This window comes from Agarivorans sp. QJM3NY_33 (assembly GCF_050870865.2).
Classification (GTDB): Bacteria; Pseudomonadota; Gammaproteobacteria; order Enterobacterales; family Celerinatantimonadaceae; genus Agarivorans.
Genome location: NZ_CP194039.2, coordinates 3,720,383 through 3,778,053 on the forward strand (window position 1 = coordinate 3,720,383; position 57,671 = coordinate 3,778,053).

54 protein-coding genes and 1 pseudogene (2 of these 55 running past the window's edge) are annotated in these 57,671 nt (G+C 44.7%); 25 read left to right on the plus strand and 30 right to left on the minus strand.

Annotated elements, in window-relative coordinates:
- The 3 genes from ACRRSY_RS16800 to ltrA all read left to right on the plus strand — a co-directional run.
- Positions 1-636, plus strand: the 3' portion of a protein-coding gene (locus ACRRSY_RS16800; RefSeq protein ID WP_432463673.1) for an iron-siderophore ABC transporter substrate-binding protein. It extends 300 nt beyond the left edge of the window; the window shows 636 of its 936 coding nt (coding positions 301-936); its start codon lies off the left edge, out of view; its stop codon occupies positions 634-636.
- 11 nt (positions 637-647) lie between these two features.
- Positions 648-2,630 carry a Fe(3+)-hydroxamate ABC transporter permease FhuB gene (gene fhuB, locus ACRRSY_RS16805; protein WP_432452104.1) on the plus strand — a complete coding sequence of 661 codons (1,983 nt, stop codon included), beginning with the start codon at positions 648-650 and terminating at the stop codon, positions 2,628-2,630.
- 1,232 nt (positions 2,631-3,862) lie between these two features.
- A complete protein-coding gene (ltrA, locus tag ACRRSY_RS16810) occupies positions 3,863-5,194 on the plus strand; it encodes a group II intron reverse transcriptase/maturase (protein WP_432463674.1) in 1,332 nt (443 codons plus the stop codon).
- Positions 5,195-5,262: 68 nt separating this feature from the next.
- On the opposite strand, the gene ACRRSY_RS16815 is transcribed toward ltrA, so the two are convergent.
- Positions 5,263-5,835 carry a hypothetical protein gene (locus ACRRSY_RS16815; RefSeq protein ID WP_432463675.1) on the minus strand — a complete coding sequence of 191 codons (573 nt, stop codon included), beginning with the start codon at positions 5,833-5,835 and terminating at the stop codon, positions 5,263-5,265.
- Between the two features lie 156 nt (positions 5,836-5,991).
- On the opposite strand from ACRRSY_RS16815, the gene ACRRSY_RS16820 reads away from it, so the two are divergent.
- The 3 genes from ACRRSY_RS16820 (at position 5,992) to ACRRSY_RS16830 (ending at position 9,309) form a co-directional block, all read left to right on the plus strand.
- Positions 5,992-7,188: an IS4 family transposase gene (locus ACRRSY_RS16820; protein ID WP_432463676.1), complete on the plus strand. Its 1,197-nt coding sequence runs from the start codon at positions 5,992-5,994 to the stop codon at positions 7,186-7,188.
- Between the two features lie 196 nt (positions 7,189-7,384).
- On the plus strand, positions 7,385-8,266 hold the full coding sequence (locus ACRRSY_RS16825) for a site-specific integrase (RefSeq protein WP_432451861.1): 882 nt from the start codon (positions 7,385-7,387) through the stop codon (positions 8,264-8,266).
- Positions 8,267-8,268: 2 nt separating this feature from the next.
- Entirely contained in the window at positions 8,269-9,309 is a 1,041-nt protein-coding gene (locus tag ACRRSY_RS16830; RefSeq protein WP_432459742.1) for an IS91 family transposase, read from the plus strand.
- 375 nt (positions 9,310-9,684) lie between these two features.
- Here the strand turns inward: ACRRSY_RS16830 and ACRRSY_RS16835 are convergent, their stop codons facing one another.
- The gene (locus ACRRSY_RS16835) at positions 9,685-10,002 is read right to left on the minus strand and encodes a hypothetical protein (RefSeq protein WP_432463677.1); all 318 of its coding nucleotides are present in this window, start codon (positions 10,000-10,002) and stop codon (positions 9,685-9,687) included.
- Between the two features lie 360 nt (positions 10,003-10,362).
- On the opposite strand from ACRRSY_RS16835, the gene ACRRSY_RS16840 reads away from it, so the two are divergent.
- Both ACRRSY_RS16840 and ACRRSY_RS16845 read left to right on the plus strand, forming a co-directional pair.
- A complete protein-coding gene (locus ACRRSY_RS16840; RefSeq protein ID WP_432463679.1) occupies positions 10,363-11,592 on the plus strand; it encodes an ISL3 family transposase in 1,230 nt (409 codons plus the stop codon).
- Positions 11,593-11,626: 34 nt separating this feature from the next.
- Positions 11,627-12,607 carry an integron integrase gene (locus tag ACRRSY_RS16845; protein WP_432463681.1) on the plus strand — a complete coding sequence of 327 codons (981 nt, stop codon included), beginning with the start codon at positions 11,627-11,629 and terminating at the stop codon, positions 12,605-12,607.
- A 273-nt stretch (positions 12,608-12,880) separates the two neighbouring features.
- On the opposite strand, the gene ACRRSY_RS16850 is transcribed toward ACRRSY_RS16845, so the two are convergent.
- From ACRRSY_RS16850 to ACRRSY_RS16860, 3 genes are all read right to left on the minus strand, one after another.
- Positions 12,881-13,399, minus strand: a complete 519-nt coding sequence (locus ACRRSY_RS16850; protein WP_432452101.1) for a hypothetical protein — start codon at positions 13,397-13,399, stop codon at positions 12,881-12,883.
- Between the two features lie 185 nt (positions 13,400-13,584).
- Positions 13,585-14,595 carry a M48 family metallopeptidase gene (locus tag ACRRSY_RS16855; protein ID WP_432459917.1) on the minus strand — a complete coding sequence of 337 codons (1,011 nt, stop codon included), beginning with the start codon at positions 14,593-14,595 and terminating at the stop codon, positions 13,585-13,587.
- 7 nt (positions 14,596-14,602) lie between these two features.
- The gene (locus ACRRSY_RS16860; protein ID WP_432452099.1) at positions 14,603-15,802 is read right to left on the minus strand and encodes a YjgN family protein; all 1,200 of its coding nucleotides are present in this window, start codon (positions 15,800-15,802) and stop codon (positions 14,603-14,605) included.
- 379 nt (positions 15,803-16,181) lie between these two features.
- On the opposite strand from ACRRSY_RS16860, the gene ACRRSY_RS16865 reads away from it, so the two are divergent.
- The 5 genes from ACRRSY_RS16865 to ACRRSY_RS16885 all read left to right on the plus strand — a co-directional run bounded on the left by ACRRSY_RS16865 (position 16,182) and on the right by ACRRSY_RS16885 (position 20,483).
- Positions 16,182-16,904, plus strand: a complete 723-nt coding sequence (locus tag ACRRSY_RS16865) for a response regulator (protein ID WP_432452098.1) — start codon at positions 16,182-16,184, stop codon at positions 16,902-16,904.
- 24 nt (positions 16,905-16,928) lie between these two features.
- The gene (locus tag ACRRSY_RS16870; protein WP_432452097.1) at positions 16,929-18,281 is read left to right on the plus strand and encodes a sensor histidine kinase; all 1,353 of its coding nucleotides are present in this window, start codon (positions 16,929-16,931) and stop codon (positions 18,279-18,281) included.
- A gap of 180 nt (positions 18,282-18,461) precedes the next feature.
- Complete coding sequence (locus tag ACRRSY_RS16875; protein ID WP_432452096.1) at positions 18,462-19,097, plus strand: 3'-5' exonuclease; 636 nt, start codon at positions 18,462-18,464, stop codon at positions 19,095-19,097.
- 97 nt (positions 19,098-19,194) lie between these two features.
- Entirely contained in the window at positions 19,195-19,524 is a 330-nt protein-coding gene (locus tag ACRRSY_RS16880) for an RNA recognition motif domain-containing protein (RefSeq protein WP_432463683.1), read from the plus strand.
- A gap of 557 nt (positions 19,525-20,081) precedes the next feature.
- The gene (locus ACRRSY_RS16885; protein WP_432452094.1) at positions 20,082-20,483 is read left to right on the plus strand and encodes a thiol-disulfide oxidoreductase DCC family protein; all 402 of its coding nucleotides are present in this window, start codon (positions 20,082-20,084) and stop codon (positions 20,481-20,483) included.
- A 121-nt stretch (positions 20,484-20,604) separates the two neighbouring features.
- Here the strand turns inward: ACRRSY_RS16885 and ACRRSY_RS16890 are convergent, their stop codons facing one another.
- Positions 20,605-20,784, minus strand: coding sequence for a hypothetical protein (locus ACRRSY_RS16890; protein ID WP_432452093.1), 180 nt, complete (start codon positions 20,782-20,784; stop codon positions 20,605-20,607).
- A 220-nt stretch (positions 20,785-21,004) separates the two neighbouring features.
- On the opposite strand from ACRRSY_RS16890, the pseudogene ACRRSY_RS16895 reads away from it, so the two are divergent.
- The 4 genes and pseudogenes from ACRRSY_RS16895 to ACRRSY_RS16910 all read left to right on the plus strand — a co-directional run.
- Positions 21,005-21,217 (plus strand): annotated as a pseudogene (locus ACRRSY_RS16895) (VF530 family DNA-binding protein); the annotation flags it as partial.
- 206 nt (positions 21,218-21,423) lie between these two features.
- On the plus strand, positions 21,424-22,047 hold the full coding sequence (locus tag ACRRSY_RS16900) for an NAD(P)H-dependent oxidoreductase (protein ID WP_432463685.1): 624 nt from the start codon (positions 21,424-21,426) through the stop codon (positions 22,045-22,047).
- Positions 22,044-23,957 (plus strand): monovalent cation:proton antiporter-2 (CPA2) family protein, encoded by a 1,914-nt coding sequence (locus tag ACRRSY_RS16905; protein ID WP_432452091.1) that lies wholly within the window; start codon positions 22,044-22,046, stop codon positions 23,955-23,957. Before ACRRSY_RS16900 ends, ACRRSY_RS16905 begins: the two co-directional genes overlap by 4 nt.
- Positions 23,958-24,032: 75 nt before the next feature.
- Positions 24,033-24,683 (plus strand): DsbA family oxidoreductase, encoded by a 651-nt coding sequence (locus ACRRSY_RS16910; RefSeq protein WP_432463686.1) that lies wholly within the window; start codon positions 24,033-24,035, stop codon positions 24,681-24,683.
- Here the strand turns inward: ACRRSY_RS16910 and ACRRSY_RS16915 are convergent.
- Genes ACRRSY_RS16915 through ACRRSY_RS16945 form a run of 7 tightly spaced genes read right to left on the minus strand, consistent with a single transcriptional unit; the run spans position 24,680 to position 30,023 of the window.
- Positions 24,680-25,129, minus strand: a complete 450-nt coding sequence (locus ACRRSY_RS16915; protein ID WP_432452089.1) for a chalcone isomerase family protein — start codon at positions 25,127-25,129, stop codon at positions 24,680-24,682. The two genes, ACRRSY_RS16910 and ACRRSY_RS16915, sit on opposite strands and share 4 nt — an antisense overlap.
- Positions 25,130-25,163: 34 nt before the next feature.
- A complete protein-coding gene (locus tag ACRRSY_RS16920; RefSeq protein ID WP_432452088.1) occupies positions 25,164-25,637 on the minus strand; it encodes a DUF2878 family protein in 474 nt (157 codons plus the stop codon).
- A gap of 3 nt (positions 25,638-25,640) precedes the next feature.
- Positions 25,641-26,864: a class I SAM-dependent methyltransferase gene (locus ACRRSY_RS16925; protein ID WP_432452087.1), complete on the minus strand. Its 1,224-nt coding sequence runs from the start codon at positions 26,862-26,864 to the stop codon at positions 25,641-25,643.
- Between the two features lie 22 nt (positions 26,865-26,886).
- A complete protein-coding gene (locus tag ACRRSY_RS16930) occupies positions 26,887-27,621 on the minus strand; it encodes a DUF1365 domain-containing protein (RefSeq protein ID WP_432452086.1) in 735 nt (244 codons plus the stop codon).
- Positions 27,618-28,871, minus strand: a complete 1,254-nt coding sequence (locus ACRRSY_RS16935) for an NAD(P)/FAD-dependent oxidoreductase (RefSeq protein ID WP_432452085.1) — start codon at positions 28,869-28,871, stop codon at positions 27,618-27,620. Before ACRRSY_RS16935 ends, ACRRSY_RS16930 begins: the two co-directional genes overlap by 4 nt.
- 1 nt (position 28,872) lies before the next feature.
- On the minus strand, positions 28,873-29,598 hold the full coding sequence (locus ACRRSY_RS16940) for an SDR family NAD(P)-dependent oxidoreductase (protein ID WP_432463687.1): 726 nt from the start codon (positions 29,596-29,598) through the stop codon (positions 28,873-28,875).
- Positions 29,595-30,023: a nuclear transport factor 2 family protein gene (locus ACRRSY_RS16945; RefSeq protein WP_432463689.1), complete on the minus strand. Its 429-nt coding sequence runs from the start codon at positions 30,021-30,023 to the stop codon at positions 29,595-29,597. The genes ACRRSY_RS16940 and ACRRSY_RS16945 overlap by 4 nt, the downstream gene beginning before the upstream one ends.
- Before the next feature lie 143 nt (positions 30,024-30,166).
- Here ACRRSY_RS16945 and ACRRSY_RS16950 point away from each other — a divergent pair, with 143 nt between their 5' ends.
- The 3 genes from ACRRSY_RS16950 to ACRRSY_RS16960 are packed head-to-tail and all read left to right on the plus strand — an operon-like array spanning position 30,167 to position 32,107.
- A complete protein-coding gene (locus ACRRSY_RS16950; protein ID WP_432463690.1) occupies positions 30,167-30,781 on the plus strand; it encodes a hypothetical protein in 615 nt (204 codons plus the stop codon).
- Positions 30,782-30,813: 32 nt separating this feature from the next.
- Positions 30,814-31,440 (plus strand): sigma-70 family RNA polymerase sigma factor, encoded by a 627-nt coding sequence (locus ACRRSY_RS16955; RefSeq protein ID WP_432452081.1) that lies wholly within the window; start codon positions 30,814-30,816, stop codon positions 31,438-31,440.
- Entirely contained in the window at positions 31,433-32,107 is a 675-nt protein-coding gene (locus tag ACRRSY_RS16960; protein WP_432452080.1) for a ChrR family anti-sigma-E factor, read from the plus strand. Before ACRRSY_RS16955 ends, ACRRSY_RS16960 begins: the two co-directional genes overlap by 8 nt.
- 66 nt (positions 32,108-32,173) lie before the next feature.
- Here ACRRSY_RS16960 and ACRRSY_RS16965 read toward each other — a convergent pair whose 3' ends face one another.
- A complete protein-coding gene (locus ACRRSY_RS16965) occupies positions 32,174-33,448 on the minus strand; it encodes a hypothetical protein (RefSeq protein WP_432452079.1) in 1,275 nt (424 codons plus the stop codon).
- Between the two features lie 297 nt (positions 33,449-33,745).
- Complete coding sequence (locus ACRRSY_RS16970) at positions 33,746-34,684, minus strand: chemotaxis protein CheV (RefSeq protein WP_432459924.1); 939 nt, start codon at positions 34,682-34,684, stop codon at positions 33,746-33,748.
- A gap of 253 nt (positions 34,685-34,937) precedes the next feature.
- Between ACRRSY_RS16970 and trhO the strand changes: the two genes are divergently transcribed.
- Entirely contained in the window at positions 34,938-35,924 is a 987-nt protein-coding gene (gene trhO / locus ACRRSY_RS16975) for an oxygen-dependent tRNA uridine(34) hydroxylase TrhO (protein WP_432452077.1), read from the plus strand.
- Between the two features lie 13 nt (positions 35,925-35,937).
- Here trhO and ACRRSY_RS16980 read toward each other — a convergent pair whose 3' ends face one another.
- The 3 genes from ACRRSY_RS16980 to ACRRSY_RS16990 form a co-directional block, all read right to left on the minus strand.
- Complete coding sequence (locus ACRRSY_RS16980) at positions 35,938-36,450, minus strand: RNA methyltransferase (RefSeq protein WP_432452076.1); 513 nt, start codon at positions 36,448-36,450, stop codon at positions 35,938-35,940.
- Between the two features lie 119 nt (positions 36,451-36,569).
- Positions 36,570-37,037, minus strand: a complete 468-nt coding sequence (locus ACRRSY_RS16985; RefSeq protein WP_432459926.1) for a VF530 family DNA-binding protein — start codon at positions 37,035-37,037, stop codon at positions 36,570-36,572.
- Positions 37,038-37,852: 815 nt separating this feature from the next.
- The gene (locus tag ACRRSY_RS16990) at positions 37,853-38,842 is read right to left on the minus strand and encodes a Gfo/Idh/MocA family protein (RefSeq protein ID WP_432463692.1); all 990 of its coding nucleotides are present in this window, start codon (positions 38,840-38,842) and stop codon (positions 37,853-37,855) included.
- 436 nt (positions 38,843-39,278) lie between these two features.
- On the opposite strand from ACRRSY_RS16990, the gene ACRRSY_RS16995 reads away from it, so the two are divergent.
- Complete coding sequence (locus tag ACRRSY_RS16995; protein ID WP_432459928.1) at positions 39,279-39,764, plus strand: DUF2937 family protein; 486 nt, start codon at positions 39,279-39,281, stop codon at positions 39,762-39,764.
- Positions 39,765-39,845: 81 nt separating this feature from the next.
- On the opposite strand, the gene ACRRSY_RS17000 is transcribed toward ACRRSY_RS16995, so the two are convergent.
- Positions 39,846-40,700 (minus strand): carboxylate/amino acid/amine transporter, encoded by an 855-nt coding sequence (locus ACRRSY_RS17000; protein ID WP_432459929.1) that lies wholly within the window; start codon positions 40,698-40,700, stop codon positions 39,846-39,848.
- 313 nt (positions 40,701-41,013) lie between these two features.
- Here ACRRSY_RS17000 and ACRRSY_RS17005 point away from each other — a divergent pair, with 313 nt between their 5' ends.
- Positions 41,014-41,913 carry an HAD-IIA family hydrolase gene (locus ACRRSY_RS17005; RefSeq protein ID WP_432463693.1) on the plus strand — a complete coding sequence of 300 codons (900 nt, stop codon included), beginning with the start codon at positions 41,014-41,016 and terminating at the stop codon, positions 41,911-41,913.
- Between the two features lie 130 nt (positions 41,914-42,043).
- On the opposite strand, the gene ACRRSY_RS17010 is transcribed toward ACRRSY_RS17005, so the two are convergent.
- The 4 genes from ACRRSY_RS17010 to sstT form a co-directional block, all read right to left on the minus strand.
- Positions 42,044-42,454, minus strand: coding sequence for a hypothetical protein (locus tag ACRRSY_RS17010; protein WP_432459931.1), 411 nt, complete (start codon positions 42,452-42,454; stop codon positions 42,044-42,046).
- Positions 42,455-42,809: 355 nt separating this feature from the next.
- On the minus strand, positions 42,810-42,911 hold the full coding sequence (locus tag ACRRSY_RS17015; protein ID WP_432452069.1) for a MetS family NSS transporter small subunit: 102 nt from the start codon (positions 42,909-42,911) through the stop codon (positions 42,810-42,812).
- 1 nt (position 42,912) lies between these two features.
- The gene (locus tag ACRRSY_RS17020; protein ID WP_432459932.1) at positions 42,913-44,400 is read right to left on the minus strand and encodes a sodium-dependent transporter; all 1,488 of its coding nucleotides are present in this window, start codon (positions 44,398-44,400) and stop codon (positions 42,913-42,915) included.
- A 364-nt stretch (positions 44,401-44,764) separates the two neighbouring features.
- Entirely contained in the window at positions 44,765-46,012 is a 1,248-nt protein-coding gene (gene sstT / locus ACRRSY_RS17025) for a serine/threonine transporter SstT (protein ID WP_432452067.1), read from the minus strand.
- Between the two features lie 232 nt (positions 46,013-46,244).
- Between sstT and ACRRSY_RS17030 the strand changes: the two genes are divergently transcribed.
- Positions 46,245-46,445, plus strand: coding sequence for a hypothetical protein (locus ACRRSY_RS17030; protein ID WP_432463695.1), 201 nt, complete (start codon positions 46,245-46,247; stop codon positions 46,443-46,445).
- Between the two features lie 174 nt (positions 46,446-46,619).
- Here the strand turns inward: ACRRSY_RS17030 and ACRRSY_RS17035 are convergent, their stop codons facing one another.
- Positions 46,620-47,252, minus strand: a complete 633-nt coding sequence (locus tag ACRRSY_RS17035) for a YiiX/YebB-like N1pC/P60 family cysteine hydrolase (protein WP_432463696.1) — start codon at positions 47,250-47,252, stop codon at positions 46,620-46,622.
- A 577-nt stretch (positions 47,253-47,829) separates the two neighbouring features.
- Here ACRRSY_RS17035 and ACRRSY_RS17040 point away from each other — a divergent pair.
- Positions 47,830-49,284 carry an SLC13 family permease gene (locus ACRRSY_RS17040; protein ID WP_432456152.1) on the plus strand — a complete coding sequence of 485 codons (1,455 nt, stop codon included), beginning with the start codon at positions 47,830-47,832 and terminating at the stop codon, positions 49,282-49,284.
- A gap of 56 nt (positions 49,285-49,340) precedes the next feature.
- Here the strand turns inward: ACRRSY_RS17040 and ACRRSY_RS17045 are convergent, their stop codons facing one another.
- The 6 genes from ACRRSY_RS17045 to ACRRSY_RS17070 all read right to left on the minus strand — a co-directional run.
- Complete coding sequence (locus ACRRSY_RS17045; protein WP_432459935.1) at positions 49,341-51,077, minus strand: methyl-accepting chemotaxis protein; 1,737 nt, start codon at positions 51,075-51,077, stop codon at positions 49,341-49,343.
- 149 nt (positions 51,078-51,226) lie between these two features.
- Positions 51,227-52,480 carry a maltoporin LamB gene (lamB, locus tag ACRRSY_RS17050; protein WP_432452064.1) on the minus strand — a complete coding sequence of 418 codons (1,254 nt, stop codon included), beginning with the start codon at positions 52,478-52,480 and terminating at the stop codon, positions 51,227-51,229.
- 246 nt (positions 52,481-52,726) lie between these two features.
- A complete protein-coding gene (locus ACRRSY_RS17055) occupies positions 52,727-54,799 on the minus strand; it encodes a beta-galactosidase (RefSeq protein WP_432463697.1) in 2,073 nt (690 codons plus the stop codon).
- Positions 54,800-54,820: 21 nt separating this feature from the next.
- Positions 54,821-56,056, minus strand: a complete 1,236-nt coding sequence (locus tag ACRRSY_RS17060; RefSeq protein WP_432452062.1) for a glycoside hydrolase family 53 protein — start codon at positions 56,054-56,056, stop codon at positions 54,821-54,823.
- Positions 56,057-56,058: 2 nt separating this feature from the next.
- The gene (locus tag ACRRSY_RS17065; RefSeq protein ID WP_432452061.1) at positions 56,059-56,901 is read right to left on the minus strand and encodes a sugar ABC transporter permease; all 843 of its coding nucleotides are present in this window, start codon (positions 56,899-56,901) and stop codon (positions 56,059-56,061) included.
- Between the two features lie 10 nt (positions 56,902-56,911).
- Positions 56,912-57,671, minus strand: partial view of an ABC transporter permease subunit gene (locus ACRRSY_RS17070; RefSeq protein WP_432452060.1) — the 3' portion only. It continues 545 nt past the right edge of the window; the window shows 760 of its 1,305 coding nt (coding positions 546-1,305); its start codon lies beyond the right edge, outside the window; the stop codon is at positions 56,912-56,914.

Genomic DNA, 57,671 nt, shown 5'->3' on the forward strand with positions numbered 1-57,671 from the left:
TTAATCGAAGAACTCAAACCAGATGTCATCTTACTGAGTAGCTCACAGGCCGATCTACTGCCGCGTTTAGAAAAAATTGCACCAACGCTGTTTTTTGATTCGTTTAACGCCAGCCAGGATAACTATCAAAAGTCCAAAAAAATCTTTATGCAATTGGCCGAGTTATTTGATAAACAAACGGTCGCCGCACAAAAGCTCACCGCCTTAGAGAAGCAATTTGTAGATTTAAAACAACAAATATCCCAACATTTTTCGGGGCATATCCCCAAAGTAACCACCATTCGATTCAACAATGCCTCAACGATTATCGTCTATGGAGATAATTCACTTTCCCAAGCCGCAGCCGAGCAATTAGGGATCGCCCCCGCGCTCCCTTTAGGCCCCTCCAAATGGGGGATCGCCCAGAAGAAACTAAGCGATTTAGCTCAAATTGAAGAGGGCATCGTGGTCAACATTAAACCCTTTGATCAAGAAAAACAGTTGCAAGCCTCACCGCTATGGCAAGCTCTGCCGTTTGTCCGCAAAGGCCACTACACCACCATGGAAGCTATCTGGAGTTATGGTGGCGTAAACTCGGTTGGCTACTTCGCTCAGGCCCTTACCGACAGTTTATTAAACATCAACAGTCCTGAGTAAACCCAACACCGATGAGCATATTATCCAGATACAGCCTTAGTGGCGGCATATTCATCGTCGCTACCCTCGGCTATTTACAAATAGGCGAGGCACCCAGCCTCTTCCGTCAGCTGAGCCTGATTCACCACTGGCAAAGCCAGCAATTTTCCGAGGTGATGTTTTTGTATGCCAGCCTGCCAAGACTCAGCTTAGCGATTATTGTGGGCGGCGTATTGGGTTTGGTCGGTAGCCTTTTGCAGCAGTTAACACAAAACTATTTATTATCGCCGATGACCTTAGGCGCGTCTTCTGGCGCGTGGTTAGGCTTGGTCTGTTTAAGTGTCTTTTTACCCAGTCTAGTCCCCCTTTATGGGCACTGGTTTGCCATGGGAGGCGCCATACTCAGCACTGCACTGGTCATTTTTATTGCGGGTCGTCAGGGTTTGGGGGGCTTACCGGTGATTTTATCGGGTTTGGCCATCAATCTACTGTTAGGTGCCATCGCGACGGCTATCGTGATGACACATGATCAATATGCTAAAAACCTGTTTATTTGGGGTGCTGGTGATCTCACTCAAAGCGACTGGAGTTGGGTGACTTGGTTACTACCAAAGTTGTGGCCCATGCCCCTGTTGTTATATTTTGCCCCTCGCCCACTCAGCCTATTACGTTTAGGTGAACAGGCGGCCGGGGCTCGTGGTTTAAGCCTCATTCCCACCATGGTCACGCTGATTGGCTTCGCCATTTGGATGCTCTCCTGCGCGATTACCGCTGTGGGATTAATCGCTTTTATTGGTCTGCTGGCACCCAATATCGTGCGTAGTTTAGGTGCCAGAACAGCCCGTGACCAATTATGCTTTAGTGTCTTAATTGGCGCTTTATTGCTGCTAATAACCGATATGATTGCCCTGATTGCCAGCGGCTACACAACCAATATGATCCCAAGTGGCACCGCGGCGGCTTTAATTGGGGCCCCAGCACTGATTTGGTTTAGCCGTGGTAAACTAGGCGCGAAAGACCAGCAAAGTCTAAGCCTGCCAAAAGGCGCCGTCAGCTTACACAAGCATCTGCCCCTAGCTTTAATCTGCCTATTGTTAAGCATATTATTTGTCGCCTTATTTGTTGCACCTTCATTGCATGGCTGGCAGTTATCCATCAGTAATTTACACACCTGGCAGCTACGCTGGCCACGAGTATTTGCCGCCGTGGCGGGCGGTGCAGCGATGGCCATGGCCGGGGTAATCTTACAGCGACTGATCCGCAACCCCTTGGCCAGCCCCGACATTTTAGGGATGTCGGCTGGTGCTACATTTGCCTTGGTCATCACCACTATCTTCACCGGTGCGTCAATTTTTGAGGTGGGAAGTTTAGTCGCATTTATTGGCAGTAGCGCGGTCCTCGCCCTATTGCTGTTACTGGGTAGAAAACATCAGTTTTCACCTGCGATGATGGTATTAATTGGCATTGCTTTAGCGGCGCTCATCGACGCCCTCATCGCCTTTGTTTTGGCCAAAGGCAGTGATGAGGTTTATAGCATCCTGGGCTGGTTATCCGGAACCACCTATCGCGTGGCTCCCTCACAGGTCATCTTGCTGCTCGTCTCGGTGACGCTGTTAGGGCTGCTCAGCCTGTCACTGAGTCGCTGGTTAACTCTGATTTCGGCGGGAGATGACATCGCTAAGGCGAGAGGCCTGAATATAAGCCAGGCTCGGCTGATATTACTCATCATCGTGGCGCTATTATGCGCACTAGTAACCGCCGTGATTGGCCCCTTAGCCTTTGTGGGTTTATTAGCTCCGCATATGGCGGTGATGCTTGGCGCCAAGAAAGCTGCGCCGCAGTTACTACTGGCATGCATCATTGGCGCATTATTAATGTTGGTATCCGATTGGTTAGGTCGAGTCTTGCTCTATCCGGTACAGATGCCAGCGGGCACCATTGCCTCTATATTAGGTGGCAGTTACTTGATCCTGTTACTGAGCAGAAGCGGTCACCCGCCAAACCAAAGCCAGTAGAAGATACATCTTAAACCGCTTCGCGCCCACGCGCTGGCGATCCCAAACACCAAAGGCTGCGCCATCTGGCCAGCCGAAAGGGCGCAGTAAATTGCTTTCGCCAGCAACAAGCCCGTGCTGGCAGAGCGCTCAAAGGATTGAGCCCCCCAGTTCGTGATCGTTGCACGGCAACTGCGAGGCAATTAGCGCAGTTAAATTGAGCGACTTATCAAGTCTGCTATCATTCAAAAGCTTACCGTCTTGTTTGGTTTTTTTGAAGCCCGAATTGAGGGTATGATTCTGCCGCAATTAAGTACCGCCAGCCTGACTATTTGGAGCGAAAAAGCCTCATCTGTAATAAACCTTCATCCCACAAGCGCCGCTCTCTCGGTGAGCAGTGGATGAATTGATGAGTTGATGAGTTGATGAGTTGATGAGTTGATGAGTGATTATCTGTACTAGTGTGATTATCTTTACTAGCTCTTACACAATCTGACACTGCGGATTACCGAGCGTGACCTAACCGTACAAGCTACACACTAAATTACCAACTCACTTTTGGACAAAAACGTGTTAGGAAGGTAATTAATGCGGTGATGCTTTGGGTAAACCCAAGCTAGGCATACTCAGTATTAACGCCGCCAGAACGCGGCTGCTTTGTAGTTGATTGAATTATGGCAGTCTTTTTCGCCATAATTCAAGCGACGGAAAAGTAGCTCGACGTTACTGGCTTTGTGTACGCCCAGCATGGGCATGAACTAATGAGGTGAAAGTCCTCTGTAGGAAGGTCACCGCTTAATAACACTTTGATTATTAAACGCTAACTACTAGCGAATGGCAAGGGCGTTACCGTGAGGGAATGTCTGAAGGAAGCCGGACGCAAATCTGCGAGCTGATGAACAAAAACATCATATGAGGCGTAGGCTGGAGGCGAGTTGGCACAAGACAACGAAGCCATGTGATCTAACGGCCACCGTAAATGATGCAGCAGTGCAGAGACAGTGCATGTTCTTATCTGGGGAGATCTGCTTAACAGGCGATCGTTAAACTGACTAGCTTGGCCGCTAGTTCAACAGGCCTGGCACTTAATTCTCATCAACTTAAGTGAGCAAATACGATGAACAACGATAGCGCTATTTGGGGTAACTCAAACGGTGATTAAGCAGAAGTCAGCAGACGGCATAGTAGCCCAACGCCCATCGTAATGGTTGGGACACGGTGAAGGCCTGAACACTTAGAATAAAGGAGGAGCCTTGTTAAACTTGAACACCCATTCGCCGTCCGGCGTAGATGTGATTCAGCGTAATAACTCGCAGCCAACCTTTAGCCAACATCTATTCGAACATATGCTAACGCGGCAGAATATTCAGCTCGCGTGGCAAGGTGTTCGAGCCAATAAAGGGGCTGCTGGAGTGGATAACATGTCCATTGATGCATTTCCTTCTTGGGCAAAACTACACTGGAAGCAGGTTGCTGCTGCGCTGCGTAATGGCCAGTATCAGCCTAAACCGGTTCGCCGTGTGGAGATTGACAAACCCGATGGCGGTAAACGCCAACTGGGGATCCCAACGGTGCTAGACCGTGTTATTCAACAGGCCATAGCTCAAGTGCTTACGCCCATTTTTGACCCTAGTTTCTCAGCCCATAGCTTTGGATTTAGGCCAAACAAGAATGGGCAGCAAGCAGTGAAGCAAGTTCAAGGCATCATCAAGCAAGGCCGACGTTTTGCGGTTGATGTGGACTTATCTAAATTCTTTGACCGAGTTAACCATGATCTGCTCATGAGTCAGCTGGGAAATCGAGTTCAAGATAAACGGCTACTTACACTGATTGGAAAATACCTGAGAGTGGGTTTTATCCCTAACCAGTGCTATCAGGAAAGTCGAGAAGGTGTACCGCAAGGGGGACCATTATCGCCCTTGCTGGCCAATATCATGCTCGATCCATTGGACAAAGAGCTGGAAAATCGAGGGCACAAGTTTGCTCGTTACGCCGATGATTTTACCATTTTGCTGAGAAGTCAGCATGCGAGTGAACGAGTGCTTACGAGCATTAGTAGCTTCTTGCAACGGCGCTTAAAACTTGTGGTTAATACAGCCAAAAGTCAGGTGGTTAAAACGGCGAAGAGTAAGTTCTTAGGGTTTACCTTTAAAGCGGGACGGCTGCAAATTCATGCCAAAACGCTACACCGTTTTAAACAACAAATTAGGCGTCTAACAAACCGTAACTGGGGCGTGTCGATGGGCTATCAGCTATTTAAAGTAAGCCAATACTTGCGAGGATGGATAAACTACTTTGGGATCGCGAATTGCTATCAACTGTGCGTAGATCTAGATCACTGGATAAGGCGCAGAGTGCGAATGGCCTACTGGCGACAGTGGCGAAAACCGAGAACCAAAGTAAGAAATCTGATGCGTAGAGGAGTACATGTTCAAGCCGCGGTAGCCTGTGGCATAACCAGTAAAGGCCCATGGAGAAGCTCGAAAACACCGGGGATCCAACAAGCATTATCGAATGCTTATTTAGCATCCCAAGGTCTATTTGCGCTTCGAGATGGATGGATTAAGCTTCACCATTCTAAGTGAAACGCCCTGTGCGGAGCCGCATGCAGGGTGTTGTGGGGGCTGGAGGCTAGATACCTTCGGCTACCCGATTATGTGCCTGAATACTTAGAAGTAATTAACTCCCAAGCTTCAAGGCTTTTATCAATACAATTAAAGGCATCAGCTACAATCTCATTTTTGTCGTTTATGATATTTGCTGTTAATTTAACTGCTTCATTAGATTTTGGAGTGAAAAAGTAGCGCCCATCTATCCGATGAATTTGGCTTATAGTAGACTTCGATATTTTTATTAAATGCGACATATCCAAAGTAACAACACTTCCACTTCTAGGTTTTTGATCTAAGCCTTGATGCTTTTCACTATTTGCAATATCAGCACATAAAGTCAGTTCTTTATAGCTGTTTATTTCATTTTCAAAACACTTATTGAACTCTTTACGCGAAATGTTTTTGTTGTTTTCATATAAAGATTTCTTTAAATGATCTTTCATAGACCAACACCAAACAAAGGCACTCTGAATTTCATCTATTGCTTCATCAAGTGGCTTTATCCCAGAAACACAGAAATTTGAAGATTCAAAATCTACGATGTTTTCTGGCCACTTTATATCTTTAGCTTTATTTCTAAAACGCTCAACTCGTTTTCTCATATCATTAGACATGCAAGCTCCGAATTATGGATGGCACATAACGCCGCAATCTAGCGAATCCCCTCATAATCTCTTGAGAATTCATATAAGTAGACGCGCACCCCGTTATTTGATCTAATTAATTTCGCCAAAAACCTTTCCTATCAAACCTGCACGGAGGCAGTCGGGATGCGCGAAACTCAAATTCTACACCAAATGCTTATTGAGCTGTGCCCCTATATTCACAAAAAACGCCTTAACTCTCTGATGGTTGCAACAACATCGCTATTAGATGGCGATAAATTGTCTCTCACCGAGCTAGGACGTAATATCACCAGCCGTACCTCACCTAAACACTGCATTAAACGCATGGACCGCTTGCTCGGTAATCACCATTTAAATAGTGAACGTTTAGCCATATATCAATGGCATGCTCGACAAATTTGCGGGGCTAATCCACTGCCTGTGGTCTTGGTCGATTGGGCTGACGTCCGTGAGCAACTACGGATGATGACATTACGCGCTTCTGTCTCAATAAATGGCCGCTCCATTACCTTGTATGAACGCACCTTCGAGTTCAAAGATTACAATGCACCTCGTAGTCACAATCAGTTCCTATCCGAACTAGCCAGTGTGTTACCAGTAGGCTGTACACCGCTCATAGTGACGGATGCGGGGTATCGCAATACTTGGTTTAGGGAAGTGGCCTCTTATGGCTGGTATTGGTTGGGTAGATTGCGGGGGGAAGTGTGTTATCAGCTCAGTGCTCAATGGGCGCTGACTAAAACCTTGTATGATTCAGCAAGCGGTAAGGCGCATTACATCGGTGCGGTGCAAATTGCCCGCAAGAAGCCCATGCCTTGTCACTTATACGTGTTTAAATCTAACGATAAGCAGCGTAAAGATAAACGCTCCCGCCGCTCAGGCAATAACCATTCAGCCAAGAAGCTATATCACCGCTCCGCTAAAGAGCCTTGGGTTCTGGCCACGAACCTGCCTCCTGAGCTATTTACCGCTGTGCAAATTACAAAGTTGTACGCCAAACGGATGCAAATAGAAGAAACCTTCCGCGACTTAAAAAGTCCACAATACGGCTTTGGTTTGCGCCATAGCCGTTCACGATGTCCACGCCGATATGACGTACTACTGCTGATAGCAATGCTGGCAGACATCATTTTATGGTGGTTAGGTTTAGTGGCACAACAGATTGGATGGCAACGACACTTTCAGGCCAATACCATCCGCAAACGGGCGGTTTTATCGGTAGTAAGGTTAGGAAAAGAAGTACGGCGAAGGCCTGAGTATGTTATCACAGAGCAGCGAATACGCTGGGCAATTAATGCGTTTCGCTGGTTAACTCACTCTTCAGGAGTCAAAGATTTATGAGGGGATCCTCCAGCGCCTCGCTAATAGGCAAAAAATTGTTGGCTAAAATTAGCGACGAAGGAGCAAAAGCCAACTGTTTTTTGTCCCTTTAAGCGACTTGTTGAACGAAGCCGCTCTGCGGCAGAGTGCATAGCACCTGATATCTCATACTCAATGTGACACGGCCAATCGGTCGTGATGAACCGGAGTATGCAGCATGAACCCTACCCAACAACATCGTTATCATGTTTTATATAAACAACACCTTACCAATTTAACCTTACAAGGGAAACGACCAGCCACCATTGATGCGTACTCGCGTGCGGTACGTCGGATTTCTGCCCACTTTGACCGCTCCCCCGATACCTTAAGCACCGCTGATTTAAAGGCCTATTTTGCTCAACTCATTAGCAGCCATTCTTGGAGCACCGTGAAGCTAGACCGCAATGGCTTGCAATTTTTTTATCGCTACACCCTCGAGAAACAATGGCAGTGGTTAAACATTGTGAAGCCTCCTCAAGTGAAGCGCTTACCCGATATCTTAAGCCCTGCGCAAGTCGGCTTCGTGATTAGCATGACGTCGCAACCCCGCTATCAAGTCTTCTTCTTGGTGTTGTATTCCATGGGGCTGCGCTTGAGCGAGGGCTTACACTTAAGCATTCATGATATTGATAGTCAGGCCATGCAAATCCATGTGCGGGATGCTAAAGGCGGTAAAGACCGCTTCGTGCCCATGCCGCGTCGCACCCTTCAGGTTTTACGTCACCATTGGCAAAGCCATCGCCATGCTCGTCTGCTGTTTCCACGCCAAGGTAAACAGGTGGATGTGCCTATGGATAAAGGCGGCGTACAAAAAGCCTTGAAGCGGGTATTGCGCGATTGCGGTATTCATAAACCTATTAGCCCGCATTCGCTGCGCCATTGTTATGCCACCCATCTGCTTGAACAAGGCTTGGATTTACGCTCCTTGCAACACTTGCTGGGACACGCCAGTTTAAATACCACTGCACGTTATACCCAGTTGACCCAAGTGAAGCAATTAGATGCCGTAAAGGCAGTGAATAAACTCACTGACTCTCTCACACTCATGTGGCCGTAACCATGAGCACCTTTATTGATTTACTTCACCAACATGAGGCCGAGCTTGCACCGCTTTTAAGGGCGGATGCTAAACGGGCAATGTATGCCATGCTGCGTTGTAAAACTGAGCAACAAGGTCACAGCCTTTGGCAGTGTGAACATTGCCCGCATCAAGACCAATTGACGCTGTCTTGCGGCCATAGGCATTGCCCGCAGTGCCAACACCATTGCACCACTGGCTGGTTAACTCGCCAACAACACAAGCTGCTACCCACGACTTACTTTATGGTGACCTTCACCCTGCCTCATGAGCTAAGGGCTTTAGCCCGCGTGCAGCCTAAAGCCTTATACCAAATCATGTTCAAGGTGGTATCAAGCCTGTTAAAGGACTTTGCCAAACGCCAGAACCAGGGGGAATTAGGGTTTACCGCCGTACTGCATACCCATAGCCGCCAGCGTAACCTGCATCCCCACTTACATGTATTGGTGGCCGGTGGGCGCTATCACCGTGCGAAGCAGCAGTGGCATCACTGCAACAAGAAGTACTTGTTTAACGCCTTTGCGCTGGCCAAGGTATGGCGAGGGAGAATGCTAGATGCGCTCAATCAACACCCAAACATCAAGTTGCCCCCGCATATCCCCACCAAATGGGTGGTCGATTGTCGCAACGTAGGTTTTGGGCTGCCCGCGCTACAGTACTTATCTCGCTACTTGTATCGCGGGATCTTATCCGATAACGACATCATCAGTACCGATAATGACCAAGTGAGTTTTAGGTATCTAGATAGCCAAAGCCACACCACCAAAATCCGCACCTTGCCTACCTTAAGGTTCTTAAGGCTTATCTTGGCGCATGTATTGCCCAAGGGATTACAGCGGGTGAGAGATTATGGTTTTTTACGGGGCAACGCCAAACACATATTGCGGCGCATTCAGTTACTCCTGCGAGTGCCGCAACGCGTGAACCTCGCCGCGCTCCAAACCGACAAGCACAGCGCGACCCGGCCATGCCCTTGCTGCCAGCACCCCATGCACTGCACAGGCGTGAGTCGAACGAGCTAGCCGAAAGGCGAACAATATAAGGAGAATGGCAGGGCTTAACATGAGGATGAATACATACAAAAAATAACAGCTTAGCACCATGTATGACAGGTAAAGGCTTAACGCCATTCACCCAGTCTTAGCCAAACTCGCCTTGTAAAAAGTAACAAGGCCTTGGCCCCGCCAACATCAATACCGTTATTTACTATAGAAGGGAGCATCGGGCTTGTTCAACACCCGAATAAGGTGGCGGCTACGCGACACCTATTCTTATTTGTTATACAACAAATGTCCGTAAAGGACTGGGAGAATATTATGAACATTTTTAATTACGAAAATTTACCTATAACCTTAGGTATAGCTGCAATCATAGTAAGTTTAATAAATATATTAACCTTATTTTGCTAGTATGTTTGCAATTACCGCAACCACAGATATGAGCAGGGCCGAGGACGATAACCAGACACTTACCGTGTGGCGATAATCTTGCTTCTTGAAATCCATCAATAAAATAAGATGATTGTAAGCAGCATACCACTTCTTTGCGAATTTATTATCTACATCATATATTTCCTTATTATCTTCATCTTTTTGAATGTAAGGGAAGTGGTCGAGTAGTTTAACCATTAAAACTTTAAGTTCTTTTTGGTTAAAATCAGCAACCTCTGAGGAAAAGATTTTACACAAGAGGTTGTCGTAATCCGCTATTTTCATTTAAAACTCCTTTTAGGGGTTGAGATTGTAGAGGCAAGAGCCTCATGGTGTATAACGCTAAGTAGGCCGCACGTGCGGTCTATCCCATTCAATGAGCGCGCGTCCTATCACAAAAAACATGATCTTCATCACGTTCGCTCATCAATTTATGATTTGATATTAACCCATTGTCTACCTTAGTTTTTTACTCGGAATCAATCAATCATCGATCCATTTCTATCATTGATTACTTTGACAAATGACGCAAACGAAACTAAAAATACTGTATATGTATGGCTCTTCACCGAATGTAGTGGAAACACTTTCAACAAACATTAATAAGCGAGATAATAAGTAAACGTTCATGAATACCTCGCGACTATGCAAGACACGACGCTTTATCAATCCATTCTTGGATTAACTCATCCTTGGGCTGTTTCATCTGTTGAACTCAATGAGTCAACCCAAACCATCACCGTACGCGTTGACTATGACCGAGGTTCATTAACGGCTTGCCCCTCTTGCGGTAAGGCTGTTCGTCGACACGATACTCGGCGGCGGGCTTGGCGACATTTAGATACCTGTCAGTTTGAAACGCGCATTGAAGCGAATGTTCCTAGGGCTGATTGTCCAGAGCATGGAGTACAAACACTTCAAGTGCCTTGGGCTACCAGTCATAGTCGCTACACAGAGTTGTTTGAGACTCGCGTTATAGACATGCTTAAAGTCAGTTCATTATATGCGGTGAGTAAAACCTATCGGCTTAGCTGGGGAGCCATTGACCGCATGATGACTCGGGCCGTTCAACGCGGCCTGACAGCCAGAACCACCATGAACTACCAAGACCTGTTGGTCGATGAAACGGCATTTAAGAAAGGCCATGACTATGTCACGGTATTATCCAATCGTGATGGTCAGGTGATATCGGTTGAAGACGGTCGAACAGGCCTGAGCTTATCAGCTTGCTTTAAGGCATTGCCCCCTGAGTCAACAATGGTTACACGTTCCATATCGATGGACATGAGCAGAGCATATATAAACGCAGCATATGACTACTTCGGTGAGCGGGCTAAGCAAATGATAGCCATAGACCATTTTCATATCGCAAAGGTGCTCACTAAAGCGGTTAATGAAGTGAGAAAAAGCGAACTCATGGCGTTGCCCCAGCATTTAAAAAGAGAGTGCCACCAAACACGGTATGGATGGTTAAAACGAAACAGCCACCTACATGGGACATTGAGAGAAAGAGTGAGTGCGCTGGCCAAGATGATGCAAAACACAGGCTTGAGCTGGATATTTAAAGAGCAAGCAAGAGCCATTTGGTATGGCGATGCAGCTAACGCCAAAGCGGCTTGGAATGATTGGTTAGCACTCATAAAGGTCAGTCAAATCAGACCGATGATGACAGCAGCAGAAACCGTGAAAACGCACTTAAAGGGCATCATCAATGCGATGCGTTATAAGGTATCAAATGGCTTAGCGGAAGCGATAAATGGAAACATTCAGCGCCTAAAAATACGTTCGATGGGTTTTAGAAATAAAGAACGCTTTAAGCGAGCTATTTTATTTCACTTTGGAGGGCTTGATATGACTTTCCACCAAGAACGGTGAAGAGCCATATGTATACAGACAAAAAGTGCGCAACATGTCAAACACACCATTGCGGCTCCAGCAGCGATTTAGAAATACGATTTATCAGCACCATTACAGTATTCGCACCGAGCAAACCTATTGGCATTGGATAAAACGTTTTTTGTATTTTAATCACAAGCAGCACCCAGCAAAGCTCGGAGCTGCTGATATTGAACGATTTCTAACTCATCTAGCGGTCGATAGGCAAGTCGCTCCGGCGACTCAAAACATCGCATTTAATGCCTTAATGTTTCTCTATAACAAAGTACTACGTATCGAAATGATTGGAATTCAGGCGAAACGCGCGAAAAAACGAGTCAACATTCCCGTAGTTTTTACTCGAGCTGAAGTGAGCCAAGTGATTGCGAATTTACCCGCGGATTATCAGATCATGGCTTCACTGCTTTACGGTTCGGGACTAAGACTCAGTGAATGCTTGAGATTACGGATTAAAGACTTAGATTTTGATCAAAATACAATCACCGTACGGCAAGGCAAAGGAAATAAAGATCGCGTGACTTTGTTACCCCCTAACTTGATCCCAAAGCTTCGCGATAACATTCTCCTGAGCAAAAGTGTTTTTGCTCACGATATGAGTCTACATTATGCTGGAACGACGATGCCTTACGCGTTAGCCCGTAAGTACCCACATTCTCAACGGTCGTTTTCTTGGCAGTTTTTGTTTCCTTCAACTCGCCTGTGTATCGACGCTAGAACAGGTGAGCTCAAACGCCATCATATTCATCATAGTGTGCTCCAAAAAGCAGTCACCAAAGCCGTGCGTAATGCCGGTATAAATAAGCCTGCAAGTTGCCATACCTTTAGGCACAGTTTTGCCACCCACTTATTAGAACAAGGGACTGATTTAAGAACTATACAAGAATTACTTGGCCATCAGGATGTAACAACGACTGAGATTTACACGCATGTTATCGGTCGTCATACCACGGGCGTCAAAAGCCCTTTAGAGTGCTTGGTTCAAGCTGCAAAATAGATGATTTTTGACAAGACCATCGAACAGGTTTTTGCATTCTAGCTGGTGATTAAACTTGGCTTGTAAAATCTGATTCAAAACCATTAGTTTTGGTATGGAAAGAAACATGGGTGATTGCGTTGTTCGTTAGAAGGCGTAACACGGAATGGGGCATAAATGGGTTAGAGTAACCAGTCAGAACAGATCGCCCCTTGCGAAGCAAAGTGGCAGGTTGAGTCCAGACTAATCCAGATTATCTGATGACCAAGCAGCCAGAACCATCTGCCAGCCTCATTAGCCAGTAAACGGCTGCTCTGGCGCTGTAATAGTGAGCTTGAATATGGCGAATTCAGATTTACTTTTTAAGGGCTTGCAACGACCACAAAATTCCGGCTCAAAGGTGGGATGCTGGGCGCTTATATCCTGACCATTCGTATCATAGGTTCCATAAATGGCTTGCCCTGCGATGTGCTCTGTCACAAACACTACGCCAGGAGTTTCATATACGCCAACCACCGTAACCCCATCGCTGTACGGACCGTGGCTGGCATATTGGGCGACCTTATCGGGGTGTACATAGGTCGTCAGTTTGGTGCCTTTGCCATCGTTAATCCAATTGTAAGCCGCAACCGCTTCTTGAATAAACAAAGGCGTATCGGCAGGCAACACCACATCTTTGCCCGGTACCATACTCACATTGGCAATCGGCCAAGAACGCCAATCTTGTGGGTAACTCGCGACCGACACAGCAAGCACATCAACACTAAACGATGCTGCCGTCCAAGCCAGCATCAAAACAAATATTCTAGCCATAGACAATCCCTGTTCTATAAACTGATGAGCACGGTTTCCCCAAGCCCAATGCTCTCCGACTATATCAAGAAAAGTTTCACCAAAAGCTATAAGCAACGCAGAGTAAGCATCCCCGCCAAAGAAAAAGTGGCTCGAAGGCCACTAATTTACAATCAATAAAAACGTTGTAGAGCAGTCTGTTCGGCTTATTCCATTTGCAAGCAAGACTTCAATTGTAAGATCCGCTGCTGGTCTTCTGGATGGCTACTTATCCATTGTGGTATTGCGGTCTGTTGCTGGTTAAACAGCTGCTGATAACCCGCCAGTATTTGCCCGCCAGATAAACCTAAATGGGCCGCGCTATGGCAAGCAAATAAATCGGCTCGGCTCTCAACCTCACGCGAATACCCCATATTTAAGCCCAAGACTGCGGCCCCCATTAAACCATCAACCAAGGCGCTCGCATCACCCACCAGTAGCATCACCGCGCTAGTGACCAGAGTCGAACGAACCAAGGCTGTCATCCCGTCGTGGTGGACAAAGTGGCCCAGCTCATGCAGTAAAATGCCGTTCAGTTGCTCTGGCTGTTGCATCAGTGAAACTAAACGGTCGGTCACAATAATACTGCCGTCGGCTAAGGCAAAAGCATTGGCTTGTTCACCCATGTTGTAGAAGAACAATTTTGGCTCGCCTGGTAGCTCCCCAGTTCCTTCAACTAAGCGCGCAAAGTTTGCGCTAATTTGTTGTTGTAGGGACGCATCCAACTGGCTGTCTTGAAAGCCGAAAGCTTGCAATTGACTCAAGGTTTGTTGACCCAATTCTTGCGAAACTGAATACGGCACAAAACCGGCCAGATAGTGTGCCAAACGCGGCAGTCCCTTATCGATACTCCAAAACATCAATAGGGCACTCAGCAGCACGCCAAACACTATCGCTAAAAGGTTACTCTCGATGCGCTTCGCCAGAGAACCTTTGCCATGGCGCTCTAGCCAGGCCGCTAACTGCTCGGGCTGTTCCGCGACAAAGCGGTGACCATTGGCAAATATCAGACTACGTGGCTGACGGCCAATCGCCATCGACACTTCGACTTCGGCCAAAGATGCTCGAATACAGCCTTCCTCATCACGAAGCTCCAGCTTCCCTTCATCGGAACAACTTAAACAGGCGGCTCGAATTAGCGAGCTATTCGCCACAAACACTTTTCCAGAAATAAGCATGTCAGTCCTAAATCACGCCAATTTCAATACTAAATGCATCGGCTACTTCATCGGCAATCGCGACATTACCGTCATCCACTTGATTATGAGTAGTCAGTTGATCGATATCGCCGTCAATTGCGGTGGCATTTGCCATAAACCGAGCGTACCTAACCTTTACCAAGGGTAAGGCCAAACCTAAAGAGAACACAGTAAGCAACAAATTGCTAAGTAGCAAAGCTAAAAACGCCCAAGGTTTCACTGTTGAATTTAGCTGCAATTTATCAGCTAAAACAGTTTCACCAAATTGATAGTTACGTAAGCAGGCTTTTAGATAGGCACTCACAAACCAGCCAAGCAAAAACATACTGATATAAATTGCCAAGATAGCCCCAAACAAACCATAGTGAACACCAAGATCACTCTCTAAGTTTTCCGGGTTAAGCTGCTGTATTAATCCCCCCAACTGAGAGAAATCAATACCAATCGAACCCACAAAAATAGCGACTCCGATTGCAACAATGACTAATAAACCGCTTAAGCCGATAGCCGCTGTCTTTAAATAGATTTTAAATATGCGTCCGGTACCAATCTCTGCGCCAAATTGTTGCTGCCCCCAGCGATAGCCATTTAAAATAAACTGACTCATTTGGCTGGTAATTAAAGCATAGATAAAGGTTAAACCTAGTCCACAGGCCACAATACTAATGATACCGAGGATCCACGGTGAGCTCATTTGGGCGAGAAATGTCAATCCCCCGGCAGCGATAGCGAAGCCAACAAAATATAACAAAGGCAGTACCAATAACACCATATAAGCACGGCCATAACTGCCTACAAAATCGAATCGAACATTCCGATAGCGCGTCATCCGAGCATCAAAACGTAAATTACGCACCACTAACACAGGCGTAGCAAGCACAAACAGAAGCACCATTAAGCCACCAATAGTGGGGTGAAATGAAGGTAGCGTAAGCCACCCAAGCACCAAAATTACCGCAATAATTCGGCCAATAAGAATTTGTATAGGTTTTGCCAAATACTCAAAAGACTCACCGGCAAGTTCGGTATTGCCGTAAAAATACTGCTTATTGCGCACTTTAGCCCAAGCGGAATAAATCCCCAAAGTAATAACGGTGAGTAAGATATTCACGATCCAAATGCCAAAATATTCACCGGCACGCCCTAAGAATGTAAATTGGTGACGCGGCTGTTGCTGACTTTCCATGTAATCGATTCCTATTGGGAATAAAAAGTAAAGGTTAGGTTTAAGCTACTGACAAATAAATTTTTTATAGTATTTGATTTGCTTAACAAAAACCAACTTTAGCATCAATTTTTGCCGTTCCAATCGCTCGCACTAGCAAACCATTATTCAATAAAAAAGCGAGAGCCATACTTTAATAAAAAATAAAAATGCTTTATAAAATCCAGCTTTCAGATAAAGATACTGGATATACGAATATTGCGAGCATTTATGCTGCCTTTTTATCTATAATTCATCAAGTCATGATATTTGTCGTTTTTTTGTCAGCACTCATTGCATCAAGCAAGCGGCTCTCTAGAATGACTGGTTTGGCTAACATTTGTGCATGGGAGGATAAAATTTGAATCAAGACAGAAAACGGATCGTATTAATTGAAGATGACTCTCGACAACAGCAATTGGTAGCTACATTTTTACGCAGTGAAGGTTTTGATGTGATCTCCTCGGAACGAGGAGATGATGCGCCGGTATTAATAGCGAAACATTTACCCGATGCAGTGCTACTCGATCTGATGCTACCCGGTATGGATGGTATCCAAGTCTGCCAAAAGGTTCGAGAGTTTTATACGGGGCCGATTTTAATGGTGACAGCTCAAGGTGATGAGGTCACCGAAGTATCGGCGCTCAATCTAGGGGTTGATGATTTCTTAAAAAAACCGCTGCGGCCACATGTATTATTAGCGCGTTTACGCTCGATGTTACGCCGCAGTCAATGCTTAGCAGAAACTGACAACTACACAGAATTTCGCCCCAACCCCAACCGTATAGTTTATCAAGAGCTGCTGGCCGACAAAACTCAGCGACGAATTTGGTTAGCGGACCAATTGCTCGACTTGACTGATGCCGAATTCGACTTACTCTATTTCCTCATGGATAATGCTGGACACGTGCTTCCCCGAGACCTTTTGTTTAAAGAAATAAGAGGTATCGACTATGATGGTTTAGACCGTTCTCTAGACATGCGAATATCCACCCTACGCAAAAAAATAAATGACAATGCACCACCTTATCGCTACATAAAATCAGTTCGAGGAAGAGGCTATCTGTTTGTTAAAGAAACTTAATGATCTTCAGCTAAGGTTCTTAGCATGCTAACCCTATTTCTTCGTTTATTCTTATCATCGATCTTTGCGATCTTTGCCGCCACCATCCTCTATGCCTCTTTGATACAAGAGCATATCCAACAAATTGAACGCCAACAAATCCGCAAAGTCGTACTCCCCATCTACTATTTATTAGAACGAGATATTCTTCAAGCCAAGCAACCCGATATCAACGCGATCCTAGAAAAGTACCAACAAGAGTTTCCTTTTTTCATTCGACTGATGCCACTGAGTCAAATTGATCAAGATAAGCGTTTGCAGCTGCTACGCCACCGAGAATACATACAGGTTGTGACGCATATTTTTAATGAAGACGAAATCACCTTGTATTATCTATGGCCAAATCAACAAGTTTTGGAACTGACTTTAGATGAAAAATTTGTCGATCGCGGCGGGTGGCTATTTTGGTATATGGTGGTATTTATTACTGGGAGCCTAGCGGCAACGGTGATGTGGTTTTCTTTTTCAATGACCCGCCATACCTATCACTTAGCGAAAATAACCAAGTTATTAGGCGAAGGTAATTTCGACGTCACCGCCAATGAGAAAACCCCTGCACCAATCAACCATATGGCGCGTAGCCTAAACGCCATGGCTTACCAATTGAAAACTCTCATCCAAGAGCAAGACGCCATGACCATGGCGGTATCTCATGAACTAAAGAACCCGATTAATAATCTGCGTTTTGCTTTAGATATGACCCGCTCGATTCATGATATGCATACCATGCACCAACATATTCAAGATATGGACGAAGATCTAGATAGCCTTGAAGAGCTGACTCATGAATTAATCAGCTTTTCCCAGCTGTCGAAAGCAACCACCAGTAAACTTGAGTTCGTTAAGCCTAATCCTTTGCTCGTGAGTGACTGTGAACGCTTCGCAAAATTAAATCCAGCTCTCAATATTCAAATTGAATGTACTGAAGATTTATCATTAATGGTGGATCCCAAGTTGCTACGCCGAGCCCTTAACAATTTAATTGTAAATGCGCAAAAGTATGCAAAATCGCAACTGTTAGTTCGAGCCTATCAGCGTGGAACATCGGTATTTTTTGAGGTTCACGACGATGGCATCGGGGTACCTGAACAGCACCGCTCGTCAATTTTTATGCCCTTTGCCCGAGTCGATGATAGTCGTAGCAGGCAAAGTGGCGGCCACGGTTTAGGCCTATCGATAGTCGAAAGAATTGTGATTAATCACGGCGGCAATGTCAGTGTCGGCGATAGCCCCTTAGGCGGTGCACTATTTACCATAGAACTACCAACTCATGGAAAACAAGCCTCTAGGGCTCACAAACCAAAATCACAAAACAATGGCCATGAGCCCTGTTCGTGATTATTTTACCGCCGTTTGTGGTTGATTTAGGCAAGGCCGAGCCGAGGTGACAAGCGATTGGCCGCAACCATTTGTGGAACCAGCTATCAACCCGCAATACACAACGCTAAAAATAACCTCGAAATATAAATCGAGCTTGGGTAAAATCCCCCCTTCTTTTCAAATCTGTGAATCCGCCTTTTGAGTACATCTACCCCTGCTAACACGGTTATTATTCTCGATTTCGAAACCACTGGACTATCGCCAAATCAAGGTGACCGAGCCATCGAAATTGGCGCCGTATTGCTAGAAAATGGACAAGCCACCCAACGCTTTCAAGAACTAATGAATCCCGGGTTTCGAATTAGTTCCTTTATTGAAAATTACACCGGCATTAGCAATCGAATGATCAGCAATGCCGCACCATGCGAAGAAGTGATGGAACGTTTCTGTGATTTTATTGGCGGGCACAACTTAGTCGCTCACAATGCGTCTTTTGATCAACGTTTTCTCGATGCAGAACTCAAGCAAATTAATCGTCACTATACGGGGCAATTTAGCTGCTCCATGTTACTTTCGCGACGTATATTTCCAGCGGCGCCCAATCATAAATTAGCTAGTTTAGTGACCTATCGAAATATCGCCAACGACGGCATATTTCACCGCGCTTTAGCCGATTCAGAGATGACCGCAAAGTTATGGTTAAGCCTCCTCGAAGAGTTACAAACAGGTCACCAAATCACTTCACCAAGCTTTAAGCTGATGCAGCAAATTAGTGCTAAAAGTAAAACCGCGGTGCCTAATTTTCTTCGCCGCGTCGCACAAAAACAGTTTTAATTGGCAGCATAAAAACGAACCGAAGGTTTGATAGCTTCGCGCGACATGATATGGGACAATTGGCAATTATTTACAATCGCCAAACAATGGATCATCGATGAAGTTATTAATTCGCAACCTTGCCCGCACCACGAGTGAAGCTGAGTTACTCGCTCTATTTTCAGAGCAGGGCAATGTGCAAGAGTGCACCTTAGTTCTCGATAATGAAACCGGTAAGTCGAAAGGCTTTGGCTTCGTAGAAATGGCGGATCCAACGGAAGCTGAAATCGCTATAAAAGCTTTAAACGGCAAAAAGATAGCAGGCAATAAGATCCGAGTGAAACAAGCAGCAGAAAATCCCCTCGCCAGCCATGCCCCTACAGCAGCAAGTGCTTCTATTTGGCCTGAAGTCAGCGAGCAACCAAACAAACCTTCAGAGCAAGACTAGAACTGTTATTTTACCGCCACTCGAGAGAAGCAGCATGATTCACCACGCTGATGATCTCGAGGCAAAGTGACATAGACGACTCAGTTAAGGTGAGCCCTCACTGCGCGGACCGCAACGAACTGCGCATTTCCAACATGACTTCAATCATCCAATATACATCTTGACGAAAGCTAAATTGAGCCAATCACACAGAAGCCCATCGAGCGATCATTTCCCTTTAAACTAATGATCGCTTGGTCAAGTCTATTCGTAGTTCTAATACCAATCTGATTAATTATGTGATCAACTTAATTGTGTAGAATAAATCTGTCGATAATCAGCTATGAGTGCAATAACTAGTGGCTCTTATCACAAGATTCATCACGCCGTTAGCGGTGATTTAGGCCAGCAAGAATAAACAGATAATGACTTAGATCGGTATCAGTCAGTCACATGCTGGCTGAATCACCACCGCCGATCATTGATTAAAACCAACAACAATCCTCGAAACGGATTTGTTTGGGATCGATCCGAGTAAAGATTTGGCATATTCACCTTTTGAATGACAGGATACAGAAATGCAGTTAAGAATTTTCTATGATGCTCAATGTCCACTCTGCGCGGCGGAAATGCGCCAGCTGAAGTCCTTTGATACCCACCAATTGATCGAATTACAAGACATCAATCAAACCAACTTTAAGCAGCGCTTTCCTCATATTAATAGACGTAAAGCCGCAAACATTTTGCACGCAGAAAATGCTCAAGGCGAGCTTCTATTGGGTTTAGATGTGACCGCCAAGGCTTGGGGCCTAGTCCAGCAAAAACCCTGGATCCAATGGCTACGTAAACCAATCATTCGCTGCGTTGCCGATCGAGGCTACTTATTATTTGCCAAGCACCGTTACCGTATCTCCGCACTAGTGGGTCGTCATACAAAATGCGACAGCCAACATTGTGGCACGGGTAAAAACCTTAATTAAAGCTTAGCCAACAAGTCTTCGTTAACGCCTACATGGAAACAAGCGATAAAATGAGCGAAGCTGTCAAGAATGGACGCTTACTGGTCGCCAAAAAATAAGCCGCAACAGCGGCTTAGTCTATTTACACTTTAATATTTATAGTTTCACCGAGTCCCGGTCTGCTCGCTGGTGCGGCGTCAGAAATATCGGTTGCGGCCACTAATTCTTGCACCGCCTTACCATCTTGCTGCTGCTGACCTTTAGCCAGCTGCGCTGAAATAACTTCCATAGACTGCGAAGCATTTGTACTATTGATTTCCATTCTACCTCCTATTTCATGGACATCAGCTACTCATCGGCCGCTAGAATAAAAACTTTAGAACTATTTTATATAAACTAAAGATATCTAACCCGAGGGACTTCGCCCCAATTTACGCTCACTTAATCTCACTCAATTAGTCCATAAATAGCGGCTGACACTGTACTTTACCCCCACCAAAGCAGTGGTACAATAGAACGCTATTTTTTAAGGTCTCTGTCATATGCAGCAAGCAAATAATCCTCTTCACGGTAAAACGCTAGAAACCATTGTCAACGAACTAGTCGATTTTTATGGCTGGGAAGAACTCGGCGCTCGAATTAATATTCGCTGCTTTACGCTTGATCCCAGCATCAAGTCTAGTCTCAAGTTTCTGCGAAAAACTCCGTGGGCTCGCGACAAGGTAGAAAATCTATATTTACGCATGAAAGGTCTTTCTTGAGCCTACACATCGATGCGCTTTCGAACGGATTAATCACATCCCCCCTGAATAAGCGCTTGATGATAAGCGCTTATTCAATGAGCCATCAGCTTTACGCCACAGCAGCTCACAAAAAACTTAATGACTTTCGCTTGTATCTAAGGTCCTAATTTACCTATATTGACTTATCTGCATTACCGCATAGCTTAAAGGAAGTCACTATGCCGAACGCGCTCAACAGCATTCTTTTATTATTTGCCCATCCTTCACTCGAGCGTTCTGAAGTCAATGCACCGATGTTTGAACTCGCACAAACCCTGCCACAAGTGACCGCAGTTGACCTCTATCGGGAATATCCCAGCTTTAAAATTGATATTGATAAAGAACAGCAGCGCTTAATCGAACACGATATTGTTATTATGATGTTTCCCCTCTATTGGTACTCAGTTCCTGCCTTATTAAAAGAATGGCAAGACTTAGTCCTCGAGTACGGTTTTGCCTATGGTCATCAAGGGAACAAGCTACAGAGAAAAACACTACTGTGCGCAATCACGGCGGGAGGAGCCGAATCGGCCTATACAGCCGATGGTTATAACCATTTTACCATCAGGCAATTACTTAGTCCGATTGAACAAACCGCTTCATTAACTGGCATGCATTACTTACCCCCCTTTGTATTATTCGGCTCACGGACAGCGGTTGAAGAAAATCGACTGCAGCAACATCTCGATAATTGGCATCATTTGTTAAGCGCCCTACAGCATGGACAAATCGATCTTGAGATGGCGGCCCACCTTCCTCAATTGAACCAGCAGCACCTAGCACTGTTCAAGGAGCGACTATGACAGGTTATTTATTACAAACCTTTGTCTATTTATGTGCCGCTGTCATCAGTGTGCCTTTGGCCAAAAAATTTGGTTTAGGCTCAGTCTTAGGCTATCTGATTGCGGGCGTGATTATTGGACCAGTGATTGGTTTAGTGGGAACCGAAACCGCCACCATTCAGCACTTTGCCGAATTTGGCGTCGTGATGATGCTGTTTGTTGTGGGTTTGGAGTTAGAACCCAAAATGCTCTGGGGCATGCGCCACAAACTACTGGGGTTGGGTGGGCTACAAGTGAGTTTAAGCACTGTGGTTGTGATGTTGATATGCCTATTATTCAAGTTTCCATGGACCATTGCCTTGGCTATCGGCCTGATATTTTCACTCTCATCTACAGCCATCGTGTTACAAACCTTTAATGAAAAAGGACTCAACCGTACCGACGGTGGCCGTTCTTCATTTTCAGTGTTGCTGTTTCAAGACATTGCGGTGATTCCGATGCTGGCCTTAATTCCCCTACTCGCACTGCCGGAACTAATTGAAAAGGCCCAGCACTTAGGAAACCAAGCCGCAGCCCACAGTTCCGAGCTTAATTTTGCAGCCCACCTGCCCAGCTGGGCTTATGCCTTAGTGGTAGTTGGCGCGATTGTGGCGGTGGTGATTGGCGGGCACTACCTCAGTCGCCCGATATTTCGGTTTGTTGCAAACTCAGGGCAACGAGAAATATTTACCGCCGCAACCTTAATGTTGGTGATAGGCATTGCGACACTCATGAGTTTAGTGGGTTTATCCCCCGCTCTCGGCACATTTTTAGCGGGCGTCGTCCTCGCCAACAGTGAATTTAGACACGAAATGGAATCCAATATAGAACCATTTAAAGGTTTATTATTAGGACTGTTCTTTATTACCGTAGGCGCAGGCATCGATTTTGAAGTCCTCAGTAATCATTTACCAGTAGTGCTCGCGATTACGTTGGCAGTGATCCTCATCAAATCGTTGGTACTCTTTGGCTTAGCCATCACCTTTAAAATCAAAAATAGTGACCGCTGGTTATTTGCCTTAAGCTTGGCACAAGCGGGAGAGTTTGGTTTTGTATTGCTCAACTATACCCAGCAAAACCACGTGATTCCGGAAGACTTGGCAAAAATTCTGTCATTGGTGGTCGCTTTCTCGATGTTCTTAACACCCGGCTTATTTATCTTCTACGAGAAGGTGATTCTGCCACGTTATGCACGGGTCGAAAACCAGCGAGAGCCCGATGAGATCGACGAGAAAGGCACCGTCATCATTGCTGGTATCGGTCGTTTTGGGCAAATTGTAAACCGCTTCTTGGTGGCCAATGGGATCAATACTGTGGTTCTCGATCATCAAGCGGGCCAAGTTGAACTAATGAGAAAAATTAACATTAAGAGCTACTTTGGCGACGCAACCCAACCCGAACTATTACATCGTGCAGGCATCGAACAAGCGAAGTTAATGGTGGTAACCATCGACGATAAAGAACGAGTCAGAGACATCGTTAAATATGTAAAACATGCCTTTCCACATATTCGTTTAATGGTGAGGGCCTTTGACCGTGGCCACGCTTATGAGCTACGCAGCCTAGGAGCAGACCACATCATCACCGAAGCTTACTACTCGGCACTGGAAATGGGAGGCAGAGCGCTAACCGAACTTGGCTTTCACCCTTTTAAAGCAGAACAGCTTAAGAGTACTTTTGATCAAATCGAAAAAGACAATAAAGATAAATTGTACCAAGCATGGTTGGCCAGCAGCGATGATAAGCACATCAGCACAGACTACCGTGAATTATTTTTAAAACTAGAAGAATTACTCGGTGAAGCGATGAATCGTGATAGAAGTGATACTCACTCTCGCAGCGAACGGGGGTGGACGCCGCCCCCCAAAGGCTATACAGACGAATTAAAATAGAGCGCAGCAACCCATCGCTCTGTCCGAGATCTTACCTTGAGCTAACTCAAGGCTGTCGTAACCAACGGAGGCACTATGCCCGCTTTAACAGATTTAAGAATTGATATTGTTTCTGATGTCGTCTGCCCTTGGTGTATTGTCGGTTACTTACGGCTACAGCAAGCTTTGGCAAAATTAGATTCCAAGCTGAATGTTCAGCTACATTGGCAACCCTTTGAGCTAAATCCACACCTCCCCGCCGAAGGGCAAAACTTAAGAGAACACATTCAACAAAAATATGGCAGTAGCGTGGAACAAAGTGAGACGGCTCGTCAGCAACTGAAACAGATTGGTTCTGACTTGGGCTTTGATTTTAACTTTAATAGCGACTCGCGTATTTACAATACCTTCGAAGCTCACCAACTGCTGCACTGGGCGGCGACTTATCAAAAACAAACTGAATTAAAACTAGCCCTGTTCGAAGCATATTTTAGCCAACAACTGGCCCCCTCCGATCGAGAAAATTTACTCGCTGTCGTCGCCAAAGTGGGACTCGATAGCAGCCTAGCGGAGCAAGTACTCAATGAAAAACTATATGCCGAAGAAGTAAGAGAGAAAGAATATAGCTGGCAAAACCAAGGGATTAAGGCGGTCCCCGCGTTTATCTTTAATCAACGCTTCTTACTGTCTGGGGCGCAGAACAGTGACACACTGATACAAGTGATTGAGCAAAGCTTGCAGGATTAATTTGCCCCCACTAACTGTCGTTGTTGCTTAGGAAAGTGACTCTGCTCAGATAACCAAATATCTAAAAAATATTGACTAAAACGCAGCGCTTCTAAATGACCGATGAGCTGACCATTCAGGTAGAAACGCCCACTGTCAGCAGAATCGGCCACCAAACGTAATTGATCTCCTTGCCTTAAATTTGGCCAAATATTTGCCAGTTTGCTTAACCACTGCTGGCAAGGCGCTTGCTGACAAACCCCGAGCTTTTGCCACTGCTCTTCAGTAGCGTCTAATAGGGCTTGTCGTTCAATATCACGCAAATACTCAATACTCAAAAGCAAGGGATAGCGGTCCGCTTGATAGCGCCCATCAGCGCTGTATAGGCTGACATTATAAATCGGCCAAAATAGAACTTTTAATTGAGCATTACCGACTAGCTTTAAATGCTCAATCGAATTGCTCATGGACGTGCCAAGCATCAATGCAAACAAAGCCAAATTAAACATCGCTGTTCTCCAGCAAACGGTGGGCGAGATAAGCAAATACCGCCCATAGCGGGAATAAAATAGCGAGTCCTTGCCAAACCCCCGAATGAAAGGAAAATAATTGTGCTGTACTTGCCAAATAATAACTAAGCGGTCCCAAAATACTCACCAACAAAGCCAAAAAAGGTTGCGGGAAAATCCGTAAGCTGGGTAACAACAAGGCAAAGCTGCCCCACAATAGCAGCATATAAAGCGGTAGACCCGGTTGTGCAAAATCAAGGACACCTAAGGTGACCAAACTCCAATCCAGCAATATGCCAAGCATCGCCAACATGCTACAAGGGATTAAGATCCGCCAGCGATAGTTCCTCACTTGCAAGATAATCAACAGCAACAAACCCGCCACTAGGATCGGCTGAGCATGGTCCCCCCAGAAAAAGGCACTCAACCAATTTAGCTTAAAAGCGATGAGAACTGGCCATTGCATGCCTCACCAAGCCTTATGTAAAGTCAATTGCTCGGTGCCAATATTATGACTACGGAAACCCGCTTCACAATAAGCGAAATAGAAGTGCCAAAGCCGATAAAACTGTTCATCAAAACCAAAGTCGAGCGACTGCTGTTGGTGCTGCTGCAGACGCTGATGCCAATATTGCAGAGTTTGGGCATAATCAAGACCGATTTCCAAACGTTGCACTGGCTGCAAGCCCTGTTGGCTAAAAAGACGCTTTAACAAGGATGGAGAAGGTAGAAATCCTCCGGGGAAAATATATTGCTGGATAAAGTCCACACTATTACGATAAACGGCAAAACGACTCTCCTCAATCGTAATCGCTTGTAACAACATTAAGCCGCCACTTTTTAAGCGCTCGGCACAAAGCTGAGCAAATCCGGGTAAATATTGCTCTCCGACGGCTTCGATCATTTCAATTGACACCAGTTTATCAAAGGTACCGCTCAACTCTCGATAATCTCGATTCAGGACGGTAATTAAGTCACCGCAGCCTGCTTGCTCTACCTGCTGACAGGCATAATGGTATTGTTCATCGGAAATGGTGGTGGTGGTTACCTGACAGCCATAATGCTGAGCCGCAAATATCGCCAAACCTCCCCAACCAGTACCAATCTCCAATAAGTGATCACTTGGCTTGAGCTGTAACTGCTCACAGATCCGGCTTAATTTATTATGTTGGGCCGCAGCGAGGCTTAAGGGCTTACCGCCAAAAATAGCCGATGAATATTGCATCTGCGGATCGAGAAAAGACTGATAAAAGTCATTCCCTAAGTCGTAATGCGCCAAGATATTTTTCTTGGCCTGGCGTTTATGGTTACGCCGAAAAAAATGTTGTAACTTAAACCATGCGTTAGTGAGCCAGTGTAAACGGCGATCTAGATTATCCAGATGAGCTTGATTATTCGCCAACAGCTGCAACAAACGATGCAGATCGGAACATCGCCATAAACCCTCCATATAGGTTTCACCAGCCGCGATGCTGCCTCCTTTAAGGATCTTCGAAAACACTTGGCTGTCTAGTATATGAACTTCAACCGCATGCGGATGGTCCTTCTCTCCTAAATGCACCGAGGGGTAGCCCGATTGACTCATTAAAATTGCGCCGCCTTTTAAACCATCAAAAGTTTTAAGTACCAGATGCCGAGTCCAATCTAAACTATTGCTAAAAGTTGTCGAAGAGAGCGATTTTGCAGTCGTCATAGCTTTTCCTTAAAGACATGTCTTATTTGTTTTTGGCGCTGATCGGATGGCCATAAAAAGGAACTTTCTTCCACCACAACTTCATCGCTTGCCAGTAAATACCGCCCACCACTTTTAAGGTGAGTAAAGGATATGATTGAATTACGCGACGAAGACTAGAAGAGTTCAATGGTTGCTTAAATAAACGAATACCAGCACTGAATTCTTTCTGTTGACGCCAGCAGTCAATGACCACTCTAAGTTGTGATTCCAGCAATTCTACTTGCCAGTGATAAACCATATCCATCGGGTTAAAGGGCGAAACATGAAAGGCCTTATCGTGTGCAGCCAGCTGATTTAAATCTAGCCAATACTGGTGTTTCTCTTTCCAAGGTGTATTGGTCACTTCGGCTAACATGTAATCAAAAGATGTCCCATCACCATACAAGTAGAAATTAACCGGACTAAAATACCAGCCCAAGCAACGCAGTTGCCCTAATAACACAACTTGTTTGGCTTGATAATCGCTCTGAAAATGCTGTTGGGCAGCGATCGCTTTGTCTAAAATACTGCCCGCCTGATGGCCTAAGTAATCACTCGCTCGCAACCGAAACCACGGTAGCCAACGACCAAATGCTTTAAGCTCTTGCTGCACCGCCTGTTCTTCTGCCAAATCAACCCATGCATAATAAAGACGATAAGAAAAACCATGTTTTTGCGGCACAAAGCGCTGATGAAAGGTATCCCCAAATGCGATCGCGGAGTGTTTTAGACTCATAGTTCAACCCCAAATTGCTGGCAAACTTCCACCGCAGAACGAACCCCATCTTCATGAAATCCATTGTGCCAATAAGCGCCGCAAAAATAGCTTCGGTGTTGACCATTGATCTTGCTACGCTGCTGTTGTGCCTTAAAACCATCGACCGAGAAGACCGGATGCATATAATTAAAGCGTTTCAGCACTTTGTCTTCGGCGATGGGCTGCAAGGGATTGAGGGTGACACAAAATTGCGGTGCATCTTTTAACCCCTGTAAACGGTTCATATCGTAGCTAACACAGGCTAAACGGTCGCCGCGTTGGTCACTCGGCGGCAACAAGTAATTCCAGCTTGCTCTCGCCCGATGAATGCTTGGCAATACCGTATCATCGGTATGCAAAATCACTTGGTTGGCCTGATACTTCAACTTAGAGAGGATTTGTCGTTCGTCTTCACTGGCAGCAGAATCCAAAATCGACATCGCTTGATCACTATGACAAGCAAAAATCACCGCATCCCCTTGCCATTGCGAACCGTCAGCGCAATCAATACTGACCCCTTTCGAGTCTCGGTGAATTGCAACCACATCACTGTTCAAGCGGATTTGCTGCTCTAATCCCGCGAGCAAAGGCGCAATATACTGTTTAGAGCCCCCAGGGATCACATACCACTGCGGACGATTACTCACATCTAATAAACCATGATTGACAAAAAAACGGGCAAAAAACTGCATTGGAAATTGGTGAATCCCGTTCAATGAAGAAGACCAAATGGCCGCGCCCATCGGCAGCAAATAGTTTTCTTGAAAGCGTTTGGAAAAGCCATGTTGCGTTAAAAATTGTCCTAGACTAACCGAGGTATCTAAATCCACAGCCTGTTTGGCAAGAGTATTAAAACGTAATATTTCACGAATAAATTGATAAAACCAAGGCCGCAACAAATTACGCCGCTGGGCGAATAAAGTATTTAAGTCGTGCCCGTTGTATTGCAAGTTCAACTCAGGGTTAACCACACTAAAGCTCATTTCGGTGGCTTGAGCCTGAATACCTAATTTCGTTAAAAGCTTATTAAATAAGGGGTAGGTACGATCGTTAAAAACGATGAAACCACTATCTACAGCATAACTTTGACCATTCACGGTTAGCTCATTGGTGGCAGTATGACCGCCGAGATAATCATTTTTTTCGAACAAAGTGACTTGATGTTGTTGCTTCAACAGATAGGCACAGGTCATCCCGGAAATACCAGCACCAATAATCGCTATTTTCATTTTATGGGGTTCCTTCCTTGCGAGCTAAGCGACAGCAAATTTTGTTCTGCCAAGTTAAGGGTAAAGCATGTAATAGCCGTAATAAGCAACTAAAAGCCGTAGGAAAATTAATCACTAAACGACCATTACTGAGCCCTTTAATAATAGCTTGACTAGCCTGTTCTACGCTAATTAAATAAGGCATAGAAAAATGATTTTTATCAGTTAAAGGCGTTTTAACAAAACCGGGTTGTATACAGTGCACGCTGACTTGCTTGGCGGCTAGGTCGGTGCGTAGGGCATGAGCGAGGTAGTGTATGGCAGCCTTGCTACTGCCATAAGCACCAGCCTGACTAAAAGGTAATAAATGCGCCAGGCTTCCCACCAAAGCCAACTGCGCCCCCGGCTTCAATTGGCTCCACAAGGCATCCAAACAATTGGCCATGCTTTGCACATTATTTTGCCAAACTCGCTCAAATAGGCTGGCGTCAAAACGCTGCGGATCGAGATATTCACAACTTCCAGCCCCCAACACCACAATATCCATCGCGGGCAGATCGAGTACCAGCTCACGCAGGGCTTGCAAGTCACCCAGTTCAACTTGCAACGGCTTCACACCCTGCTTAGCAATTGCTTGCAAGCGAGAGCTATCTCGGCCTAGTCCCCATACCTGATGCCCTTGGGTGCAAAAATCCAAGGCTAGCTGTCGACCAATCCCAGAACTGGCACCTGTAATTAAAATATTCATTGACCAAGTCCATTTTTTAGCTTCTTGGATACCCAACCAAGCACCGGTATATGGTCATGTAACATTGCACTCACATCATAATAATCTCGGTGGTAGTAGATTTTGTCGCGACATTTAAGATGACTGATACCGTCCAGTTTAATGGTTCGACCGTTGCCTAACTTGGGATGAGTAAATTGCATCTGCCATGTCAGAGTGAACTCTCCTTCAGTGACCAAACGAGAATCAAAAATAAAATGACATTGCTGAGTATTTTGTAGCAAATTCTCAAAGTAGTGACCTAAATCCGCCAAACCGAATAGATGATGCAGCGGATCAATAAACTCAATATCCGCAGTGTAGATGTCATCCAAATGCTTCATCTGGGCTAAACCTAACTGTAAGTAAAACGCTTCGAGTTGCTGTACTATGGCCTGAGTTGACATCAGTTTTTCCACCATTAAAAAATATAAGCATTTGTTTCCATTATCGTTAATCATAGTACGTGAAGAGTACGAATAAAGATCAGTCATCTTTTTATCGCTTTACTGCGTAGTAACAAAGACACTCTTTAGCGCAGGACTTTGCCTTGAACAGCCATCAGGTTTTACCACTCATCATTAACAGCGAACACTTCATGCCGGAACGCCAAGGTCGCTTAAGTGGTCAAGGAGGTGAATTTATCGCGAGCATTCGTGCAGCCGAAAAGGCTGGGGGGATGTGGTTAGCGTTTCAGGACAGTAACGGTCATTGTGCCATTAGCAAACACGATTTGGTAAGCCGAGGCGAGATCAAGCAGGTGGACTGGCTTAGTCGAAAACAAATTATCGTTGAATTCAATGTCACAGGCTGGGGGTTGATTAGTACTAACCATCCGGAATTTTCTAAGGAATGGTTCACCGATACTATCACTGCCCAGCAACTGATTCTTTGGCCAACGCCCGAGACTTATCCGCCACAGTCTCATTTGCAACAAGCCTTATTACAGGTAAAACGTCTCTACCCCGAGCTACACTCTTACTGTCCCAATCAAGCGCAAGACCTAAATGATGTCCGTCTGCTATGTTGGCGTTGGTTAGAGTTACTCCCTCTCTCGATTGATACCAAACAACGCCTACTCAAAGCTGCGACACCAGCCCTATGTATCCGCTATTTAAATTTTATTTTGCGACAAAACGATCGTTTTCTTCATTTACGACGTTAATCAGTTATTAATCCGACAACGAATTTGGCAATATGGAATTATCTAAACCCCAAACGACGATCGGCGGTAATCAAACAGCCATGGCTTCTAACAGTTTTAAGCCCCATGTAGATGATGAGATAGCCTTGTTACTTGACAACATTGCCAAGCAACAATGTCGTGCTAGTTATGAACGGTTGTTTCGAGAGGTTGCGCCTCGTTTATTAAACCTAGCAAGAAAGCAATTTGTTGAAGAATCCTTGGCACTAGAAATGGTGCAAGAAACCATGCTTAAACTTTGGCTAAAAGCCGGTTTGTATGATGCCTCCAAGGGACTCGCAATGACTTGGATATTTTCAGTCTCAAGAAACGTTAAATTTGACCTGATGCGCAAAGGCAAACATCAGCAAAGTTGGGTACAAGGCGATGATCTATGGCCGACTTTAGCGGAAGAACAGGACCACGACAAAGTTGCATCGGAGGATCATTCGTTGGTACGCGAAGAGTTACAACAGGTCCTCTCACAATTACCCAAAGAACAAGCCGATATTGTGAGGCGAGTTTACTTACACGGTGAATCCCAACAACAGGTTTCCGAAATGCTTAACCTACCTCTAGGAACGGTAAAAAGTCGCCTACGATTAGCGCTTCAAAAAATGAAGGAGACCTTGAATGACTAATGTTCAATTTCATCCCTCGGATAACAGCCTTGAGCTTTACGCAGCAGGTTTACTCGATCCGTCCATGAGCATTATGGTAAGTGCCCATTTGGAGTTTTGTGGTGCATGTCGCCAACGAGTTGCGCAGCTGGAAAACAGCTTAGCCAGCCAACTACAACAGGCTGAACCAGTGGCAATCAATCCTCAGCTGGATAGCATGATGCAAATGATTATGCAGCAAACTATACCGTCGCAACCCACGGAGCCTCAACAGCTTCAAGCCAAAATCAAACTCGATGATAAAAGCTTTGCACTGCCCCGTGTATTACAGGCCCATGCTAAAAAAATTGGCCCGTGGGCACGCCTGCCAGGTAAACTGCAGCGAGCCAGAGTTGATTCTGTCGGTGACAGTAAAATGAACTTTATTTATATGGATCAAAACAGTGCACTCCCTGAACATACCCATCAGGGACAAGAAGTCACACTGGTATTAGCAGGCCGCTTTATTGACAATGGCGGCAGCTATGGCCCGGGAGACTTTGTGATCCGAGATACTCAGCATACCCACACGCCAAGAACCGAAGCGGATCAAGACTGTCTGTGCTTAACTCTATTAGATGCTCCCTTACACTTTACCTCGGGTTTAGCATCTTTACTCAACCCCTTTAGTCAGTTGTTTTTCCGATAAAGTTGCTCACTAAAACCAATAAAAAAACCAGCGACGTCGCTGGTTTTTTTATGCAAATGAAATCGCTCAACTCGGCTTGAATCCAATCCGAAAAGCGCCCCAATGTTTTCCCTCAACCCAAATTGGTACCGATAAATCATGCATTACCTCACCTGTATCACGCTTGTAAGTTTGTAATAACATACTTTTGCAATGGGTCGCACTGCGGATCCCGATAGGATCATCAAACACTCGCTTGGTTCTATTATTCTTTATATCACGTTCGTAATCGCCCGTCAGGGCTTGAGAATAACAGCGATTATGAGTTGGAAAATACCCCCGCTTATCCACAGCACCGGCATACACGATATTGGGCAAGGCTTGCAAAATAGGATCTTGTACATCGGGGAAGTGTTGATCGGTATAGCTGTCAAACGCAGTGCTATACTTGGTTGGTTCGGTATTTTCGATGGGCTGGTAATCAGGCTCAAATAACTGCGACTCAGTAAATTTCTCTTCAACTAAGGCCTGCTCGAGCAAACCGCCACAAGCCATTGCCGCAGCCCGAGCATGATTTAAGATCCGTTGATCAAACATATCCCTTTGATCGGTATCAAGCGACATAAAAATAAGCTCACCAGTACCACTTTGCTGCCGCAACGATTGCTCTATCTGCATCTGCGCAAACGCCTCTACGGCTTTCTCTGTGCGACTCAATACTCGTTCGAAATGTGTAATACAGTCTTCTACGGTGTCCATTTTATCGATCATGTGTGCCATCAACTGGCGACTATTCGCCGTATCATCGCCAAAATTGGTTAATGCACCCGCAATATCTTCGCTGATCTGAGCAGTATGCTTAGCGAACAGCTTCAACTGATCGGCCATCGCCGCCCGCTCACCAGACTGCTCACCCGCTTTAAAAACAGTCTGCTGGGCATCATCGGCTAATTGCTCTGCCTGCTGCGCTAGCGCATTTGTCAACGCTACAAAATTTTGAACTTGAAAGGCCTTATTTTTAAGCCTTGTGAGATCACTGGCAACATGGCTAACAGCGGAGCGTAAATCTTGAATCGCCTGTATCCCACCTTGCACCGACTGCTTTCCACGACAGCAATCCGCTGCGGACTGTTTGCGACCACTCTGCATTACATCATTTTGCTTAGACGGGTTCGAACCACGTCCACCGGAGTGCTCAACGCTAAAGACAATACCCTTGTTGGCAATATTTACTTCAGAAACAAGAATCGCCCCACTGATTTGCGATGATTGAGCGATGGGGATTAGCAGCAAGCCATGCCACCCCAAAATCACTAGGAACACCATCAATATCAAGTACAAGCACTGAATATTGTCAGTCATTTTACACTGCAATAAAGTGATAACACTTAAGCTCACCAAAAATATGAGCCATCGACTATTTATCTTCATACCGCCAGCCTTCGTTAACCTCCAGTGATTATCGCCCTGCAGTTAATAAGCGCGGGTCACAAATGATAAACTAGATAGGTAGACTTTAGTTTGAACTAGTCATTTTTGATAGATTTTCGACAAGTAACAATAAAAAAAACACCACGAAACGTGATGCTTATCTTCAATTTACAAAGAAACGAATGCAACTTTAAAGCTCAACAGAGGCGCCCAAAAGTACTCGCTCAGTTAGAGCAATTGGCGCATCCGCTCCTGTACAACATCGACCAAAAGGTCGGGTTGAAATTTAGAAATAAATCGGTCACATCCCACCTTTTCTACCATGGCATCATTAAAGCTGCCACTTAATGAAGTGTTTAAAGCAATGAACAACTCGTTCATCCGTTTATCTCCACGGACTTCTGCAGTTAAACGATATCCGTCCATCTCCGGCATTTCTGCATCGGTGATCATCAACAATATTTCGTCGTAAACCGACTTGCCTTGATCGGCCCAGCCTTTCAACATATTCAAGGCTTGTAAACCATTTTCAGCTTCAATGATCTCCATGCCGAGTTGACTAAGGGTAGCCTTAACTTGGCCCCGCGCAGTTGATGAATCATCAACCACTAATACACGTTTACCGCTCAAATACTCTGTAACCTGAGAATCTAAGGCTTCTTCCGAGATAGTCACGTTATAACTAACAATTTCGGCTAATACCTTTTCAACATCGATAATTTCGACGATGCGATTGGTATCTTCATGCTCAATACGAGTGATCGCAGTAAGGTAATTGCTCCGGCCTACCGTAGAAGGTGGCGGTAGAATATCCTTCCATGAAGTGTTCACAATATGCATTACTTCGCCCACCATAAAGCCTTGCACGGTGCGGTTGTACTCGGTAATGATGAGATTACAATCTTCCTGAGTCTTAGACGGAGGCATCTTGATGGCCGCACGTAAATCAATCACCGGAATCGAATGACCACGACTACTAACCACGCCAGAAATATTGGAATGTGAGCCGGGTAGTTTGTTCATTCGAGGCAATTTCACGACCTCTTTCACTTTAAATACATTGATCGCAAACAACTGCATTGAGTTGAGTTTAAATATCAATAATTCTAAGCGATTTTCGCCCACCAACTGGGTGCGTTGATCCACAGAGGCTAAAACACCTGACATACTACCCAACCTATTCAATATATTTAGTCCATAGAGTATAGCGGTCTTAGGCTAAGCAATAAAATCTCTAGCACCAACGGTACCTTAATTTAGCGGCCTAGCACACATTTTTACCACTTGTCCCCTCGAAACAGCAACCACAAAAACGTAACATAGATTCACATTATAGCTGCAATTATTAGCAATTTAATTACAATAGCCGCTTTTAACCATTGCTTCGGGTTTACGCCCCGCTTGGCAACAAGGAAACTGCATGAGTCAAATCACAATTTGCGCCCTCTATAAATTTGTTCGTTTAGACAATTTTCGCGACTTACAAGCCCCCCTTCTACAAATAATGCTAGATAATCAGGTACGCGGTAGTTTATTACTTGCTGAAGAAGGCCTTAACGGCACCATTGCTGGTCAAGAGAGCGCTATAGCAGAAGTACTCGATTGGCTAACAGCAGATCCTCGTTTGGTCAATTTGTCGGAAAAACGCTCCTATAGTGAACAGCAACCCTTTAAACGCTCCCGAGTCAAACTGAAGAAAGAAATCGTAACCATGGGCATTGAAGGTATCGATCCCAATAAAGTTGTGGGCAGCTATGTTAAACCAAAAGATTGGAATACCTTAGTCAGTGACCCTGAAGTGCTACTGGTTGATACCCGTAATGACTATGAAGTGGAACTCGGTAGTTTTAAAAACGCACTAAATCCCAATACGGAGAGCTTTCGTGAATTTCCAGCTTATGTTGCTGAACACCTAGATCCAAAGCAGCATAAAAAAGTTGCGATGTTTTGTACTGGCGGGATCCGCTGCGAGAAATCAACCGCCTATTTAAAACAGCAAGGTTTTGAAGAAGTTTATCATCTAGAAGGGGGGATCCTAAAATATCTAGAAGAGGTCCCCGAGCAAGACTCTCTATGGCAAGGCGACTGCTTTGTGTTTGATGAAAGAGTGAGTGTCGATCACCAACTTCAACCAGGTGATTACCAGCTCTGTAAAGCCTGTAGAATGCCCGTTTCCGTTGCACAACAGCAAAGCCCACTATTTGTGCCCGGCCTCAGTTGCCCACATTGTCATGCTCAACAAAGCCAACAGCAAAAGCAACGCTTTATGGAACGTGAAAAACAAGTGAATTTGGCTAAGCAACGCGGCGAACAACATGTGGGTATGGAAGCTAGCAAACACAGCGAGCAACGGCGCAAACAAAAACTGCGCCTACGTCGAACTCAACGGGAAAAATCAGCTGAATAACCACTATTGCTCATCACTGCGACTTTGCCTTCAGGCGATTATTCACATCGCGACTCTTGCGGATCAGTGGATCGCCTGCGAGGCCTTGAGCTAATTTGGTCTGCCGATCGTAGAGCAGTACATTCACCGTTGCCGCTAAATTCAAACAAGCTTGGCTCGGGATATACACCACCGAATCTGCTTGATCCACCACAGTTTGACTCAGCGAACCATCTTCCGGACCAAAAATATAAAGAGCCTTTTCTGGGTGAGTAAACTCTGGCAAAGCAATGGCCCCTTCTACCAGCTCCACGCAAACAATTTGCATGTCTGGTGTTACCTGTGCCACCAATGAATCCACCCCCGAGAGTGGGATATTCAAACTCTGATTCTTCGTATCCGTATTGAACCGAGCTGCGCGAGCATAACGCTGCCCCGTATAAAAGACCGCATCCGCTTGAAAACAGCCTGCAGCGCGCATCACCGAGCCCACATTACTGGGACTTTTAGGGTTAACTAGGCCAATATGGACCAGAGTTTGAGACATAAATCGTACCGCACAAAATTAACTAAACCGACTTAACTAACAGCACTCAAGACTTAGTCAAGTATTAAGTCGTCAATTGTACCTGAAGACCGACAAAGACGCAGCGAAACAGTGACTACTTAGCGAGACGCAGCCCAAGGATCAAAAGGCTTGTCATCATCGACGCGGGGATTAACATCGCGCGATTTGTAGGGTGTATTTCCCTGAGCGCTTACTTTTGCCTTAGCGCTACGCTTGGACTTCGGCTTATTTTGCGGCTGTGCAGGAGCACTCATATCTATCACCACTGGCGCTCTTGGTTTTTGCTCTGAGGGGATGATTCGCTCCCGCGGCGGCAAAGCATATTGACGATCGTCGGGCCGCGGTAAATGTTTAAAACGATATAAATAGAAGGCCTCAACTTTCTCACGCGCCCACTTGGTTTTATGCAAAAACTTTAGGCATGAATCAAGATCAGGCTTGTTTCTAAAGCAATTCATATTCATCGCAAAGGCTAAGGTTTCCCAACCATAATGGGCGACAATTTCATCTAGAAGCACTTCTAACTTAAGGCCATGTAAGGGATTGTTGTGGTATGGATTGCTCATAGAAAGTCCTGGGCTCAATATAACGACTTGAAAACAATAAGCTCAAGTCAACTCAGCGCTAAGAGTAAGGCCAAAGCCAAAGAAGTCCAAACTATATTCTGCGCCGTACCCATCTTTGGTGGGTATCAGGCAAGCAATCCGCACTTTACGGCCAGCTTTTATACATCACTGTTATCTGCGCTTTGTTCTTCCCCATGTTGCATTCGTCAGCCATAAACCGCAATACAATCTGGCGATGCTTCGAGGCTTATAACACGCTTCGGTCAAGCCGATGACTAATTGTATGAACAACTTATTGGGCAGAAAAAATCTGCCGATAACCAGGCATGAAGTGCAGTAAGGAGTGGCTCCAATGACAAGATACATAACGCAGTTAGCACTGATTTAGTCCAGCATGAATGAACAATAATTAGTTAGATTGGTATTCCCTCATCAAGCGCAACCATAGCACTTAAATCCTAGCGATTCACACGCCTAAGCTGCCCCCACTAATCCCATATCCTGTAGAATTTGATGACCGGCGTAGATAGCTGCGTATGAACATAAAGTAATGCTGCGCAGTATGGATATTAAATTGCTAAAGCTTCAGCACATTGTAACCTGTTACCACACCACGCCATCAAATTACACTGCGGCAACCATGACCCCTTTGCCACCACAAATTGAACAATCACAAGGCGGACTACCAACCCAACGGCCTCGCAATTACATCTGGTGTTGTAGTTCACTTGAATATCGGCATTACCGACTGTATGACTCATGATCTAAGACCTTGCGACGACAGCTTCAGGGGATATAGTTCACCAGGCGATAACTCACAGCCTTTGAGCGAAGCAATCCATTAAGGCCATCACCGCTCTCGCCTCGCTCACACGACAAGGATTGTCTCGCTCATCGCGAAAATAAGCATTCACTTGCTCAATAAAGGGTTGTTGAATGTGCTCTGGGTTGTTAATCATAAACTCTTGGGTGCCTTGTGCGTTCTCTAAACGAATCACTTGCTCACCAAAAAAATTAACGCTGAGCTTACCATCACTACCAATCACTTCACAAACATCGCGAGTTTGTTGCGCTTGCACCGCAAAATGCCAACGCCCTTGTAGGATCAGTGAATTCTGCAGACACGCCCAACCATGTGTACAGTCATCAGCCGCTGAATGTTGCTGTTGATTAACACTAAGCCCTTGGGCTGAGGCGACTGGGCCAAACCACTGCAGAATTAAGTCTAATTGGTGGGGAGCAAGATCATAAAATAAGCCACCGCCAGAAATCTCAGGATTGACCCGCCAATTGTCTTCGCTACTAGAAATAATATCTGATGCCGCTGGCTGAAGTGTATCGATTTGAACCATTAAGGGCCGGCCAATAGCGCCATTCTTAAGCAACTCAGCCACTTTTAAAAAACAGGGTACATGGCGACGATAGTGTGCCACAACCACTTTAGTCGCAGCCGTTTTTTGAGCCTCGATAAGCTCATCGCACTGCTTCGCATTCAGTGTTACCGGCTTTTCAATATACACATGTTTACCTGCTTTTAGCGCAGCTAAAGCGTAATCTTTGTGTTGTGCTGGTGGTGTAGCAATATATACCGCGTCGATATCTGGATTGGCGAGCAGAGCCTCGGCATTGTCATACCAATGTGGCACTTGATGGCGCGAAGCAAAATCTTTGGCCTTTGTACCGTTACGCCGCATCACCGCAAGCAATTGCGAGTCTTTTGCTTTATAAAATGCAGGACCACTTTTGACTTCGCAAACATCACCGACACCAATAATGCCCCAACGGATTAGTTTTGATTGTTGCATCTGATTTACCTTTTATTTCAAGAATAATGAATACTAACGATAAAAGCCGAGCAATATTTAGGTTTAAATATACGAAGCAAACTACCGAGCATGCGCAGATTTGCTAGAATCATTACGCAGGTGTTACATCCGCCACATTCCTGAATAATTGCTATCTATCTACTCAAAGCTCGAATCAGTCGAGCATTCGAATGAGCAAATTGTGACAAAATATAAAACTATTTCAGGATCTTGCTCCCTCTGTTCAAAATAATAAACCGCAAAAAACAAGACTAAAGCGCGATTTACGGTTTACCTATCGGACACAACTTAAATATCCAAATGCAAGACGATAAAATCATTTACTCTTATTATCGCAACAGCGTAGGATCAAACACTCAAAATATCACTAAACCAGCCAGCTAAACTGGTTTCGGCTTTGATGCGAGGATCGACTTTGATACTCAACACCCTAGATAAAGTCATATTCACTGTGCTATTACTGGTCTTTTTTCAACTACCGATATTGAGCAATCACTACTTACAGTTTGTCAGTGGTTACTATAGCGCGGCTAAAATTCAGGTCGAAGGTTACCAACGCAATGCGACGGCTTATCACTATGCCGACGTCGATGCCATGATCGAAGATTTTAAGCATAACTCTAATCCCGCCGTTAGAGCCGATGCTGAACAAAAACAACAAACGCTTCACCAATTCGCTGACTTAGCCCAAGCCCTTGAGGTTCTCCAACATGGTAACTTACTAGAAAAAACCATCTATATTTTTGCGCCAGCACGTTGGCCAAGATTGAACGAGGTTTTAAAAAACTTTAAACCGGGCATCCCCCTTGAACCGATGGTTGTGGGCTACAGTGTATTAGTGGCACTGATAATTGGCGGCTTGTTTATGTGGCCAATCCGCCGCTTGAGTAAAGCCCGTTAGCAATCGTAAACAACCGCCATTACCAGCAGCGTGATACAGCCATCAAACTTGCGCCAGCGCTATATGCTCAAGCACCTTGGGCTAAACCCGCCTCGCCCAACGCTGATTCAATGCCAAGGCTCCGAGGATAATCGCCGCCCCAATGCTTAAACGCAAAATATCGGCATCACGATTCCAAATCAGCAAGTTGACCGCAATACCCGCTGGAATAAGCAAGTTATTCGCCACAGCTAAGGCGCCAACATTAACCATGGTTGCGCCCTTGTTCCAAGCAAAATAGCCAAGCCCTGAGGCGATGACCCCAAGATAAACCAATACCCCCCACTGCAAGTTTGTGCTGGGTAGGTTTTGGGTATTACCTAGCAGTGCAAAAGCCATACTGGCCACCAGTAAAGCGCCGATAAAAAACCAGGCAAATACCGTTTGCTGGGCCAACTTTACCGGTAAGCGAGCCATCAAACGTTTATAGGCAACTTGCCCACTGGCAAAACACAAATTAGCCCCTTGGACCAATAAAAAGCCAGTAATGAAGCCCTGATCGATGCCTTGATAACGGATAGCCACCGCCCCCATAGTTGCGAGCAGTGCAGTTAACATGAAACGCTGATTAAAACGTCGCTCGAAGGCATCATTGACGAGAGTCACATAGATCGGTGTCATCACCGTAAATAACAACACTTCTGGCACCGACAAATATAAGAAGGACTGATAATAAAAACCATACATACAACCAAGCTGCACCGCTCCTATCGCCATCAACTTCAAGGCGGTACTGGCAGCTAACTCTCTAAATTTTAAAAAAGGTAAGAACACCAAGGTCGCAAGGGCAATTCGCATCAACACTGAAAACCACGCATCTACTTGGCCAGCAAGATAAACACCAATCAAGCTAAAAGAAAAAGCCCACAACAAGGTAATCGCAATTAAATACGCCATAGTCACTCTAATTTGATATAGGCCAGATAGGCCATTGAACGAATGTTTTAATTTTACTTAAATTACAAGATGTTAATCTTTAATTTAAGCGCGGCAGCTTAGCACTTTCGGCAAATACCTCGCAAGCATCCACAGACAATTTATCTTAAGTTAGGATGCCAAGCACGGTTGTCCACGACTTGATGCAAACAACCAATGTATACTCCCTTACCACTCGATGCCCGCTCCCAAAGACGGTTACGAAATGATTTAGTTACGCGTCGGCTGTTACTTCTTGTTAGAATCTGGTCTTGATTTTAGACAGGTGAAAGCAATGTTTTTTAGTCCCACTGAGGCCTTTTCCGCTTATTTGAATATGGCGCAACGATTACCCGCCATTGTTCCCGTCCCCTCAAGCCAAACCATCCAACAAATCACCGATTTGGTCGATGATATAGATGTTTTTTTATTTGATGCCTACGGCGTGTTAAACGTTGGAGGAACAGCCATTGCGGGGGCTGCAGCCCAAATCGCTAAGCTACGAGCCGCCGGAAAACTGGTGTATGTGGTGACCAATGCGGCGACTCAAAGTAAACCCCAACTACTTCAAAAATTCATTCGTCTCGGCTTCGACTTTAGCGACCAAGAAATCATCAATAGTCGTGAAGTATTACTGCAGCATATGCCGCAGCCAGCAGACAGCCCACTAGGGATTATCACTTTATCCGAGTTTCGCTTAGATTTAGCCCGCCCCTGCTACTACCCAGAAGATGAAGCTTTTTGGCAAGCCGACGAGTTTCTATTTTTAAGTGGCCAAGCCTGGAATGCTCAGCGTCAGGCACGCTTTATTGAAGCCTTGAATGACCGACCACGTCCAGTCTGGGTTGGAAACTCAGACTTAATTGCCCCCTTAGAAAATGGAGTTTCCCAAGAACCCGGCAGTTATACATTAACCCTACCCGCACATTTATTTGAACAGGTACGCTGCTTTGGCAAACCCTTCGCGCCAATTTTCGACACCGTTTTAGCAAAAATTAAACCGCGTCTGGCAAACATCAACCGGCAGCGTATTGCAATGATTGGCGATACACTGCATACCGATATCTTAGGTGGGAACGCCATGGGATTTAAAAGCGTATTGGTGACCCAGCATGGTTTTCTACGCGATTTAGATGTTGATGCGCATATTCAGCGCAGTAATATTCACCCGCACTTTCAACTCAAAAGTATCTAAATACGCGAGACACAGTGCGGTAAATGAGGTCAAAAAGATCCATGACCGTGTTGCTTATACCAAGCAATTCACCACTAATAAAGGCTTCCACATAAAGCGGAAGCCTTTATTCAATCAATCGAACAGCAAACTATAAATTTAAGCAATCGTCGTAGGTTTTTAACTTACCTACAAAACCATTTTCACCTTCAAGATTCACCAATACAGCAAAGCCATACTGAAGAACATCTTGTTCACAAATATTCTTAAGAATATTCTTAGTGTTTGCAGCCGCTGCTTGAGGAGTCCACTCCCAGCGTCGATTGATTAAATTAGCATTGTAAACCAATACATCACCAGAAAGGTAACAGTTCACTTTGACTACATTATCTTTGTATACCAAAGATGAACAATGCTCAGATAAAGTTTCACGTATAGTTTCTTTTTGTGGAGTATTGAGCTCAGAATGATAACTGTCTGCGACCTCTTCAACACTCGGTCTTGTCATCGCACAACCACTTAAGGCCAGCGCCAATAAAACACCACTAATAATTCCTTTCACACATCATCCTTAGATATCAATAGAGACTCAATTTTAAGCAAAAATTAACTATAAAATCAATAAAATTGCTTAACTCTGTTTATTTCGATAGCAACGTGTGCTGGTGCTCCGCCGAAAACACCGCTTTAATACCAACCTGATTCATTATATGAACAACTAATTGCGCAGAATAAATCTGTCGATAACGAGGCATGAAGCGCAGTAAGGGGTGGCTCTCATGGCCAGATACATCACCTAGTTAGCGATGATTTAGCGGAGCTAAGAATGAACAGATAATGAGTTAGATTGGTATAATATCGATATAAAAAAGCCAAGCAAAGTGCTTGGCCTTTTAACTCATAGCAGGTTTAAACCACTAGCCTTTATCTGCCTGCATGGCACGGCGAATACAAAATATCGCGCCGCCCCAAGTACAACCCAAACCGATGATCATCATCACAATGGCACTTAATTCCATCTTAGTTTTCCTCCGCTGTAAGTTCAGCTGTCGGTAATTTACGTATAATAATTGCGAGCACCGCCATAATTGCCACGAGGCCCCAACCAAAACTCATTAAGTCAAATTGGCTATAACCACCGTAACCTTCTGATAATAGCGACACAAAGTTGGTTGCTAAGATAATCAGCAAAATTGCAGGGCTAATAAAACGTAAGCACCAAATAAACCAGTCACCAACTCTCAATTCAGAGCGTCGATTGGCATATTCTTGAAGCTCAGGCAAGCCTTTGAGCATCCAACCAACAATCAGCAATTCCAATAAACAGCTACCTAAGATCCCTACATTATTCATGAAGTAATCCACCACATCTAACAGCAACAAACCACCGTTACAGGTAAAGGCCAAGGATACGATTAAAGCCACACCACACACCAAAGTGGCCGCTTTACGACGGTCGCAACCAAACTTATCAATCACAGCTGAAGTGACTGCTTCGATAATGGAGATCATCGAGCTTAAGCCTGCAACGGTGAGCGCGAAGAAAAACAGAGGCCCCAAAATATAAGGCGCAGGTAGCAGGTTAATTGCTGTAGGGATCGTCACAAAAGCTAAACCGACTCCCGCTTTCACCACTTCGGTAATGGCAACCCCTTGCTGATTAGCCATGTAACCTAGAATGCCAAAAATCATGATGCCAGCCATGATAGAAAAACCACAGTTAATCAACACCGTCATAAAGGCATTGTTACTAATATCGGAATCTTTTGGCAAATAACTGGAATAAGCCAGCATAATTGAAAAACCAACACTCAAGGTAAAGAAGATCTGCCCATAGGCCGCCGACCAAACGGAAACATCAAGAATTTTGCTAAAGTCCGGCTTAAATAGGTAATTTAGGCCTTCCAGTGCGCCAGGCAAAAACACCATACGAATAATGAGACCCAAAACCATGACAAATAATAGCGGCATCATGATTTTACTTGCTCTTTCAATGCCTCCTTTTACCCCAGTAAACACTGCAGAGTAAGTGATCAGCCATGCCAAGATCACAGGTACAACAATATGTAGCTGTATGCCGCCTAAGCGGCTTGGGCTATTATCGCCAAGCTTTAAGTACTCGGTGAAGAAGAAGGTATTGGGATCTGCCCCCCAACTTTGTGAGAAAGAAAAACCAAGGTAGGAAATAGCCCAGCCGATCACCGCTACGTAATACACCGCAATCACAAAGGCTACTAAGACTTGAAACCAACCCAGCCACTCTAGTCGTCGACCCAATTTGGCAAATACCCGAGGGGCGGCGCCACGCATTTTATGACCAAGGCTAAATTCCATGATCATAAATGGGATCCCCGCAGACAACATGGCAAACAGATAGGGAATAAAAAATGCCCCCCCTCCATTTTCGTATGCCATATAGGGAAAACGCCAAATGTTACCTAAACCAATAGCGGAGCCAACTGCCGCCATGATAAAGCCTGCCCGAGAGCCCCATTGTTCTCGTTTCATATTTGTTACCTCAAACTGCTTAAGCGGAAAGTCAAAGAGAATGGTTTAAAATGCACTTTGACTTCCATATATGAATAATGTTGTGCTACTGGAGAAAATTATATTTATAAGTATCTACCGCCAGAAGCCGGCGATTCTATAAAATAATCATCTGTGAAAACAGAGAAAACTCACAATCTATTGAGTTAATGACGATGACGCGCATCTTCAGCCCACTGGACTCAAATCATCGAAATAATCGCCTTGGTTTACCAGTCCGCCATCGAAGTGAACCTCGATAGGCCGGTGGCTACGCCAACCTCTGACAGCAGTAATAAAAAAAACAGCGCTTGACGGCGCTGTTCTCACTTGCAAGTAAATAAACCTAGCGTTGGTCTTCTGCGACCTGAGCATATGGTTCTTCCGCTGCCATACAACAGGCGGCGGTAAACAAAACATCGGTAGAGCTATTTAATGCAGTCTCAGCCGAATCTTGTAATACACCAATAATAAAACCGACAGCAACCACTTGCATCGCGATATCATTCGAGACTCCAAATAGACTACAAGCCAGCGGGATCAATAACAATGAACCACCAGCTACACCCGAAGCACCACATGCAGATACCGCAGCAACCACACTCAACAATAATGCGGTCGCAAAATCGACGTGAATCCCCAAGGTATGTACTGCTGCAAGTGATAGCACCGTGATGGTAATTGCGGCACCTGCCATATTAATGGTTGCGCCTAGCGGAATAGAGACTGAATATGTGTCTTCATCCAGATTAAGCCGCTCAGCAAGATCCATATTCACCGGAATGTTGGCCGCTGAACTACGGGTAAAGAAAGCAGTCACACCACTTTCACGAAGACACTTAAAGACAAGAGGGTAGGGATTGCGACGAATTTTGTAGAAAACCAACAATGGATTCATCACCAAAGCAATCAACAGCATAGAACCTATCAACACTAATAACAGTTGACTGTAGCCCCATAGCGCCGAAAAACCAGTTTGCGCGATAGTATTTGCCACCAGGCCAAAGATCCCAAGTGGCGCTAGGCGGATCACAAAACGCACGATGCTAGATACGCCATCCGCAACATCATTAAACAAAGCTTTAGTCGTTGCAGAAGCACTATGTAGCGCCACGCCTAAGCCAATTGCCCATGCCAAAATACCAATGTAGTTACCATTCATAATGGCACTCACTGGGTTATCCACAATTTTAAACAATAAGGTATGTAATACTTCACCGATCCCCTGTGGTGGATTGGCCACGGTATCGGTACTCACCAAAACCAGTTCGGTGGGGAAAACAAAGCTCATGACAACTGCAGTCAGCGAGGCGGCAAAGGTGCCAAATAAATACAAATAAATAATTGGTTTTAGTTGAGTATCTTGACCTCGTTTATGGCTCGCAACAGACGCCGCCACCAATACAAAGACTAACACTGGTGCAACCGCTTTTAGTGCACCAACAAATAGGCTACCGAATAAACCTAAAGAGATGGCAAACTCTGGCGCGACAACGGCCAAGATACTACCGGCGATAATACCGATCAGGATTTGTAGCACGAGGCTACCTTTAGTTATAAAGCTAAATATGTTGTTGTTTGAATGTTGATTCATGCTTCTTATTATCCTTGATGGAAGCTATATTGTTGGTTAAGGCGCAACCATATAGTATGAAGCACTAATTTTAAACAAAAGATCGATATTAAATTGACACATCACAAAAACTTTTTTTAGCCAAGCGATGCCGAGTCATAAACGACCGATCCTCGTCACAAATAATTAAGCAAACTCCCCTTTATCACGCTTAAGTAACAAGCAAGCACCCAAGCCTTTTTTACCGAAGAAAATGACACATAAAACGCTGTTAACCGTCCTCTTTGGCTTGGTTTGGCTTGAGTTTGAGTTTGAGTTTGAGTTTGAGTTTGAGTTTGAGTTTGAGTTTGAGTTTGAGTTTGAGTTTGAGTTTGAGTTTGAGTTTGAGGATATGCTGCAGCCGAAGCCAAGATGGATCCCGATGCCGGCATCTGCATATGATCGCGCGGACTAAAACCAAGCACCATCATTCAGACACAATGAAACAACATCACGGCGCACGATAACGGTAGTTAGCTTGATATAGAAGAGAGAGGACAAAACATAGACTTCACAGATCTGAATACTCACGCTGCGAAGCCATCGATGCAGGGGTTCACCAATGGCGTTCACAACTGCTTTAATTTAGTTAGACACTAAAGCTAAATTCACCAATGGACGGTTCTTGCTTAAGCAGCTCAACTTCTTCGGATAAGTAGAATCCGGAATTTAACTCTCGCAGCGCATCTTCAGAAAAATCAGCTGGGGTATACTCATTTGCAGGCTTAGTCTCATCTAGAAGACCTAAGCGCTGGTAAGCCGCTGCCACTAACTCACTGCAAAATAATGAAGACAAGTCTTGGCTATTTTCACCCCATGGCCCATCCCAACCAGCACGAGTCAATTGCCAGAAGTCTTGCTCATAACGGCGCCCCTTTAGCTGTTCCAGTAATTGCATCAAATTGTCTAACGCGGCTTGATTAAGTTCTTCGCCCATCAATTGGCGTACCGCAACATCACCTTGATTCTGTGCAACCCGCTCTTCCAGGGCAACCACCTGCACGCCCTTACTCGCGCGCTGAGCATAAAGGCAAAACCCATCTCGACTCGGTACTGCCTCCCACAAGGTTACAAAATCATAATTTGCTAACTGCAATACCATGCCGACATGTGACCAAGGACTAAAAGTCCCCACACGAATGAGACTACTGCCAAGCCCCTTACTCGAAAAAAAGACTAAATCGCCAGTTTTAAGCTGATTCAATAACTGTTGCTGCATCATCCATTAACGCTATATATGATCAATTACATTTTACCCATTCAAACAAAACCTACCATTATGCGAATTTATTGTAAATATTCACTGAAAATGCCATTTATAACAATTGATGCTAACAAATGTTCCCCCGATGAAATTTTGTCAAACCTATATCAACTATATACACATCTGTATTTGTGACTAAAAATGCATATTTTTTACCCTTAAATATCTTGCCCCCCATTCAAAGCAACCAGAAACTATGAAGTAAAATAATTATATATCTATAAAATACCGTTTAAAATCAATTAACTAATTTTAAAATCATCATAAAAGCAGACTTTGTATATTTTTACTATAAAGACCCCAATAATCCCTAGTTAAACCAACAATAAACGACCTCTAAATAGAATTACTTTTCTAAATTGGACGATAAACCATCACTTAAATAAGTAGATTAGAACAACGACTTGCTATTGCTTTACACAGAAGCCATCAATGAGTAACGCAAACACGCCTTTTTGTTCGGCGTAGTCGATAAATTTCTGCTATAGCTAATAGCAGAAAACCCCTTAAATCTTAAGGTATTATTATGAACTCGATGGTCAGCCATCCCAATTATCAACATCAACACCTCGCCAAACTATGCGGCTTACTACTTGGCCCATTAAGCTTAATTGCGACTCTCTTTATTCCACCTCCCTTTGAAGGGCTGCCCCAACAAGCATGGGTGACCATGGGATTGGCCACCATGATGGCAATTTGGTGGGTCAGCGAGGCAGTTCCGATCCCCGTCACCTCATTTTTACCAATGGTCTTGTCCCCACTACTCGGCATCGCCAGTTTAAAAGCTGCCACCGCATCCTTTGCTCATCCCTTAATCTTCCTATTCATGGGCGGATTTATGCTGAGTCTGGCGATGGAACGATGGGATCTGCATAAACGAATAGCACTAGTCGCAATGCTCACCGTCGGGGACAAACCAGCGCAACAAGTAGGCGGATTTATGCTGATCACCGCTTTTTTAAGCATGTGGATGAGCAATACCGCCACCGCAGTGATGATGCTCCCCATAGGGCTGTCGATCATTGGGATGATGTCCAAACAAGAGCAGCAACCAGACTTCAGTGCCGCGCTACTGTTAGGCATTGCCTATTCAGCAAGTATTGGGGGGGTAGCCACCCTGATTGGTACCCCCCCCAACGCTTTACTCGCAGCGTATTTAGCCGACTCCTACGATATCCACATCGGCTTTGGCGAATGGATGCTCATCGGTTTGCCACTCTCAATTTCGATGTTATTCATTACTTGGATATGGCTAACTCGAATCAACTATCGCTTACCCAATCGAAGCCAGGGAAACTCAGCTGAAATGTTACGTCAGCAACTCCATCAATTAGGCCCAATGAAGCCACCGGAGAAAGTTGTCGCCGTTGTATTTACCCTAGCCGCTTGTGCATGGATCTTACGCCCCTTGTTGGCGTCTTATAGCGGCTTGGCGATCAGCGATACCGGGATCGCCATGATGGCTGCCGTCAGCCTGTTTGTCATTCCAGTGGATTGGCGTAAACAAGTCATGGTGATGGACTGGGATACAGCCAAAAAATTGCCATGGGGAGTATTGATGTTATTTGGAGGAGGCTTAAGTTTAGCGGCCCAGATCAAAAGTTCGGGGATGGCTGACTTCATCGGCCTCAGCTTAAGCGCAGCCTCTACCTATTCACTGATTTGGGTGATCGTTATCGTCACCACAGCAATCATCTTCCTTACCGAAATCACCAGTAATACCGCCACCGCGGCAGGTTTTCTGCCACTGCTCGGGCCAATTGCCGAGTCGATGGGGTCGAACCCGATGATATTAGTGGTTCCGGCAGCCTTAGCTGCCAGTTGTGCTTTCATGATGCCCGTTGCAACTCCACCCAACAGCATCGTATTTGCTTCTGGTCAATTACATATTAAACAAATGGTTAAAGCTGGCTTTATGCTTAACCTCGTCGGTATCGTATTGATCAGCCTTTTTAGTTACTACTTAATCGAAATCATACTGCTGTCTTAATACAAGCCCAGCATGTGCGAGTCAGGTGCTGACTCGCGCTATCAATCACTCATCAGCTAGGCAAGTTTGAAACGCGCAATAAAGTGAGTCAGCTCATTAGATACATCTTGCAGCTCATCGCTGATTTCAATACTCGTCAACTCATTGCTACGGATCTTTTCAACAAAACTTTCCACCCGAGACATGTTAGTTCGAACTTCCTGCATAATGGTATTTTGCTGATTAGCGGAGCCTGACATATTAGCGTTCAATTGATGAATTCGCTCAGTAGATTCACGCATCAAATCGAGTTTTTCCATCATCACTTGAGTAATAGCTTGAGAAGAATCACAGCTCGCATGAGTATCATCCATTCTGGAGCTAATATGATGACTGGTTCTCCCCCAAAAATTCAACATGTCATTGATTTGGGTGGTACACGCCGTTGTTTTTGCCGCCAAGGCTCGCACCTCATCCGCCACAACCGCAAAACCTCGACCTTTATCGCCTGCCCTGGCTGCTTCAATCGCCGCATTCAAAGCCAGTAAGTTTGTTTGATCGGCAATAAAACCAATGGTAGAAAGAATATCGCCAATATTTTTGGCCCCTTCATCCATCTCAGATATCGAGTTCGCCACAACACTAATATCTTCAATTAACACTTGCACACTATGAACAGCCTGCTTGCTAGACTCACTGGACTGCTCAACATTAACACGAACATTTTGGGTATATTCGGCGGTTTCGTTGGCCCCTTCTGCGATATTATCGGAAGAAGCACTCAGCTGCTCGATAGAGCGTACAATTTCTCGGCTTTCAGCATTATGTTCCTCAATCGCCGAAATATTACGCTTAGATTGCTGACTAAGCTGTTGGATCACCGTGTTAATATGCACATTAGATTCTGAGATATGTACAAAAATCTTCTGCAATTGGTCGGTAAACATATTAATTGAATGACAAATCTCTCCCAACTCATCCTTAGATTTAACTTCCAAGCGCTGAGTTAAATCCCCCTCTCCCTGGGAAAGACCATAAACCAGAGTTCGCAAACGGATTAAGGGTTTAAAGGTAAAATGTAATATAAAAATACTCAGAGAAAGCATAATCAAGGCACAGACTATCAAATAGAAGTTGATGCTTTCATTAATAGACTTGGTGATTCTATGTATATCCGCCACGTCGATAAAACTATTTAAGTGCCAAGTCTGGCCATAAAAATTTAATGTTCCTTCATTCACTTCTAAATTAACACTTGGCTTATTTGAATAAATCAAGGTGTCATTATCAGAAGTAATTTGCAAATAAGTGTTGATTTTATGAAAACGTTTAACTAGAGATCCTAAGTATGTCAAATCAAGCGTAAAAAAATCGACAATATTATTTTTCTTCTTCGAAATAATAACGACAGGTACACCATCTAATATCGATACCTGGCTAACCTGAATACCATCGGGGTGATTTTTAACCTGCTTGATGTAAAGGCTCGCTTCTGCTTTAGGCATGCTTCCCTTATCACTAAGGGCTAAATTATTAATCACCTTTACGACACTTAAAAAACCCAATTTATCCTTGGTTGAACGGATCGCCATAATTCCAAAGTCGACACTTTGAATGAGATCAACTTTCGCTTGAATACTTCTTTCAACCTCTCCACGGATCAAGTTGACCTGACTTTCTACATCACTCACATAGGATTTATAAATATAGGCACTAATCACATGGCGAACACTAAAGTAGGATGAAATGATAGTGACCATAATGGTTGCTATCATCAAGGCGATGATCTTATTTTTAAACGAGAGATACTTCATTTATTTACGATCCTAAATAACCTCAACTCAGCATAAGCAACAGCACTCTATTACGATCTAAAGTCCATTCAGCTCTAAGCTTGCCTGCTACCGTTTGATAAAAAACGAAAAAAAGCGGTGCAATCATGCACCGCTCTGTTCTAATCGGCCTACCACCAAGCTTCGATTTGAACACCTAGTTTGACTGAATCTTCATCTTGAGCAACCTGATCAACAACATTAAAAGATTTTCCTTCGGTATCTTTAAAGTAACTTGCGTAGAAACGAATCTCAGGGCGAGCAAAGAAGCCTTCACCAGTGGCTAAGACTTGTGAAATAGTCACTTTGTTACCACCAGTTTTGCTTTCAGAACCGCTAACCAATTTCTTAGTTTGCGTAAAGTAGCCTAGTTCTAATACTGTTTTATTGTATTTAGACCAGTTATAGGTCGGACGAGCGACTAATGAAAGCAGCGTTTCATCGTCAACTTTAACACCATTTACAACACCGTGGTCTTGCGCATAACCGTAGGTAAACACATGATCAATAATGATATTATCACCAATGTTAATATCACCAGTATTAATCAAGCGGTAACCTTTAGCGCTATTTACATCACCACTCCATACATCATACCAACCACCGCCTTGCGAGACCGCGTTTTGCGCTAGGCCTTTGTCCATGTATTGCAATACAGTTTTGTTGTAACCCATAGAGAAGCTTTGACTTAGTTCTGCAGTAAGCATCAAGCCATTGTCAAAATCTACGTTATCCTTTTCTTGCTGGTCGGTAGGATTGGTCATACCGTAATCAATACCAACTTCTACCCAAGCGCCCTGCCAAGGTTTCATTCCCGCATAACGAACATCAACATAGTTGATGTTTAAACCATCCTGGTCACCACGAATAATTGCCGTCGACAATGCACCAGGGCCCATTTGAACCCCCTCCAGACCAAAACCGTAACCCGATACATTCCAGTATTTGGTATCGATAATGTGCAAATCATGACGCTGATAAAAACGTTTACCCGCCCAAACGACCGCTTCTGGAGCAGCAGCAATATACCCTTTGGCTTGCATATTTAACTGCTTGATCGAGAAGTTCGCACTGTCATCGGTGGTCTTTTCTGTCTCAGAAAAACCATCAGATGACATTTCAAACATGCTTTGAAAATAGACACTCTTGCCATCGTCGTTAAATAATTCCTGACCTAGGCCAATTTCAGAATAAGTATCAAATTCATTTCCTAGACGACCAAGCTTTTGCTTCTGAAATTCGTCGCCGCCTTGCACACCGCCGCCGGCTGTATCAATACCTATTCCAGCACGCACATAACCACTAAAATCTACCGCAGACGCTGGCGCTGCCACCATTGCAAGAAGTACCGCAGAAACAACCGGTTTTAAACTATTTTTCATCATAACATCCTTATACTTTTTGTAATTATTGCATCTAGCTTTTCTTTTATAACAAGCCTTAGCCAGAACACATTGTAATATTATTAAACAACAAAAATTCGCGACATTCACCCAACAAATGGAAACGTTTACATTTTTTACTTAATTTTATTAACTTTTGCTATATGAGTCACATATATTGATGGAACTAAAAAAAAGCCAGCTTTTAATAAGCTGGCTAAGACATTACAAGGAATAAGGTTTATAAGGCTATATTGGTCTGCTAAATACTTTTACTTCATAGCCAGAAAGTTTAATTTGAGCATTTATTAAACTATGCTGAGTACTTTCATCAACATAGTTTGTATCATCTAATAATAATTCTTTCTCTTGGGTTGAAAAATTCATGACAAATAGATACTCAGTGCTTTGATTGTGACGCTTGGTGACCGATATCCCCTGAGGTAATTCGCTATTGATCACCCTCGTTAAGTGATGGCGGCGGATAATCCCTTGATAAAAGTCACGGTTAAAATCGAGACTGTTCTTAGACGTAATATAATAGGCGTAACCTTCGCCTTGGCGATTACAGGTGACAGCTGGCATCCCCGCAAAAAAGTCACTATTGTATCGCGCGATAACCTCAGCCCCTTCGCAATGGATTAATTCACATAGATGGCGCGCTTGGTATGATCCACTCAGACCCAATGGATTAATTGGCTCTGCCACAACTTCTATCCGCTCTTCATCGTAAAGGGAATCTATCTCTTCGGCCCAAATGCCAAGGGTATGACGTAAAGGACTGTCACTTCCGCCTGGGAATCCACCTAAAAAGCACAAATCATTTTGATCAACAATGCCACTCCAATAGGTGGCAACAAATACCCCACCCTGATTAACGAAGGCTTCGATACGCTCTGCAACACCGGGTTTAATCAAATAAAGCATAGGAGCGACAATCACTTTGTATGTAGAGAAGTCAGATAACTGTTCGATGACATCACAGTTAATCCCCTGCTCCCAAAAACCTCGGTAATTATCATTCACCGTTTGCTCATAAAACAAACCTTCATTACGTGGGCCTTGCGCATCATCCATAGCCCAACGACTTTCCCAATCAAAAATAATGGCAACTTCTGCTGCCGTTCGACTGCCGGCGAGTCCCGAAAGCTGTTGTAGTCGTTGGCCGACTTGTGCCACTTCTTTACCGACTCGAGTATCAACATGACCGACATGATCGACCACTGCACCATGGAACTTCTCTACCGAACCACGGCTCTTACGCCACTGAAAATACTGCACCGAATCTGAACCATGAGCAACAGCCTGCATTGAGGCAAGCAAATGCATCCCTGGTTTCTTCAACTTTGTCACTGGTTGCCAGTTGGTTTGGCTTGGCGTTGACTCCATTAATAGGAAGGGTTGGTCTTTCAAGCTGCGCATTAAGTCGTGATACATTGCGGTATAACAGGCCAAACCCAGATCATCCTGCCCCTGATGCCACAAGGGATAACTATCCCAAGAAGCAATATCAATGGCCTGACTTAACTTCCAGTAATCATAATCGTAGAAATACTCCATTAGGTTTGCAGTCACCGGCAGCTTGGCATTCACTTTTTTCAAGGGCTTAACTTCTTGCACGCAAAAGTCGGTGACTTGTTCACTCACAAAACGTTTCCAGTCCAACTTCAAACCATGCACTGAATTTTCGCCGATTGACGAAGGCGACTCAATTTGTGACCAACTCGAGTAATTATGACTCCAAAATTGGCTCCACCATTTTTGATTCAGCTCATCCAGGCTCTGATACTTATTTTGTAACCAAAGCCGAAATGCACTTTGACACTCATCACAATGGCAATCGCCACCATATTCATTAGAAATATGCCATGCTATCACCGCTGGATGGGAGGAATAACGCTCAGCCAATTGCTGATTAATCATTGCCACCTTGGCGCGATAATCGACCGAGGTATAACAATGGTTATGCCGTTCGCCATGCAATTGCTTCACCCGTGCATTGTTCACGCGCAGCACACTGGGATATTTTTGCGATAACCACGCCGGACGAGCGCCACTAGGGGTTGCTAAAAATACCGAGATATTGTTCTCGGCCAAACGATCCAGCACCTGATCCAACCAGCCAAAATTGAACTGGCCTTCTTGAGGCTCTATCGCCGCCCAACTAAAGATGCCAACCGACATCACGTTGCAGCGAACTTGCTTCATTAATTCAATATCTCGTTCGAGAATATCGGGACGATCTAACCATTGCTCTGGATTATAATCCGCCCCATGGAGCAAACCCTTTACATTTGGAATAATTGGCGAAAAATGACTCATAATATGTCCTTAAAACAATGACTACTGACCGTTAAACACTTGCATTGAAGGCAAAACATTTCCTTCAAAATCAAATAAGGCTTGGTTATCCCAAGAATTACCCGCCTGCCAATGATCATCGGTGTAAGTCATACCCTCTTCAGTTGCCCAAGTTGCATTTGCCACCGGTAACCATGCAGGTTCCCAGTAGAAGAGCCCTAAGCCCTGTTGATCAGGCACATTATTTAGTAATTCCATCATGTCTTTGAGAAACTTAGCTTGGCCAAGCACCGATACCGGATAGCCCTCAGCAGGCGTTTCACCGGTATAAGCGTTCGCCAACTGGTCACCATTTTTAGCGGTATAGGCGTAAGACGTTTCGGCAATAATCACCGGTTTGTGGTAGCGTTTCACGACATCCGCAATATTGGCTTTCACCGCCGCCACAGGCCCATGCCAGAAGGGGTAATAAGACATACCAATAATGTCAAAATCAACATCACGCTTGGTTATCTCGTCGAACCACCATCTAAACAGACCGTTATCACCCGCCTTCGCGAGGTGAAGCATAATTTTTACTTGCTGATCACTCCTGTAGGCGGCCTTTACTGAGGTGATACCTGATTTAAGTAACGCAGCCAAACGATCAAATTCTTTGCCATCGCCTCCCCAGCTTTTTCCTTCAGGCCATAACATGCCACTGTTTAACTCATTTCCCACTTGCACCATATCTGGCATTACCCCAGCGTCACGGTGGGCCTGCATCACCTCGGTTGTATAACTCCCCACTTTGCCTACCAATTGCTCAAAAGATAATGTCTCCCAGCCCTTCGGTTTAAACTGTTTTCCCGGATCGGTCCAAAAATCACTGTAGTGAATATCCAACAAGTACTTCATGCCGAGTTGATGAGCGCGTTGGCCAATATCAATTGCCCGAGCTAGGGTCGAATTACCACCACCATAAGGTTTACCGTCTAGCGTTTGTGGATTCACCCACACCCGCATACGTACATAGTTAATCCCATGTTGCTGCATAATTTTTAAGGGATCCATCTGCTGGTGATCTTGATAGTATTTTCCACCAAGCGCCTCAACTTCGGGGATCATCGAGATATCTACCCCTTTAATAAAGTCACTGCGTACCTGAGCTGGAACGATTGACTGTAGCTGAGGTTCAGCATTGGTCTGAGCTGACGAAGACGTGACTGACTGACAGCCCGCTAAGATAACAGAGCTTGACAACACGGCTGCCAAAGAAAGTAGAGTTAAATGTTTCATGGTTACCCTTTTGTGCTTCCTGCGGTTAATCCTGATACAAAGTATTTTTGTAGGGACAAATATAAAATGGCGACTGGAATAGATATCAATACTGCTCCAGCTGCGTAAGTTGTATAACTGGCACCCATTTTTTCGACAACCAAGTTGTACAAACCAATTGGTAAGGTGTAATTGTCGGGGGTACGTAAAATAGTGGTCGCCAAGATAAAATCGCCTAATGGTCCGGTAAAGGAAAACAAAGCGACGACCGCAATAATCGGTTTGGACAAAGGCATAATGATTTCGATGAAGATCCGAAAACTTCCCGCACCATCCATTCGTGCAGACTCGTCCAAGTCCTTAGGAATCGCATCCAAGTAACCTTTCATCAAGTAGGTATTCATTGGGATCATTCCGCCGACATAAACCAATACCAAAGCGATATGGCTATTAATGAGTCCCAACATTTGTGCCAGAACAAAAATGGCGATAAGGGCTGAAAATTGCGGCACCATTTGCAGCAGCAAAAACAGCACTAAGCCATTCTTTCTGCCTTTAAACCTAAACCTAGAAAAGGCGTAAGAAGTACAGCAAACACTAATTAGCGTTAAGACCATAGTCATGACACTAATTTTCAAACTATTCCAATACCAAGTTAAATAAGACACTTTGTCATTTTTAAATAGGGTCAAATAATGACTTAAAGTCGGTTGATCAGGGAATATTGAATCGCCCATGATGCTATTACCTGGATAAAAAGATGCCCCCACCGTCCACATCAAGGGATAAATAATGATGATACTTATCGCGATAATTAGCAGATAACTTAAAGATAACCGAATATATTTACTACGTTTAATGCTCATCGTGAATCCCTTAAGCGACTTCTTTGAAAGACTTGGTCATACGGAATTGCCATAGAGCAATACCCACTACAAAGATAGAAAGAAGCAGAGTAATCGCCGCTGCGATAGAATATTGGGAAGAAGACATGGTTAATTTATAAATCCATGACACCAGAATATCAGTTCCACCTGCATTACTGCCAATCACCGCCGGACCTCCATTATTAAACAAATAAATAATATTAAAATTATTAAAGTTGAAGGTATATTGAGTAATTAGAATGGGTGCTATCGAATATAAAACCAAAGGTATGGTAATGGTTTTTAATTGCTGATATTTACTCGCGCCATCAATAGTCGCCGCTTCATACAGGTCATTCGGAATCGCCTGTAGTACCCCAGTAGTCATCGCAAATACAAAGGGGAAACCAAGCCATGTTTGAATTAAAATTAATGCTGTTTTAGTCCAGAAAGGGTCAGTTAACCAAGACTTAGGATCAATCCCAAAGGCATGTAATACGACGTTATTTATTACCCCAAAGGTTTCATTAAACATCCCAGTGAAAATAAGGATGGTCACAAAACCGGGGACCGCCCAAGGTAAGATAAAAATAGTTCGAATCAGCGGTTTAAACTTAAGATCTTTTTGATTCACCAGAATCGCTAATAAAACCCCCACCGTGCACTGCAGAGTGGTCGCAAGCAAGGTCCAGATCACGGTCCACTGCAACACATCTATAAAGGTCTTCCGCCATAGATTAATTTCAAAGATATTGATGAAATTTTTAAGG

Excerpts from the sequence above, each read along its gene's own strand:
- fhuB (WP_432452104.1), top strand. The coding sequence starts at position 648 with ATGAGCATATTATCCAGATACAGCCTTAGTGGCGGCATATTCATCGTC.
- ACRRSY_RS16815 (WP_432463675.1), bottom strand. The coding sequence starts at position 5,835 with ATGTCTAATGATATGAGAAAACGAGTTGAGCGTTTTAGAAATAAAGCT.
- ACRRSY_RS16820 (WP_432463676.1), top strand. The coding sequence starts at position 5,992 with ATGCGCGAAACTCAAATTCTACACCAAATGCTTATTGAGCTGTGCCCC.
- ACRRSY_RS16825 (WP_432451861.1), top strand. The coding sequence starts at position 7,385 with ATGAACCCTACCCAACAACATCGTTATCATGTTTTATATAAACAACAC.
- ACRRSY_RS16830 (WP_432459742.1), top strand. The coding sequence starts at position 8,269 with ATGAGCACCTTTATTGATTTACTTCACCAACATGAGGCCGAGCTTGCA.
- ACRRSY_RS16835 (WP_432463677.1), bottom strand. The coding sequence starts at position 10,002 with ATGAAAATAGCGGATTACGACAACCTCTTGTGTAAAATCTTTTCCTCA.
- ACRRSY_RS16840 (WP_432463679.1), top strand. The coding sequence starts at position 10,363 with ATGCAAGACACGACGCTTTATCAATCCATTCTTGGATTAACTCATCCT.
- ACRRSY_RS16845 (WP_432463681.1), top strand. The coding sequence starts at position 11,627 with ATGTCAAACACACCATTGCGGCTCCAGCAGCGATTTAGAAATACGATT.
- ACRRSY_RS16850 (WP_432452101.1), bottom strand. The coding sequence starts at position 13,399 with ATGGCTAGAATATTTGTTTTGATGCTGGCTTGGACGGCAGCATCGTTT.
- ACRRSY_RS16855 (WP_432459917.1), bottom strand. The coding sequence starts at position 14,595 with ATGCTTATTTCTGGAAAAGTGTTTGTGGCGAATAGCTCGCTAATTCGA.
- ACRRSY_RS16860 (WP_432452099.1), bottom strand. The coding sequence starts at position 15,802 with ATGGAAAGTCAGCAACAGCCGCGTCACCAATTTACATTCTTAGGGCGT.
- ACRRSY_RS16870 (WP_432452097.1), top strand. The coding sequence starts at position 16,929 with ATGCTAACCCTATTTCTTCGTTTATTCTTATCATCGATCTTTGCGATC.
- ACRRSY_RS16880 (WP_432463683.1), top strand. The coding sequence starts at position 19,195 with ATGAAGTTATTAATTCGCAACCTTGCCCGCACCACGAGTGAAGCTGAG.
- ACRRSY_RS16885 (WP_432452094.1), top strand. The coding sequence starts at position 20,082 with ATGCAGTTAAGAATTTTCTATGATGCTCAATGTCCACTCTGCGCGGCG.
- ACRRSY_RS16890 (WP_432452093.1), bottom strand. The coding sequence starts at position 20,784 with ATGGAAATCAATAGTACAAATGCTTCGCAGTCTATGGAAGTTATTTCA.
- ACRRSY_RS16900 (WP_432463685.1), top strand. The coding sequence starts at position 21,424 with ATGCCGAACGCGCTCAACAGCATTCTTTTATTATTTGCCCATCCTTCA.
- ACRRSY_RS16905 (WP_432452091.1), top strand. The coding sequence starts at position 22,044 with ATGACAGGTTATTTATTACAAACCTTTGTCTATTTATGTGCCGCTGTC.
- ACRRSY_RS16910 (WP_432463686.1), top strand. The coding sequence starts at position 24,033 with ATGCCCGCTTTAACAGATTTAAGAATTGATATTGTTTCTGATGTCGTC.
- ACRRSY_RS16915 (WP_432452089.1), bottom strand. The coding sequence starts at position 25,129 with ATGAGCAATTCGATTGAGCATTTAAAGCTAGTCGGTAATGCTCAATTA.
- ACRRSY_RS16920 (WP_432452088.1), bottom strand. The coding sequence starts at position 25,637 with ATGCAATGGCCAGTTCTCATCGCTTTTAAGCTAAATTGGTTGAGTGCC.
- ACRRSY_RS16925 (WP_432452087.1), bottom strand. The coding sequence starts at position 26,864 with ATGACGACTGCAAAATCGCTCTCTTCGACAACTTTTAGCAATAGTTTA.
- ACRRSY_RS16930 (WP_432452086.1), bottom strand. The coding sequence starts at position 27,621 with ATGAGTCTAAAACACTCCGCGATCGCATTTGGGGATACCTTTCATCAG.
- ACRRSY_RS16935 (WP_432452085.1), bottom strand. The coding sequence starts at position 28,871 with ATGAAAATAGCGATTATTGGTGCTGGTATTTCCGGGATGACCTGTGCC.
- ACRRSY_RS16940 (WP_432463687.1), bottom strand. The coding sequence starts at position 29,598 with ATGAATATTTTAATTACAGGTGCCAGTTCTGGGATTGGTCGACAGCTA.
- ACRRSY_RS16945 (WP_432463689.1), bottom strand. The coding sequence starts at position 30,023 with ATGTCAACTCAGGCCATAGTACAGCAACTCGAAGCGTTTTACTTACAG.
- ACRRSY_RS16955 (WP_432452081.1), top strand. The coding sequence starts at position 30,814 with ATGGAATTATCTAAACCCCAAACGACGATCGGCGGTAATCAAACAGCC.
- ACRRSY_RS16960 (WP_432452080.1), top strand. The coding sequence starts at position 31,433 with ATGACTAATGTTCAATTTCATCCCTCGGATAACAGCCTTGAGCTTTAC.
- ACRRSY_RS16965 (WP_432452079.1), bottom strand. The coding sequence starts at position 33,448 with ATGACTGACAATATTCAGTGCTTGTACTTGATATTGATGGTGTTCCTA.
- ACRRSY_RS16970 (WP_432459924.1), bottom strand. The coding sequence starts at position 34,684 with ATGTCAGGTGTTTTAGCCTCTGTGGATCAACGCACCCAGTTGGTGGGC.
- trhO (WP_432452077.1), top strand. The coding sequence starts at position 34,938 with ATGAGTCAAATCACAATTTGCGCCCTCTATAAATTTGTTCGTTTAGAC.
- ACRRSY_RS16980 (WP_432452076.1), bottom strand. The coding sequence starts at position 36,450 with ATGTCTCAAACTCTGGTCCATATTGGCCTAGTTAACCCTAAAAGTCCC.
- ACRRSY_RS16985 (WP_432459926.1), bottom strand. The coding sequence starts at position 37,037 with ATGAGCAATCCATACCACAACAATCCCTTACATGGCCTTAAGTTAGAA.
- ACRRSY_RS16990 (WP_432463692.1), bottom strand. The coding sequence starts at position 38,842 with ATGCAACAATCAAAACTAATCCGTTGGGGCATTATTGGTGTCGGTGAT.
- ACRRSY_RS17000 (WP_432459929.1), bottom strand. The coding sequence starts at position 40,700 with ATGGCGTATTTAATTGCGATTACCTTGTTGTGGGCTTTTTCTTTTAGC.
- ACRRSY_RS17005 (WP_432463693.1), top strand. The coding sequence starts at position 41,014 with ATGTTTTTTAGTCCCACTGAGGCCTTTTCCGCTTATTTGAATATGGCG.
- ACRRSY_RS17015 (WP_432452069.1), bottom strand. The coding sequence starts at position 42,911 with ATGGAATTAAGTGCCATTGTGATGATGATCATCGGTTTGGGTTGTACT.
- ACRRSY_RS17020 (WP_432459932.1), bottom strand. The coding sequence starts at position 44,400 with ATGAAACGAGAACAATGGGGCTCTCGGGCAGGCTTTATCATGGCGGCA.
- sstT (WP_432452067.1), bottom strand. The coding sequence starts at position 46,012 with ATGAATCAACATTCAAACAACAACATATTTAGCTTTATAACTAAAGGT.
- ACRRSY_RS17030 (WP_432463695.1), top strand. The coding sequence starts at position 46,245 with ATGACACATAAAACGCTGTTAACCGTCCTCTTTGGCTTGGTTTGGCTT.
- ACRRSY_RS17035 (WP_432463696.1), bottom strand. The coding sequence starts at position 47,252 with ATGATGCAGCAACAGTTATTGAATCAGCTTAAAACTGGCGATTTAGTC.
- ACRRSY_RS17040 (WP_432456152.1), top strand. The coding sequence starts at position 47,830 with ATGGTCAGCCATCCCAATTATCAACATCAACACCTCGCCAAACTATGC.
- ACRRSY_RS17045 (WP_432459935.1), bottom strand. The coding sequence starts at position 51,077 with ATGAAGTATCTCTCGTTTAAAAATAAGATCATCGCCTTGATGATAGCA.
- lamB (WP_432452064.1), bottom strand. The coding sequence starts at position 52,480 with ATGATGAAAAATAGTTTAAAACCGGTTGTTTCTGCGGTACTTCTTGCA.
- ACRRSY_RS17055 (WP_432463697.1), bottom strand. The coding sequence starts at position 54,799 with ATGAGTCATTTTTCGCCAATTATTCCAAATGTAAAGGGTTTGCTCCAT.
- ACRRSY_RS17060 (WP_432452062.1), bottom strand. The coding sequence starts at position 56,056 with ATGAAACATTTAACTCTACTTTCTTTGGCAGCCGTGTTGTCAAGCTCT.
- ACRRSY_RS17065 (WP_432452061.1), bottom strand. The coding sequence starts at position 56,901 with ATGAGCATTAAACGTAGTAAATATATTCGGTTATCTTTAAGTTATCTG.